63 protein-coding genes and 2 riboswitches (1 of these 65 cut by a window edge) are annotated in these 57,391 nt (G+C 36.8%); of the genes, 48 read left to right on the top strand and 15 right to left on the bottom strand.

Features of this window, described 5'->3' with window-relative positions:
* Nucleotides 1-289, top strand: the 3' end of a protein-coding gene (locus ABDZ63_RS07250) for a TraB/GumN family protein (RefSeq protein ID WP_343782742.1). Its footprint begins 638 nt before the window's first position; only the last 289 of its 927 coding nucleotides appear in the window; the start codon falls outside the window, past its left edge; the stop codon is at nt 287-289.
* Nucleotides 290-451: 162 nt separating this feature from the next.
* Entirely contained in the window at nt 452-1,324 is an 873-nt protein-coding gene (locus tag ABDZ63_RS07245) for a helix-turn-helix domain-containing protein (protein WP_343782741.1), read from the top strand.
* A gap of 129 nt (nt 1,325-1,453) precedes the next feature.
* On the opposite strand, the gene ABDZ63_RS07240 is transcribed toward ABDZ63_RS07245, so the two are convergent.
* Nucleotides 1,454-2,335: a helix-turn-helix domain-containing protein gene (locus ABDZ63_RS07240; protein ID WP_343782740.1), complete on the bottom strand. Its 882-nt coding sequence runs from the start codon at nt 2,333-2,335 to the stop codon at nt 1,454-1,456.
* Between the two features lie 172 nt (nt 2,336-2,507).
* On the opposite strand from ABDZ63_RS07240, the gene ABDZ63_RS07235 reads away from it, so the two are divergent.
* On the top strand, nt 2,508-2,630 hold the full coding sequence (locus ABDZ63_RS07235; protein ID WP_343782739.1) for a hypothetical protein: 123 nt from the start codon (nt 2,508-2,510) through the stop codon (nt 2,628-2,630).
* A gap of 608 nt (nt 2,631-3,238) precedes the next feature.
* Nucleotides 3,239-3,541, top strand: a complete 303-nt coding sequence (locus ABDZ63_RS07230; protein ID WP_343782738.1) for a hypothetical protein — start codon at nt 3,239-3,241, stop codon at nt 3,539-3,541.
* A 97-nt stretch (nt 3,542-3,638) separates the two neighbouring features.
* Here ABDZ63_RS07230 and pepF read toward each other — a convergent pair whose 3' ends face one another.
* On the bottom strand, nt 3,639-5,450 hold the full coding sequence (pepF, locus tag ABDZ63_RS07225; RefSeq protein ID WP_343782737.1) for an oligoendopeptidase F: 1,812 nt from the start codon (nt 5,448-5,450) through the stop codon (nt 3,639-3,641).
* 196 nt (nt 5,451-5,646) lie between these two features.
* Between pepF and ABDZ63_RS07220 the strand changes: the two genes are divergently transcribed.
* The 13 genes from ABDZ63_RS07220 (at nt 5,647) to ABDZ63_RS07160 (ending at nt 22,914) form a co-directional block, all read left to right on the top strand.
* A complete protein-coding gene (locus ABDZ63_RS07220) occupies nt 5,647-7,038 on the top strand; it encodes a TldD/PmbA family protein (RefSeq protein ID WP_343782735.1) in 1,392 nt (463 codons plus the stop codon).
* A 1-nt stretch (nt 7,039) separates the two neighbouring features.
* Complete coding sequence (locus ABDZ63_RS07215; protein WP_343782734.1) at nt 7,040-8,383, top strand: TldD/PmbA family protein; 1,344 nt, start codon at nt 7,040-7,042, stop codon at nt 8,381-8,383.
* 238 nt (nt 8,384-8,621) lie between these two features.
* Nucleotides 8,622-8,912, top strand: a complete 291-nt coding sequence (gene gatC, locus ABDZ63_RS07210) for an Asp-tRNA(Asn)/Glu-tRNA(Gln) amidotransferase subunit GatC (RefSeq protein WP_343782733.1) — start codon at nt 8,622-8,624, stop codon at nt 8,910-8,912.
* 18 nt (nt 8,913-8,930) lie between these two features.
* Entirely contained in the window at nt 8,931-10,406 is a 1,476-nt protein-coding gene (gene gatA / locus ABDZ63_RS07205) for an Asp-tRNA(Asn)/Glu-tRNA(Gln) amidotransferase subunit GatA (protein ID WP_343782731.1), read from the top strand.
* Nucleotides 10,406-11,836, top strand: a complete 1,431-nt coding sequence (gene gatB, locus ABDZ63_RS07200; RefSeq protein ID WP_343782730.1) for an Asp-tRNA(Asn)/Glu-tRNA(Gln) amidotransferase subunit GatB — start codon at nt 10,406-10,408, stop codon at nt 11,834-11,836. Before gatA ends, gatB begins: the two co-directional genes overlap by 1 nt.
* 33 nt (nt 11,837-11,869) lie before the next feature.
* Complete coding sequence (locus tag ABDZ63_RS07195; protein WP_343782729.1) at nt 11,870-12,238, top strand: VOC family protein; 369 nt, start codon at nt 11,870-11,872, stop codon at nt 12,236-12,238.
* 72 nt (nt 12,239-12,310) lie between these two features.
* Entirely contained in the window at nt 12,311-13,198 is an 888-nt protein-coding gene (locus ABDZ63_RS07190) for a diacylglycerol kinase (protein WP_343782778.1), read from the top strand.
* Nucleotides 13,199-13,348: 150 nt separating this feature from the next.
* Complete coding sequence (locus tag ABDZ63_RS07185; RefSeq protein WP_343782727.1) at nt 13,349-13,858, top strand: YfiT family bacillithiol transferase; 510 nt, start codon at nt 13,349-13,351, stop codon at nt 13,856-13,858.
* Nucleotides 13,859-14,190: 332 nt separating this feature from the next.
* Nucleotides 14,191-15,567 (top strand): 23S rRNA (uracil(1939)-C(5))-methyltransferase RlmD, encoded by a 1,377-nt coding sequence (gene rlmD, locus ABDZ63_RS07180; protein WP_343782726.1) that lies wholly within the window; start codon nt 14,191-14,193, stop codon nt 15,565-15,567.
* A 908-nt stretch (nt 15,568-16,475) separates the two neighbouring features.
* Complete coding sequence (locus ABDZ63_RS07175) at nt 16,476-18,944, top strand: sigma factor-like helix-turn-helix DNA-binding protein (RefSeq protein ID WP_343782724.1); 2,469 nt, start codon at nt 16,476-16,478, stop codon at nt 18,942-18,944.
* The gene (locus ABDZ63_RS07170) at nt 18,944-20,215 is read left to right on the top strand and encodes a ParB/RepB/Spo0J family partition protein (RefSeq protein ID WP_343782722.1); all 1,272 of its coding nucleotides are present in this window, start codon (nt 18,944-18,946) and stop codon (nt 20,213-20,215) included. Before ABDZ63_RS07175 ends, ABDZ63_RS07170 begins: the two co-directional genes overlap by 1 nt.
* Before the next feature lie 39 nt (nt 20,216-20,254).
* Complete coding sequence (locus tag ABDZ63_RS07165) at nt 20,255-22,777, top strand: SNF2-related protein (protein WP_343782721.1); 2,523 nt, start codon at nt 20,255-20,257, stop codon at nt 22,775-22,777.
* An 8-nt stretch (nt 22,778-22,785) separates the two neighbouring features.
* Nucleotides 22,786-22,914, top strand: coding sequence for a hypothetical protein (locus ABDZ63_RS07160; protein ID WP_343782719.1), 129 nt, complete (start codon nt 22,786-22,788; stop codon nt 22,912-22,914).
* 813 nt (nt 22,915-23,727) lie between these two features.
* On the opposite strand, the gene ABDZ63_RS07155 is transcribed toward ABDZ63_RS07160, so the two are convergent.
* Genes ABDZ63_RS07155 through ABDZ63_RS07150 form a run of 3 tightly spaced genes read right to left on the bottom strand, consistent with a single transcriptional unit; the run spans nt 23,728 to nt 25,467 of the window.
* The gene (locus tag ABDZ63_RS07155) at nt 23,728-24,039 is read right to left on the bottom strand and encodes a hypothetical protein (protein WP_343782718.1); all 312 of its coding nucleotides are present in this window, start codon (nt 24,037-24,039) and stop codon (nt 23,728-23,730) included.
* Complete coding sequence (locus tag ABDZ63_RS15825; RefSeq protein ID WP_425541956.1) at nt 23,981-24,277, bottom strand: recombinase family protein; 297 nt, start codon at nt 24,275-24,277, stop codon at nt 23,981-23,983. The genes ABDZ63_RS07155 and ABDZ63_RS15825 overlap by 59 nt, the downstream gene beginning before the upstream one ends.
* Nucleotides 24,278-24,312: 35 nt before the next feature.
* Nucleotides 24,313-25,467, bottom strand: a complete 1,155-nt coding sequence (locus tag ABDZ63_RS07150; RefSeq protein WP_343782715.1) for a hypothetical protein — start codon at nt 25,465-25,467, stop codon at nt 24,313-24,315.
* 566 nt (nt 25,468-26,033) lie between these two features.
* Here ABDZ63_RS07150 and ABDZ63_RS07145 point away from each other — a divergent pair.
* From ABDZ63_RS07145 to ABDZ63_RS07125, 5 genes are all read left to right on the top strand, one after another.
* Complete coding sequence (locus tag ABDZ63_RS07145) at nt 26,034-27,032, top strand: tRNA dihydrouridine synthase (protein WP_343782714.1); 999 nt, start codon at nt 26,034-26,036, stop codon at nt 27,030-27,032.
* Between the two features lie 131 nt (nt 27,033-27,163).
* Nucleotides 27,164-27,913: an SDR family NAD(P)-dependent oxidoreductase gene (locus ABDZ63_RS07140; RefSeq protein ID WP_343782713.1), complete on the top strand. Its 750-nt coding sequence runs from the start codon at nt 27,164-27,166 to the stop codon at nt 27,911-27,913.
* A 236-nt stretch (nt 27,914-28,149) separates the two neighbouring features.
* Nucleotides 28,150-28,761, top strand: coding sequence for an NAD(P)H:quinone oxidoreductase (gene wrbA, locus ABDZ63_RS07135; RefSeq protein WP_343782712.1), 612 nt, complete (start codon nt 28,150-28,152; stop codon nt 28,759-28,761).
* A 206-nt stretch (nt 28,762-28,967) separates the two neighbouring features.
* On the top strand, nt 28,968-29,276 hold the full coding sequence (locus ABDZ63_RS07130; RefSeq protein ID WP_343782710.1) for a hypothetical protein: 309 nt from the start codon (nt 28,968-28,970) through the stop codon (nt 29,274-29,276).
* Nucleotides 29,251-29,598, top strand: a complete 348-nt coding sequence (locus ABDZ63_RS07125) for a hypothetical protein (protein ID WP_343782709.1) — start codon at nt 29,251-29,253, stop codon at nt 29,596-29,598. The genes ABDZ63_RS07130 and ABDZ63_RS07125 overlap by 26 nt, the downstream gene beginning before the upstream one ends.
* A 98-nt stretch (nt 29,599-29,696) precedes the next feature.
* Here the strand turns inward: ABDZ63_RS07125 and ABDZ63_RS07120 are convergent, their stop codons facing one another.
* Nucleotides 29,697-30,422 carry a hypothetical protein gene (locus ABDZ63_RS07120; RefSeq protein ID WP_343782707.1) on the bottom strand — a complete coding sequence of 242 codons (726 nt, stop codon included), beginning with the start codon at nt 30,420-30,422 and terminating at the stop codon, nt 29,697-29,699.
* Between the two features lie 566 nt (nt 30,423-30,988).
* On the opposite strand from ABDZ63_RS07120, the gene ABDZ63_RS07115 reads away from it, so the two are divergent.
* The 5 genes from ABDZ63_RS07115 to ABDZ63_RS07095 all read left to right on the top strand — a co-directional run bounded on the left by ABDZ63_RS07115 (nt 30,989) and on the right by ABDZ63_RS07095 (nt 34,695).
* Nucleotides 30,989-32,452, top strand: coding sequence for an Msr family ABC-F type ribosomal protection protein (locus ABDZ63_RS07115; protein WP_343782705.1), 1,464 nt, complete (start codon nt 30,989-30,991; stop codon nt 32,450-32,452).
* Nucleotides 32,453-32,650: 198 nt separating this feature from the next.
* Nucleotides 32,651-33,055 (top strand): VOC family protein, encoded by a 405-nt coding sequence (locus ABDZ63_RS07110; RefSeq protein ID WP_343782704.1) that lies wholly within the window; start codon nt 32,651-32,653, stop codon nt 33,053-33,055.
* Nucleotides 33,056-33,070: 15 nt separating this feature from the next.
* Nucleotides 33,071-33,538 carry an NUDIX hydrolase gene (locus tag ABDZ63_RS07105; RefSeq protein WP_343782702.1) on the top strand — a complete coding sequence of 156 codons (468 nt, stop codon included), beginning with the start codon at nt 33,071-33,073 and terminating at the stop codon, nt 33,536-33,538.
* Between the two features lie 150 nt (nt 33,539-33,688).
* Nucleotides 33,689-34,222, top strand: coding sequence for an isochorismatase family protein (locus tag ABDZ63_RS07100; protein WP_343782777.1), 534 nt, complete (start codon nt 33,689-33,691; stop codon nt 34,220-34,222).
* Complete coding sequence (locus ABDZ63_RS07095; RefSeq protein WP_343782700.1) at nt 34,219-34,695, top strand: tetratricopeptide repeat protein; 477 nt, start codon at nt 34,219-34,221, stop codon at nt 34,693-34,695. The genes ABDZ63_RS07100 and ABDZ63_RS07095 overlap by 4 nt, the downstream gene beginning before the upstream one ends.
* 165 nt (nt 34,696-34,860) lie before the next feature.
* On the opposite strand, the gene ABDZ63_RS07090 is transcribed toward ABDZ63_RS07095, so the two are convergent.
* Nucleotides 34,861-35,157, bottom strand: coding sequence for a hypothetical protein (locus ABDZ63_RS07090; RefSeq protein ID WP_343782699.1), 297 nt, complete (start codon nt 35,155-35,157; stop codon nt 34,861-34,863).
* Nucleotides 35,158-35,413: 256 nt separating this feature from the next.
* On the opposite strand from ABDZ63_RS07090, the gene ABDZ63_RS07085 reads away from it, so the two are divergent.
* Genes ABDZ63_RS07085 through ABDZ63_RS07075 form a run of 3 tightly spaced genes read left to right on the top strand, consistent with a single transcriptional unit; the run spans nt 35,414 to nt 36,815 of the window.
* On the top strand, nt 35,414-35,839 hold the full coding sequence (locus ABDZ63_RS07085; RefSeq protein ID WP_343782697.1) for a MarR family winged helix-turn-helix transcriptional regulator: 426 nt from the start codon (nt 35,414-35,416) through the stop codon (nt 35,837-35,839).
* On the top strand, nt 35,827-36,159 hold the full coding sequence (locus ABDZ63_RS07080; RefSeq protein ID WP_343782695.1) for a DUF3147 family protein: 333 nt from the start codon (nt 35,827-35,829) through the stop codon (nt 36,157-36,159). The genes ABDZ63_RS07085 and ABDZ63_RS07080 overlap by 13 nt, the downstream gene beginning before the upstream one ends.
* A 26-nt stretch (nt 36,160-36,185) precedes the next feature.
* Nucleotides 36,186-36,815 (top strand): class I SAM-dependent methyltransferase, encoded by a 630-nt coding sequence (locus ABDZ63_RS07075; RefSeq protein ID WP_343782694.1) that lies wholly within the window; start codon nt 36,186-36,188, stop codon nt 36,813-36,815.
* A gap of 149 nt (nt 36,816-36,964) precedes the next feature.
* On the opposite strand, the gene ABDZ63_RS07070 is transcribed toward ABDZ63_RS07075, so the two are convergent.
* Nucleotides 36,965-37,810, bottom strand: a complete 846-nt coding sequence (locus tag ABDZ63_RS07070) for an AraC family transcriptional regulator (RefSeq protein WP_343782692.1) — start codon at nt 37,808-37,810, stop codon at nt 36,965-36,967.
* Nucleotides 37,811-37,985: 175 nt separating this feature from the next.
* Between ABDZ63_RS07070 and ABDZ63_RS07065 the strand changes: the two genes are divergently transcribed.
* Nucleotides 37,986-38,630 carry a hypothetical protein gene (locus ABDZ63_RS07065; RefSeq protein WP_343782691.1) on the top strand — a complete coding sequence of 215 codons (645 nt, stop codon included), beginning with the start codon at nt 37,986-37,988 and terminating at the stop codon, nt 38,628-38,630.
* Between the two features lie 290 nt (nt 38,631-38,920).
* Here ABDZ63_RS07065 and ABDZ63_RS07060 read toward each other — a convergent pair whose 3' ends face one another.
* The gene (locus ABDZ63_RS07060) at nt 38,921-39,511 is read right to left on the bottom strand and encodes a TetR/AcrR family transcriptional regulator (protein WP_343782690.1); all 591 of its coding nucleotides are present in this window, start codon (nt 39,509-39,511) and stop codon (nt 38,921-38,923) included.
* Nucleotides 39,512-39,621: 110 nt separating this feature from the next.
* Between ABDZ63_RS07060 and ABDZ63_RS07055 the strand changes: the two genes are divergently transcribed.
* Nucleotides 39,622-40,056 carry a small multi-drug export protein gene (locus ABDZ63_RS07055; protein ID WP_343782689.1) on the top strand — a complete coding sequence of 145 codons (435 nt, stop codon included), beginning with the start codon at nt 39,622-39,624 and terminating at the stop codon, nt 40,054-40,056.
* A gap of 99 nt (nt 40,057-40,155) precedes the next feature.
* Nucleotides 40,156-40,333: riboswitch (cobalamin riboswitch) on the top strand.
* A 143-nt stretch (nt 40,334-40,476) separates the two neighbouring features.
* Complete coding sequence (locus ABDZ63_RS07050) at nt 40,477-40,917, top strand: acyl-CoA thioesterase (RefSeq protein WP_343782775.1); 441 nt, start codon at nt 40,477-40,479, stop codon at nt 40,915-40,917.
* 29 nt (nt 40,918-40,946) lie between these two features.
* Here the strand turns inward: ABDZ63_RS07050 and ABDZ63_RS07045 are convergent, their stop codons facing one another.
* Complete coding sequence (locus ABDZ63_RS07045; protein WP_343782687.1) at nt 40,947-41,498, bottom strand: TetR-like C-terminal domain-containing protein; 552 nt, start codon at nt 41,496-41,498, stop codon at nt 40,947-40,949.
* A 180-nt stretch (nt 41,499-41,678) separates the two neighbouring features.
* Here ABDZ63_RS07045 and ABDZ63_RS07040 point away from each other — a divergent pair, with 180 nt between their 5' ends.
* The 3 genes from ABDZ63_RS07040 (at nt 41,679) to ABDZ63_RS07030 (ending at nt 43,625) form a co-directional block, all read left to right on the top strand.
* Nucleotides 41,679-42,476 (top strand): SDR family NAD(P)-dependent oxidoreductase, encoded by a 798-nt coding sequence (locus ABDZ63_RS07040; protein WP_343782686.1) that lies wholly within the window; start codon nt 41,679-41,681, stop codon nt 42,474-42,476.
* Nucleotides 42,477-42,644: 168 nt separating this feature from the next.
* Complete coding sequence (locus ABDZ63_RS07035; RefSeq protein ID WP_343782685.1) at nt 42,645-43,088, top strand: 8-oxo-dGTP diphosphatase; 444 nt, start codon at nt 42,645-42,647, stop codon at nt 43,086-43,088.
* Between the two features lie 18 nt (nt 43,089-43,106).
* Nucleotides 43,107-43,625 carry a hypothetical protein gene (locus tag ABDZ63_RS07030; protein WP_343782684.1) on the top strand — a complete coding sequence of 173 codons (519 nt, stop codon included), beginning with the start codon at nt 43,107-43,109 and terminating at the stop codon, nt 43,623-43,625.
* Between the two features lie 195 nt (nt 43,626-43,820).
* On the opposite strand, the gene sda (ABDZ63_RS07025) is transcribed toward ABDZ63_RS07030, so the two are convergent.
* Nucleotides 43,821-43,943 carry a sporulation histidine kinase inhibitor Sda gene (gene sda, locus ABDZ63_RS07025; RefSeq protein WP_343782683.1) on the bottom strand — a complete coding sequence of 41 codons (123 nt, stop codon included), beginning with the start codon at nt 43,941-43,943 and terminating at the stop codon, nt 43,821-43,823.
* A 423-nt stretch (nt 43,944-44,366) separates the two neighbouring features.
* On the opposite strand from sda (ABDZ63_RS07025), the gene ABDZ63_RS07020 reads away from it, so the two are divergent.
* Complete coding sequence (locus ABDZ63_RS07020; RefSeq protein WP_425541958.1) at nt 44,367-45,185, top strand: AraC family transcriptional regulator; 819 nt, start codon at nt 44,367-44,369, stop codon at nt 45,183-45,185.
* A 220-nt stretch (nt 45,186-45,405) separates the two neighbouring features.
* Here the strand turns inward: ABDZ63_RS07020 and sda (ABDZ63_RS07015) are convergent, their stop codons facing one another.
* Complete coding sequence (gene sda, locus ABDZ63_RS07015) at nt 45,406-45,552, bottom strand: sporulation histidine kinase inhibitor Sda (protein WP_343782681.1); 147 nt, start codon at nt 45,550-45,552, stop codon at nt 45,406-45,408.
* 381 nt (nt 45,553-45,933) lie between these two features.
* Here sda (ABDZ63_RS07015) and ABDZ63_RS07010 point away from each other — a divergent pair, with 381 nt between their 5' ends.
* On the top strand, nt 45,934-47,388 hold the full coding sequence (locus tag ABDZ63_RS07010) for a protein adenylyltransferase SelO (protein ID WP_343782680.1): 1,455 nt from the start codon (nt 45,934-45,936) through the stop codon (nt 47,386-47,388).
* Between the two features lie 78 nt (nt 47,389-47,466).
* Entirely contained in the window at nt 47,467-47,940 is a 474-nt protein-coding gene (locus tag ABDZ63_RS07005; protein WP_343782678.1) for a GNAT family N-acetyltransferase, read from the top strand.
* A 16-nt stretch (nt 47,941-47,956) separates the two neighbouring features.
* On the opposite strand, the gene ABDZ63_RS07000 is transcribed toward ABDZ63_RS07005, so the two are convergent.
* Nucleotides 47,957-48,370, bottom strand: a complete 414-nt coding sequence (locus ABDZ63_RS07000; RefSeq protein ID WP_343782677.1) for a DUF4181 domain-containing protein — start codon at nt 48,368-48,370, stop codon at nt 47,957-47,959.
* A gap of 68 nt (nt 48,371-48,438) precedes the next feature.
* Nucleotides 48,439-48,882, bottom strand: coding sequence for an NUDIX hydrolase (locus tag ABDZ63_RS06995; protein ID WP_343782676.1), 444 nt, complete (start codon nt 48,880-48,882; stop codon nt 48,439-48,441).
* A gap of 489 nt (nt 48,883-49,371) precedes the next feature.
* Nucleotides 49,372-49,473, top strand: a riboswitch (TPP riboswitch).
* A gap of 124 nt (nt 49,474-49,597) precedes the next feature.
* Between ABDZ63_RS06995 and tenA the strand changes: the two genes are divergently transcribed.
* From tenA to thiE, 8 genes are read left to right on the top strand one after another with little or no spacing between them, the layout of a single operon-like run.
* Nucleotides 49,598-50,281 carry a thiaminase II gene (tenA, locus tag ABDZ63_RS06990; protein ID WP_343782675.1) on the top strand — a complete coding sequence of 228 codons (684 nt, stop codon included), beginning with the start codon at nt 49,598-49,600 and terminating at the stop codon, nt 50,279-50,281.
* 54 nt (nt 50,282-50,335) lie between these two features.
* Nucleotides 50,336-51,106 (top strand): thiazole synthase, encoded by a 771-nt coding sequence (locus ABDZ63_RS06985; RefSeq protein ID WP_343782674.1) that lies wholly within the window; start codon nt 50,336-50,338, stop codon nt 51,104-51,106.
* A 15-nt stretch (nt 51,107-51,121) separates the two neighbouring features.
* Nucleotides 51,122-52,225 carry a 2-iminoacetate synthase ThiH gene (gene thiH, locus ABDZ63_RS06980; RefSeq protein ID WP_343782673.1) on the top strand — a complete coding sequence of 368 codons (1,104 nt, stop codon included), beginning with the start codon at nt 51,122-51,124 and terminating at the stop codon, nt 52,223-52,225.
* A complete protein-coding gene (gene tenI / locus ABDZ63_RS06975) occupies nt 52,226-52,822 on the top strand; it encodes a thiazole tautomerase TenI (protein WP_343782671.1) in 597 nt (198 codons plus the stop codon). It abuts the gene before it with no gap.
* On the top strand, nt 52,819-53,025 hold the full coding sequence (thiS, locus tag ABDZ63_RS06970; protein ID WP_343782670.1) for a sulfur carrier protein ThiS: 207 nt from the start codon (nt 52,819-52,821) through the stop codon (nt 53,023-53,025). The genes tenI and thiS overlap by 4 nt, the downstream gene beginning before the upstream one ends.
* Before the next feature lie 17 nt (nt 53,026-53,042).
* A complete protein-coding gene (locus ABDZ63_RS06965; protein ID WP_343782668.1) occupies nt 53,043-54,062 on the top strand; it encodes a thiazole biosynthesis adenylyltransferase ThiF in 1,020 nt (339 codons plus the stop codon).
* A gap of 15 nt (nt 54,063-54,077) precedes the next feature.
* A complete protein-coding gene (thiD, locus tag ABDZ63_RS06960) occupies nt 54,078-54,884 on the top strand; it encodes a bifunctional hydroxymethylpyrimidine kinase/phosphomethylpyrimidine kinase (RefSeq protein ID WP_343782666.1) in 807 nt (268 codons plus the stop codon).
* Nucleotides 54,881-55,534, top strand: coding sequence for a thiamine phosphate synthase (gene thiE / locus ABDZ63_RS06955; protein WP_343782665.1), 654 nt, complete (start codon nt 54,881-54,883; stop codon nt 55,532-55,534). The genes thiD and thiE overlap by 4 nt, the downstream gene beginning before the upstream one ends.
* 53 nt (nt 55,535-55,587) lie before the next feature.
* Here thiE and ABDZ63_RS06950 read toward each other — a convergent pair whose 3' ends face one another.
* On the bottom strand, nt 55,588-56,667 hold the full coding sequence (locus tag ABDZ63_RS06950; protein ID WP_343782664.1) for a metallophosphoesterase: 1,080 nt from the start codon (nt 56,665-56,667) through the stop codon (nt 55,588-55,590).
* Between the two features lie 142 nt (nt 56,668-56,809).
* Between ABDZ63_RS06950 and ABDZ63_RS06945 the strand changes: the two genes are divergently transcribed.
* Nucleotides 56,810-57,289 (top strand): NUDIX hydrolase, encoded by a 480-nt coding sequence (locus ABDZ63_RS06945; RefSeq protein WP_343782663.1) that lies wholly within the window; start codon nt 56,810-56,812, stop codon nt 57,287-57,289.
* Nucleotides 57,290-57,391 lie beyond the last annotated feature (102 nt).

Below are 57,391 nucleotides of genomic sequence, written 5' to 3'. Positions count from 1 at the left end.
TGATGAAGAAATAGAAAAATCAGTTACAGCTTTTCGTGCTGGTGAAGAAGCGTTAATTAACCATGAACGAAAAATCTCAGAGGAATCAGAAAACCCTAACATAGAAGAAACTTATTTGAATGAAATGTTATTTAATCGAGATGAGCGGATGGCTGAACGTGTAGATGAAGTGGTTCAAAATCACGATGCTGATACACTATTTGTTGCTGCAGGAGCCCTCCATTTCTTTGGAGAAGGTAATATTATTGAGTTATTAGAAGAAAAAGGCTATGAAATTGAAAGAAGATAGTGGAGATGACTCCCTTTTATTTAGGGGTTACTCCTTTGAATTAGGCTTGATCAATCACATAATGTTGTGTCATGAGCAGTCCCGATTATGAGTAAGTGTAAATATAATATATAAGAATTATTTTAAATTCTTAATTAGTGGACTTTGAAAGGGAATGATGTCATGAACTATGGACACACATTTCGTAAAATCCGGGAACAAAAGGGTTTTACGTTAGAAGATATAGGATCTGTTTCTTTTTTGTCAAAATTTGAGACAGGAGAATCTGATATATCGATCCAAGACTTATATGATTTTTTGGAGCGGATTGGTTTAACTTTAGATGAGTTTTTGTTTATTCATCATGATGGTGAGAGGCCACCGGGTATAATCGAATTTTTTAACCAAGCCTATGACGCCTATGTGAAGAGGGATGTTAACCTGCTACAAGAGATGCATAAAGGGCAAATGAGTCAATGGGAAGAACATGGATTACGGCGATACCGCCTTCAAGCCGATTTAGTGAAAATATATGAAAGTCTAGCTAAAAATAGAGAAATGGAGCAAGAAGATGGTGAGTTACAAGAAATAAAGGATTATCTCTTTAAAGTTGAAGCTTGGACACTTTACGAGTTGAGATTGTACAGTTCGGTGATGATGGTATTAGATGAGATCATGGTAATCACACTAACTAAAGAAGCCTATAAAAAGAGTAAAAATTACCATTACCAACCTCAAGTGAGAGACACGATTAACAATATTTTATTAAATACTTTAAGTTCCTTATTAGGGCCTATTAATCAACCAAATAGACTAATTAACACACAAGCATTTCTATATTTCTTGGAAGCATTAGAAGCAAATTGTCTGGAATCAGACTTCGTATTAAAATCGAATATGATGCAGTTAAGAGGGTTATATGAAGTGAAAAAAGGAAATATAACAGAAGGTGTAGAAATGGTTAAAGGGGCTGTTGATCTACTCAATCAATTTCAAGCGTCAAACTTAGCACAAGATGCAGAGAGATATATGAAATTAATACTTAGATACAAATAAAATTCTAGTGTAAAAGTCTTGATTTTAAAATAAAACCTAAACATTTAGAGTCAAAAGTGTTATGATATTTTATATGTTTATTAGATTAAAAGCAATGGGTGTCACCCCATTGCTTTTTCGTGGGAAATTTTAGACCCATTCATGTTCCTGGAAGGTTTCGATGTCATGTTCAATAATCTCAGCAAGTTGCGTCTTTCCTTGTAACTCAAAAAGAAACTTTGCTTTTTCCCAATATTTAATTCCTTTGTCGGTCTGTCCTTTTTTTATAAGGTTATGACCAATTTGATAATGGAAGTCAGCAAAGGCAAATAAATCTTCTTGTTCTCTGCAGTATGCTAAACCATGTTTACAAACTTCTAAAGATTTATCTAATTCATTTAGATCAGTATATACTTTAGCTAGATTAAACCTAACTTTTGCAATAATTCTTTTGTCTTTTAAATTAGTTATTTCATTGATTAAATCATAAGCTTGTTCGTGGTAATTTTTAGCTTCTAAAAGGTCACCCTCAAGTCTAAACATTATTCCTAAACTGCATAAAACTTGAATGTTTATTTCAGCGGAAAATCTGTCAAATGAGGATAGAGAAAGACAGTCTTTTAAAGTGTTTATTGCAGCTTTAAAATCTTTATCTATATGATATTGTAATATCGCCTTGTGCCACATCAAGTGTCTTCGAGCCTGTTGAGTCTGAAATAAAGGATTGTCTTGTTCTAATTTTACAATTTCTTTGATTATTACATAGTCTCTATCCCTTCTAGCTTGTTCTAATTGTGACCATACTTCATTTAAATAATCTTCACGTTCACTATCTGAGTCAGCAAGGAAATAAGTGATATGAACTCCCAGCTTATCTGCTATTCCTTTTAATGTGATATAAGAGGGCTGGTGCTGATCGCGTTCGATCCTACTAAGTTCCGATTGTGAACACACTCCATTTGCCAAGCCTGCTTGAGAAATGTTAAGTCGTTTTCTTAAATCATTTATTTTCTCCCCAACGGTTAAATTCATAGATACTCTCCCTTTTATGCAAAAACGCATAATTTTTTAAAAAAGTGTGGAAAAGAGCGAAAATTATGTATAAAACGCTTCAAATCTATTATAGTCAACTTTAAAGCGTTTTTACAAATCTCTTGTCACAGTACATAATGTGTATAGATTGATTGAGGGAGGTGTAGAAAGGATGAAAAAACTACTAGTACTTACAATTCTTCTAGGAGCTATTTTCGGTCTAACCCCAACCGAAACAGCAGTAGGAGATGAGTCAGGTCCAATCACTGTTTTAGAATTACCTGACATGCACTAATTTATTTGAGTCATACATACTGAACCCAGTATGGCTCGTAAAACTTAAGTCCCTGTACCCATTAATCATCTAATAGATTAAGGGCAATCACTTTTTTGATGAACGAATGATTTAATACAAGATCACGCTCTTGTAATGGTTTCACCTCAGCCGCATCCTCCTTAATTCGGTATTAAGGAGGATGTCCCCCATTTTTTTGCTTAGAGTCACTAAGGATGGAGTTCAAAATATGAAGCTATTATTAATTTTACTAGTTATAACATTGAGTGGCTGTAATCATTATGATGAAGACACCTTAGCAGCAGAACACAAGCCGACTGCTCCGATGTTCGATTATATAATTTAACGATTGTTGTAAAAGATGAAGATCAGATTAGTAGAATTAATAATAGTGTTGTATCAGATTTAGCACAATTGAATTTAAATCAAGTGATGACGACAGCTTATGCATGGGATGATTTAGAAAAGGATTATTCCAAAATATCCTGAGATTAAAGAATACCCAACATACTTATTATTTAGTCATGAAGGGGTCGAGTTAAAAACAAGAGATCTTAAAGAGCTAAGCAATTATTTAAATTAAAGGCGAACTCAATAAGGGTGATGATATGGCAAATCCACTCATTATATTAGTTGCACTCTCATTAATAGTTATCGTGTTAAGATATAGAGATTTGCGATTTTACCAAACATTATATGAAACAGCAGGTTACAGGCCTAATGAAATCAATCGACGATATACTTATTTACGTGAACAAGGTGTAAGATGCCGTCTACAAAATACCACTTCTAAAATGGGTGTGATTGTTCACGGAGGGTCTGAATTAGGTACAACGATTCGACTGCTCGTCCATAAGAAGGATTTTAATCAAGCTGAAGCAATAATGGTAGATTATAAAAAATGTAGTTGATTTCATTATGTATACTCCCTAAATCTATATATAGAAAAGGCAAGTGTTAATATGCACTTGCCTTTTCTTGTTGAAGGCATCATGATTCAGTTTATATCTAATCTACTAATTCATAGCTCTTTTCTAACTCATCTACTAACGTACCCACATAATCAACAGCTTTTTTAATGGCATCAGAAGTCGTCATATCAACACCCGCATATTTCATCAGCTCTTGTGGCGTTTTCGTACCGCCCATCTTCAAGACTTCTAACCAACGATCGATTGCTGGTTGACCTTCTTCTTTAAACAACTGAGATACGGCAGTTGAAGCGGTTAGTCCAGCTGAGTAAGTATAAGGGTATAATCCCATGTAGTAATGGGGTTGTCGCATCCAGGTTAATTCAGCACCTTCGTCAATTTCTACAACATCTCCCCAGAAGTTACGTAACGCCTCACCCTTCTCTTCCTTTAACGTATTCGCTGTTAATGGAACACCTTTCTCTGCTAACTCATAAACGCGGCGTTGGTATTCTCCTTCTAGTAAGTGTGTGACAAAGTTATGATAATAAGTTCCTAACAGTTGTAAAATTACCCAACGACGCATACGTGGATCATCTGTATTTTCTAGTAAATGATCAGCTAGTAACATTTCATTCATCGTCGATGGTGCTTCGATGAAATAAGTCGACGGTCTTGTATTAAAAATATGCTGGTGCTTGTTAGCTAAGTGCAAGTGGCCTGCATGTCCTAACTCATGAGCTAAAATGAACGCACCACGCATTTTTCCTGTATACGTTAATAAAATGTACGGGTGTACCCCATAAGGACTCGCGCAGAAAGCACCCGTTGACTTACCAATATTATCAGCATAATCAACCCAGCGTTCTTTTAAAGCTTTCTCCATAATGTCGGTATATTCAGGCCCCATCACCTTTAAAGCATCTAAAATTGTTTTAGACACATCTTCATATGAAGATTCAGGGTCAAATTCAGGGTCTAGTGGTGCTTTTAAGTCAACGAACTGTAATTGATCTAAACCGTATACTTGTTGCTTTAACTTTGCAAAACGACGCATGTGTGGTGCTAGTTCCTTTTGAATAACATCTAATTGATTATGATACATCTCTTCTGTTACTTTTTGTGGTTGAAGTAACATCTGAGTAACTGAGTCATAACCACGCGCACGTGCTAGAGCAACTTCTTTCTTTACTTGTGTTGCGTACGTTGCAGCATAGGTGTTTTCATATTGTTTTAAAGTTTTAACGAATGAGTCATACGCTTTACGACGTACCTCTGTACTTGATGAGAGTTCGTGTTCATCTTCAAATAAAGCAAACGAGTTGGTATACTCAGTCCCATCACTTGTTGTAAATGATTCAAACGCCATATCAGATGACTTACTACGTTGATAGATCATGTAAGGTGCTGAATGAACTTCACCTAAAGATGCGAGCACTTCTTCAGTTTCAGGTGCTAATGTGTACGGTTTACGTTCAAGTAGATCTTCTAATGACTTCTTATAAACTTGTAAGTCTTCATTTTCGTCTAAATATTTTTCGATTGTGCCTTCTGGAAGTGCTAATACTTCTGAATCAAAAAACGCCATCTCAGCTTGGACTTTTGCGAAGGCTTGAGACACTTTACCAGAATTAGCTTGATTTTCAGGATTAGTGCCGTCTTCAGAAGAGCGTAGATTCGCATAAGTGCCAACTACGATTGCCTTCTTTTGTACTTCTGCCTGGGCATCTAAACAAGCTAATAAAACGTCAGGACCTTCGTTAAGGCGTCCTTTATATTGAGTGACTTCTGGTGTTAGATTCTCTAACTCATTTAATTCTTTCTCCCACTGCTCGTTTGATTCAAATAAATCTTCTAATTTCCATGTCTGTTCAACAGGAACGTCTTGTCTTTTTAAACGTTGTGCCATAATTTTAAAAACCTCCTCAAAATCTATTTCGCAAATCTAAGTATTAGTATAAAATAAAATTTAGGACATGTCACATAAATCAGAAAATTAATAATCATCTTTCTCTTCTAAGGCTCTAGTCTGAGGAAATTTCCAACTTCATAATGGTTAAGGCTTTAAAGAAGTGATGTAAGATCAAATTAAAAGGGGGAGTTATATGTTAAATCAAGCGTTAGTTCAAGATGTCATCGATGAAGCTTTAAAAACGGGTGGTGACTTTGCAGAGGTATTTGTAGAAGATACGTTTAAAGATCAGCTAATGCTTTTGGGAGGACGTATTGACACAAGCTTATCAGGTCGCGAGTTTGGTGTCGGTATTCGTGTGTATAACGGATTTCACAGTGCCTATACATACACGACAGACTTTTCACGTGAAGGTCTACTGAAAACAGCACATCACGCGGCACAGGCAATTCATGGCGAAAGTCAAATTCAACCTCAGAAATTCCAAGTAGAACAAGCTTCAATTATTCACCCGATCGCACAACTACCACAATCTGTTGAGAAAACACGTAAAGCAAGTGTGATGAAAAATGCAGCTGACATTGCGAGTCAATACCACAACAGCATTTCACAAGTTAAGGTGAGCTTATTAGATGAGGAACAAAACGTCTTAATCGCAAACTCTGATGGTAAATTTGTAGAAGATCAACGTATTCATAGCCGAATGGCAATTGCGGCGATTGCATCTAATGAACATGATATGGAGACTGGCTTTTATGGTCCTGGTGCTGTTAGAGGGTTTGAGTTTTTTGAAGACCTAGATTTGAATCATTATGCAAGTGAAGCAGCACGAATTGCTGTGACAAACTTAGGAGCAGACCCATGCCCAAGTGGTAAATTCCCAGTCATTATTGATAACGAATTTGGTGGAGTTATTTTCCACGAAGCATGTGGTCACGGGCTAGAGGCTACTTCTGTGGCAAAAGGTAAGTCGGCTTTTGCTAATAAAGTAGGTGAGCGTGTTGCACCAGACATTGTCACTTATATTGATGATGGTACGATTCCAAATGAATGGGGCTCGATTAATGTTGATGATGAAGGAAATAAACCGCAAAAGAATGTGTTAATCGAAAATGGTATTTTAAAAGGTTATTTAGTTGACCAATTAAATTCACGGATTATGAAGACTAAGCCTACAGGTTCAGGTCGTCGTGAGTCCTACCGATTTGCTCCAACATCACGTATGACAAATACCTATATTGCACCAGGGGAGTCGACGCCTGAGGAGATCATTGAAAATACAGAATACGGAATCTATGCTCGGTATATGGGTGGCGGTTCAGTTAATCCAGCGACTGGTGATTACAACTTTGCTGTCAATGAAGCATATATCGTTAAAAATGGTAAGATTGACAAGCCAGTTAGAGGGGCGACTTTAATTGGTAATGGTCCAAAAACATTACAAACAGTTGATATGGTTGGTAATAATTTAGGTCATGGTGCTGGTATGTGTGGCTCATTAAGTGGAAGTATCCCAGTTAACGTCGGACAGCCAACTTTACGTGTAAGTGAAATTACAGTTGGTGGTAGAAAGGAGGACGCTTAAGATGAACGTAATTGAATTTAAAGATGAGTTATTTCAACAAGGGTCAGAAAAAGGCTTTAAAGATATGGAGATTTACTATGAAAAGACTGATCGATTCGTATGTGCGATCGAAAAAGGCGAAGTTGACCAGTTTACAACTGCTGAAGTTACAGGTGTCTCTTTTCGTGGCGAATATAGTGGGCAAATGGGTTACGCCTATACTGAAAGGCTAGATGAATCATCAATAGACTTCCTATTAGACAGCGCCCTTGAAAGTGCGAGTGTGCTAGAATCTGAGGATGTTGAGGAAATCTATGAAGGAGACCGGGAATATAGAGATTTAAGCTTTACTAAAGAAGCGCTAAAATCTGTCACATCTGAAGAGAAAATTAATTTTATGAAGCAATTAGACCATGAAATTTATCAAGCTGATGAGCGTGTTATCGGCACGAATTTCTTCCAGATACAGTCAGTTGAAGTTCAAAAGGCGATGTACAACAATAAAGGGTTAGCATTAGAAGATGATAAAAACTATATAATCTTTTTTGTAGTTGTTATTGTTAAGGAAAATGATTTGACCAAATCAGGAGTCCATGTCGAAATCATTGAAGATTGGAGTAAGGTAGACGCGAAACAATCGGCTCACAAAGCTGTTCAAGAAGCTGTTTCTTATTTAAATCCATTAGAAGTGGAAGATCAATTTTACCCGATTATTTTACGTCAAGACGCTGCAGGGGATTTGTTAGAAACGTTCGTAACAACGTTCTCAGCAGAAACAGCCCAGCAAGGCATGTCAAAACTGAAAGAGAAAGTAGGTAGTAAAATAGCTGGCGATCACATTAATTTAATCGATGATCCGTTTAGAAAAAATGGTATGGCAAGTCGAACGTTTGACGCTGAAGGTGTTGCGACTAAAGAATTGAAAGTTATTGAAAATGGTATACTCACAACACTATTACACAATCGTAAAACAGCCAAAAAAGATGGTGTCAAAACAACTGGTCATGCTTCAAAACCTTCTTACAAAGGAACGATTAACGTAGCACCATCTAATCTTTACATTGAACCAGGTGAGAAATCTTATGAAGAGTTAGTTCAAGGTATAGATGAAGGTATCGTTGTTACGGACTTACAAGGTCTGCACTCTGGTGTTAATGAAATTTCGGGTGATTTCTCTTTAGCGGCGAATGGTTATTATGTTAAAGACGGTAAAATCCAAGGCCCGACGAATTTGATGACAGTTGCGGGAAATTTCTTTGAATTATTGAACCAAGTTGATGGAATAGGTCGTGATCTTGATTTTGGTCCATCTAATGTCGGCTCACCTTCACTATTATTAGAAGGTTTGTCTGTCACATTTGAATAACAGCGGTTAACCTTTGTTTCGTTTGGCAAAAATATAAGGAGAAGACTCACTTAGTGGGTCTTCTTTTTAGTTTGGGTAAATGCTCGGGTTAACTTCAAACGACAACATTCTGTGAAATAACTGATATTTCCCGGGTAATTAATGGAAAAATAATAGTAGTGCAATCATTGTCATTGTAAAGTAAAATTTGCTATGATAAATAGTATTGTGAAGTGTATAAAGTACGGAGGTGCAAGGGATGTCAAAGATTTCGAAAGATCAAGTTAAACACGTGGCTAACTTAGCGCGACTAGCTATTACAGAAGAGGAAGCTGAGAAGTATAGTGAGCAATTAAGTGCTATTATCGATTTCTCAGAACAACTTAATGAACTCGACACAACAGATGTCGAACCAACAACGCATGTGTTAGAGATGAAAAACATTATGCGAAAAGACGAACCGAAAGAATGGATTTCAAAAGAAGACGCACTTAAAAACGCACCAGACCAAAAAGACGGCCAATTCCGTGTGCCGTCCATCTTAGATTAATAAGGAGGGAAAGAGTAGATGTCAGTTTTAGATTTAACGATTAAAGAACTACAAGAGAAACTAAACAATAAAGACATTACTGTTACTGAAATCGTAGAAGCTACTTATGAACGCATTAACGAAACAGACGATGAAGTCCAAGCATTTGTCACGTTAAATAAAGAAGAAGCCTTAAAGCAGGCAAAAGCATTAGATGAAGAAGGAATTAATGAGAATCAATTCCCGCTTTTCGGGATGCCGATTGGAATTAAAGATAATATTGTAACGAAAGGGTTACGCACGACTTGTTCAAGTCAAATTCTATCTAACTTAGATGACCCGCTCTATGATGCGACAGCTATGCAAAAGTTAAACAATGCCAAAGCAATCAATATCGGAAAGTTAAATATGGATGAATTTGCGATGGGTTCTTCAACAGAGAATTCGAGTATGAAAGTGACACGTAACCCATGGAATACAGACTTCGTACCAGGTGGTTCTAGTGGTGGTTCAGCAGCGGCTGTAGCTTCTTTACAAGTTCCGTTTGCTTTGGGTTCTGATACAGGGGGGTCTGTACGCCAGCCAGCTTCATATTGTGGTGTCGTTGGAATGAAGCCTACATATGGACGTATATCACGTTTTGGATTAGTTGCTTTTGCTTCATCATTAGATCAGATCGGACCATTAACAAAAACAGTTGAAGACAATGCTCGTATTTTAGAAATCATTGCAGGACAAGATGAAATGGATTCAACTAGTGCCAATGTTGAAGTTCCTAAATATAGTGAAGCTCTAACTGGTGATGTAAAAGGGTTGAAAATCGCAGTACCTAAAGAGTATTTCGGTGAAGGTGTCGATGAAGAAGTTAAAACAAGCGTCCGTCAAGCGTTAAAAGTATTGGAAAGTCAAGGCGCTGAATGGGATGAAGTATCATTACCACATTCAAAATACGCTGTTGCAGCCTATTACATGATCGCCTCATCAGAAGCATCAGCAAACTTAGCCCGTTTTGATGGTATTCGATACGGTAAGCGCGCTGAAAACGCTGAGGACATGATGGACATGTTTAAGAAGTCTCGTAGTGAAGGTTTTGGTGAAGAAGTTAAGCGTCGTATTATGCTAGGGACATTTGCCTTAAGTTCAGGGTATTACGATGCTTACTATAAGAAAGCGCAACAAGTTCGTACATTAATTAAGCAAGACTTTGATCAAATCTTTGAAGAATACGATGTTGTACTTGGCCCAACCGCTCCAACAACAGCCTTTGAGATTGGTGATCAAATTGATGATCCATTAACGATGTATGCAAATGATATTATGACGATTCCAGTTAACTTAGCAGGTGTGCCAGGAATCTCAGTCCCATGTGGCTTTCACCCTGAAAATAACTTGCCAATTGGCTTGCAAATCATCGGCAAACATTTTGATGAAAGTACGGTTTACCGAGTCGCACATGCATATGAACAAGCTACAGACCATCATAAGCAAAAGCCACAACTAGGAGGTGCCAAGTAATGAATTTCGAAACGATAATCGGATTAGAAGTCCACGTTGAATTAAAAACACAGTCTAAAATTTTCAGCCCAAGCCCTAATGCATTTGGTGATGAGCCTAATAGTAACGTAAATCCAATTGACCTTGGCTATCCTGGTGTTTTACCGGTTTTAAATGAAGAAGCGGTAAACTACGCAATGCGTGCAGCAATGGCATTAAACTGTGAGATTGCAACAAATACCAAGTTTGACCGTAAAAATTATTTCTATCCAGACAACTCGAAAGCTTACCAAATCTCACAGTTTGATGAGCCGATTGGTGAGAATGGTTGGATTGATATTGAAGTGAATGGTGAAACGAAGCGTATTGGAATAACACGCCTTCACTTAGAAGAAGATGCAGGTAAGCTAACGCACGGTGATGACGGTTATTCATTAGTGGATTATAACCGCCAAGGTACACCACTTGTTGAAATCGTGTCAGAACCAGACATTCGTACACCGGAAGAAGCTTATGCCTATTTAGATAAGCTACGTAACATTATTCAATTTACAGGCGTATCAGATGTCAAAATGCAAGAAGGTTCATTACGTTGTGATGCCAACCTTTCACTTCGCCCATATGGACAAGATGAGTTTGGCGTTAAAACAGAACTGAAAAACTTAAACTCTTTTAACTTTGTTCAAAAAGGTCTTGAGTTTGAAGAAAAGCGCCAAGAGAAAGTCCTTCGACAGGGTGGCGAGATTTTACAAGAGACTCGCCGTTATGACGAGAAGACGAAAGAAACGATCTTAATGCGTGTTAAAGAAGGTTCAGATGATTATCGATACTTCCCTGAACCAGATCTAATTCCGTTATACATTGATGATGCATGGAAAGAAAAGGTGCGTCACTCGATTCCAGAATTACCAGACTCTCGTCGCGTGCGGTATGTTAATGAACTAGAGCTAGATGAGTATGATGCAGGTGTCTTAACTAATACAAAGGAAATGTCTGATTTCTTTGAAGCGACAATCGAAGAAGGTGCAGATCCTAAGCAAGCGACTAACTGGTTAATGGGTGATATTTCAGCTTATATGAATAAACAACAAGTTGAACTACAAGATTTACCGATTACACCAGAAGCGTTAGCGAAAATGGTGAAGCTTATTGAAGAAGGAACACTATCATCTAAATTAGCGAAGAAGGTTGTAACAGAGCTTGTGAAAAATGGTGGTGACCCGGAGAAGATTGTTAAAGAGAAAGGACTTGTTCAAATTTCAGATGAAGGTCAGCTACGTGAAATCATTACAGAGATTTTAGATGAAAATGAGCAATCGATTATTGACTATAAAAATGGTAAAGACCGCGCACTTGGCTTCTTAGTCGGTCAAGTGATGAAGAAGACAAAAGGGCAAGCCAACCCACCAATGGTTAACAAGATTTTAGTTGAAGAGATTGATAAAAGATAATACTTATGTAAATAGGTGAGAGGAGAATTGTTAATGACTTTTACAGTAAAACGTTTAGATCATGTTCAATTAGCAGCACCTAGAAATACAGAAGATGAAGCGAGACAATTTTTTAAAGAAGTACTTGGGTTTACTGAAATCGAAAAGCCAGAGGAATTAAAAAAGCGCGGTGGCGTTTGGTTTGAATTTGGTGATAGCCAACTTCATATTGGCGTTGAAGAACCATTTGCACCTGCGAAAAAGGCACACCCAGCTTTTGAAGTAACTAATTTAGAAGCTCTAATGTCACGTTTGGATAGATTTAATATTGAATACCAACAAGATGATAAGCTTCCAGGTGCAAAACGTATTTATACGAACGATCCATTCGGAAACCGGTTAGAAATATTAGAGTGGATGTAATTGCAATCACTTCCATTTATGTAACTTTCGGAGTATAGTATAGATAGGAGAATACGAACGAAGGTGAGAAATGTGAAAAAAGCTCGTGTTATATATAACCCAACATCAGGTCGGGAAGCGATGAAAAAGGCGCTTCCTGATGTGTTAATACGTTTAGAAGAGGCGGGTTTTGAAACGTCCGCTCATGCAACAACAGGGGAAGGTTGTGCAAAAGGTGCAGCCGCTTTAGCATGTGAACGCGAATTCGATATTATAATCGCAGCAGGTGGTGATGGGACAGTCAATGAAGTGGTTGATGGTATGGCCACTCAAGAATATCGTCCTAAGCTTGGAATTATTCCAATGGGTACGACGAATGACTTTGCCCGTGCGATTCAAGTCCCGCGAGATGTCGAACAAGCAATGGACATTATTTTAGCTGGACATTCTAAGAAGCTTGATATAGGTAAGGTGAATGGTCATCACTTCATGAATATCGCTGGTGGCGGTAAGATCACAGAACTAACTTATGAAGTACCAAGTAAGTTGAAAACAGCTCTTGGACAATTAGCCTATTACCTTAAAGGGGTCGAAATGCTTCCTTCAATCCGCCCAACTCATGCTCGAATTGAGTATGATGGTGAAGTGTTTGAAGGTGACTTGATGTTGTTTCTAGTCGCCAATACAAATTCAATAGGCGGATTTGAAAAGCTAGCGCCACACGCTGAGATTAATGATGGTTATTTTGATCTATTAATCTTAAAATCTACTAATATAGCAGAGTTCATCATGATTGCTAATAAAGCACTAAAAGGTAATCATATTCATGATGATCATATTATTTATACGCATGCGAAGAAAGTTAGCGTTCAAACAGAAGAAAGTGTACAGCTGAACTTAGATGGTGAATATGGTGGGAAACTGCCAGGAACATTTGAAAACTTATATCAGCATATTGAGTTTTTCATGCCCGAAGAATAAAAGTATCAAAACAACGTGAGGTATAAAGAATTAAGAAACTTGATGTTATATTTATAATGCTGAATATTTGCAAGACCTAAGTCGATTAGGTATATTAAGCGTTAATACCGAAATATTATGAATTAGAGGTTACGGAAAAGAGGGTTGAAAATGGATGTAAAATTCCCAATTGGCCAATTAGAAGTTCCGGAAAATGTTACGCTTGAAAATGTTCAAGAGTGGTTAAAGCAAATCGAAACTTACACGACGCGATTAAGAGATACTGTCGATTCTTTAAGTGATGAGAAATTAACCAAAACTTATCGCGATGGTAGCTGGACAGTTCGCGAGCTTGTTCATCACATTGCGGACTCTCAGTTGAACATGTATCAACGTTTGAAGCTAGCCTTAACAGATGAAAACCCCACAGTACCAGAGTTTGATGAAGAAAAGTGGGCTATTCAACCGGATACAAAACTTCCCGTAGAATGTTCAATCAAAATGTTGGAAGGTATAAATGAGCGCATCGTCTCTTTGGGGCATAGTTTAACTGATGAGCAACTCGAACGGACCTTTGTCCATCAGGTGAATGGTGAGATAACAGTTGCGACAAAGGTTGCAAAATTAGCATGGCATGAAGAACATCACTTAGCTCATATAGAAATTGCATTATCAAAATAAGAAAGCTGCGAGTTTGGGGCAAAAATAGTTATCATATTAGAAATCCGAACAATTCATCGTTAATGAATTCGTTCGGATTTTTTGATTCGATATCGCTACAGCAAAAAAGCCTGAGCGCTGATAAACTAGCTTGAACGCTGATAAATGAGTCCGAGCGCTGATAAACTAGCTTGCGCTGATAAATGAGTCCCGAACGCTGATAAAAAAGCCTGAGCGCTGATAAAATGATCCACTGGGTAACTGCTAATCAAATCAGTTGAAAGTGGAATTACTTTAATCTAACAAACCATTTAGCTATAATGTTATAAGACTAACATAAGGACGGATAAAACATGGGAAAAGCAAACGCACCAGTAAAGAAAAATCAATACATTGACTTAACGTTTAGCGACCTTACACATGAAGGTGACGGGGTGGGCAAAATTGACGGGTACCCTGTATTTGTGCAATACGGGTTACCTGGTGAGAAGGCGAAAGTAAAAATTGTTAAAGTGAAAAAGAACCTTGCCTTTGGGAAATTAATTGAGATTTATGAAGAGAGCCCAGACCGGAGCGAACCACCATGTGACGTGTTTTATAAATGCGGTGGTTGCCAAATCCAACATATGAGCTACGAACGTCAATTAACAATGAAACAAAAGCAAGTACAAGATGTCATGAAGAAAATCGCACAAATGCCTGATGTACCTGTACACCCGACTATTGGAATGAAAGAACCTTGGGCGTACCGTAATAAGGTGCAAATTCCTGTGGGCAAAAGACAAGGTAAAGTGATTACAGGCTTTTATCAAAAGCGAAGTCACAACATTATTGACATGGATACGTGCCCAGTTCAGAGTGAATCGAATGATCACATTGTCCGTGAAATGCGCTCAATTATTGATGAGTTAGGCATTGAACCTTATAACGAGGAGACACATGAAGGCGTTATACGTCATTTAGTATTAAGAACAGGCTATCACACGAATGAAGTGATGGTTGTGATTGTAACCAATACGAAAGACTTACCATATAAAAAAGAGCTAATTGAAAAGGTTAGAGACCTTGATTCGAATATTAAAGGAATCATCCATAACATAAACCCGAAACAGACGAATGTGATAATGGGGCAAGAATCAAAAACAATCTGGGGCGAAGACGTAATCATTGATAAAATTCATGACTTAGAATTCGCAATCTCAGCCCACTCATTTTATCAAGTGAACCCGGAACAAACAGAAAAACTTTACGATCAAGCTTTGAAATATGCCCAACTTACAGGACAAGAAACCGTCATCGATGCTTATTGTGGAATTGGCAGTATTTCACTCTTTTTAGCTCAACATGCTAAAAAAGTTTATGGGGTTGAAGTCATACCGCAAGCAGTTGATGATGCAAAAGAAAATGCAAAACGAAATCACATTGATAACGCAGAATTTTATGTTGGTGAAGCGGAGAAAGTGATGCCATGGTGGAAAGTTCAGGGGCTAGACCCTGATGTCATCGTCGTCGACCCACCACGTAAAGGCTGTGACGAGGAACTACTTCAAGCAATGATCGACATGCAGCCAGAGCGGATCGTTTACGTCTCATGCAATCCATCAACTTTAGCCCGTGATTTGAAAATATTATCTGAAAGTGGATTTGAAACGAAAGAAATCCAGCCTGTTGATATGTTTCCGCAAAGTAATCATGTCGAGTCAGTTGCGAAGTTGGTTAGGAAATTGTAACCCAACAATAAAGTTTCAACATTCATAAAAAGGTCATAACAAATCAGGCATTTTGTCATATTAAAGTTTGAACAGACGTTTGAGGAGTGTAAGGTAAAACGTTGGTTTCCTGCATTCCTCAGGCGTTCTTTGTTACGAGTTTGTTTTTCGTGCGAATAAAGTCATGACAAAATTTTGAAACAAAATAGGCGAAAATCGGGATTTGTGTTACGAGTTTATTGTGAAAGGCGATGGTCGGAAAAGGCTTGAAAGGGTGAAAAGTGTTACGAGTTTATTGTTAATGCACAAAATTGTAAACCGAAAAAAACATTTGAATCGATAATAAAGTTTTGTAAAAACAGCGTTTTTTAGGTAAAAAAGTTTTGAATAGAGAGAGAAGGAAAAGTGGGAAATCCTTATTGATCAGGGGTTTCCCATGATTTTTATACAAGATTTTTTTAACGTTGGTAAAAATGTTTTGAATAAATTTGAGTAAAAAAAGTGATAAAATCGGGGCTCGCGTTCAAGACTTTATTACCAAGCTGACGGTGGAATGCGGGTTGAAGGGATGAAAAAATTCAAAAGTTTTTTTGTGGTGTACAAGCATACTGTGAATCCCTTGATAACTAATTCAAGGGTTTTCGTTTACATATGGAGAGATAAGTTGGCTTTCTAGTCACAAATACCAAACATAAAGTTGCCAAATATGATTAGAGGAATTCGGCATCAGACTGATATACCGTTAAGTAAAACTCAAGGCACATGGCTTCCCCTTAAAAAAGGAATTAAGTTTTTTTGCGTATGTAATGACGTGCGGCCTATACTTCTGTAAAATATAGTAGAAAGGTGCACCGAGACCAAAAGCACTTGGTCCTTGTGTACTATGGATAGAGGAAAGCGCCTTAAATTTAATGCGAGGAGATTCATAAATGCTTCCACAAAGCAAGTTTCATTATTTGTTTAATCCGTATACATTGTATTGTTTATTGGAATTTAATGTTTCAAAAAAAATGATTGATCAACTCGTTGAGTATGATTTTGTAGTGAACGACTTTTTAACGGAGTCTAACAAGGTTTCTCAATTACAGACCTCTAAAAAGGCAATGACTGGAAAAGTAATGAACGCCATAGCTTTATTAAGTATTGAGGCATATGAACAGTCCGTATATAAATTGGGTGCTGCAGGATTGTCACTGTCAAATATTCGCTTACTAGTGGATCATGACATTACATACCATCAACTTGATTCTATGACATACGATGTTTTTTTTGAACGGATCGGTCGCAAGAACAAGAAAGTCATTTTTGAACGCATTATAGAAGCATTTAGGTCGTGTGAAGAGTTATTTCAAGCTGATATTACTGCAAAGACATATCACTTTTACTTACATCAGTATTGCGAACAGCTACCACCGCGCCATTATGTCACCAAGGATACTCTGTCTAAGGAGTTAAGTGTGCAGCTTAACATACCGGAAACAAAAATAGATGTAGAGAGCATAGAACTATTTTTGCACAAGAAAATGATGGAAAACTACTTGACGTTTACCTCTGATCTTGGTTTCAAAAGAAATGTAAAAACGATAAAACAATTACTTGCAGATGATTTTAAAGATAAAGAGATATTGATCCGTCGCATGAAGGGTGAGTCTCTTCAACAGATCGGTGATAGTTTGAATTTGTCCCGTGAACGTATCCGCCAAAGGGAAGCGAAGCTGCTGAGCAAATTACCTGAACTTGAGGAGCTCACTTTTTATAAGGACGTTTTTGAGGTATACGACTGGGATGAGGAACTGTTTTCAGCAGTGTACGGGGAAATACCCGAAGTTTACCAGCTTCTAAATGTAAAGCTGGATCGGGGAGAAAGAAGTGTATTAGACTCACTGGATGAACTTTCCCTGACAGCAAAGCTGCAGGAACTTGTTTTAGCTCATTTGAATTGCTACATTAATTATGAAAAAAAGGTTGTTCCCTACAATAACAAACTAGCTTTTTTTGAACACCTGATGTTTCACTTTGGGCAAAAAACAGTTAGTAATGAGGAATTTAATGAGGTAGCTAACGAGTATATAACGGAGCACCGTCTGGATCCGTCTCTGTACTATACAGAGCGAAGTGCAATGGGATTGATTGATCGATCCCGCAAGATTATCCGCACAAAAAGCAACAGCTTTCGATTTTACGATGTGGACAAAGTTGACCCTGAAATGATGAATCACTTAAAAGAACTTCTGGATCTGGACCCTGGTGTATATCACATGGCGAAGATATTCAATGAAAACGAAGCTTTAATGGTTGAGTTAAATATCGATTCAGGGCATGAGCTTCACAATTTATACAAAAGATACATTGAAATAGACGGCGTGACGTTTACGAAAATGCCTGAATTTTGTGTGCAGACGAGTAAAAAGGAATTCTTAAAAAGTCTGTTTTACGAATTGGCCCCGATCTCAATTGAGGATTTTTTAGATTATGTGGAGAACAACTATGGCTTACGGCAGGATTCCTTACACAGCCTGCTGTACAGCAATGACAATGACTACTTGCCCTACTTACACAATCATTTTATTAAAGTGAGCTATGAAGAGGTAAGTGAGGCAGAGTATTCGCTGGTTGAATCACTTCTGAAAAACGATCTTTATACGGTTCAGGAGTTGATCAAACTTGGTTCGGAGCATATTCTGGATTTTAAAGAGAAGTTTGTTAACAATCAGGCCCTAATGAAACTAAATTACAGTTTAAAGGGTATGTTCGTTTTAAACCGGAAATACAGCTCGATTGATCAGTATTTTACTAGACTTATTCTGAAAAACGATATGTTCCGTAATACGCGATCACACCACTTTAAAACGAATCACTTTTTGAGTGCACTATACGATTTGGAGAAAAAACTGGAAGTTGTAAAAGTGGCGCCGGATATGTATTTGACAAGTAGAAAGATTGAAGGGGCAGGAATCACTAAGGACGAATTGGTTGTATACAGGGAGGCAGCTTACCATTACTCCGAAGCACCGTTTTTCACCTATTACTCGTTAAAGCAGGAAGGATTTGAGCAGGAGCTGGAAGACTATGGATTCGATGAGGTTTTCTACGAGCGGATCATCTGGACTCATCCAAAGCTTCGGGCGCTGAATACGAAAAACTGTACGATCTTTTCAAAAACAGGTAAGGAATTTACGCTAAAGGAATTTCTCGAATGGTTGGTTAGTAAGGACAGCGAGCCACTTGACCTTGACGTTCTGAAGACAAGGCTGAAGAGGGAATTTGGCATTGATCTTAATAAAGATAAACTGATTCGTACAATACAGAATACAGCGTTTTATTACTCAAGAGAAATGAATAAGGTTTACCAGGACAAAGAACGATTCTACGAAACTATCTACAGTGGAGAGAGGTAATGAAAATGCAAAGCCTAAAAGAATTCATTGGAATATCTATTAGGGAAAGCGGGGAAAGTCGCCGGCTTAAGATAAAAAATACAGAAGAGTCCTACAAAGTGTTAACCATCCCCCTCGAACTGTGTCATTACAATGAAAATAACGGTCGAATTTCGACCTATATCAGTCAGCATTTATCAAGTGGGGAAGAATTACAAAAAGATGATATTGAGGCGTACAATAAAGTATTGGAAGAGTTTATCTACCAATCCAATCCAAATGCGCTGGAGAAGACGAAGAAGAACATAAGCCTCCTAGGCCAGCTAGAACCGGGTGTCGTTCTTAATGACGGCCGGATCATTGATGGAAACCGCCGCTTTACTGCGCTGCGCAAGCTTAAAGCAGAGGGGAAGGGCGATATGTTTTTTAATGCCATTTTACTCGATCAATCAGAGGGCATAGACGCTAAGGACATAAAAAAACTGGAGCTGCAGCTGCAGCACGGAAAAGAAAAGCCGATCGACTATAATCCGATTGATAACTTAGTGGACATCTACCAGGATATTATTGAAAACGAGCTTTTCTCAATGGAAGAGTACAGCAACTACGTTAACAAATCGGTAAGTGATGTGAAGAAAATGGTCAAACGTGCGGTACTCATGAATCAATTTCTTGAGTTCATTAACGCAGAAAAGCAGTATTACATTGCACGTGACTGGGAATTCGATACGATCCTGCAGGATATGCTGATGATTATTGAACGTCAGATAAAAGGCATAGATATCATTACAATACTTGAGAACAAGGACGACAAACAAGATGTGCAGGAGTATATGCGCATCCGCGATACCTTGTTTACGGTTGCACTGACAGGACGAATGCAAAAAACCCATGACCTGTCCCGAAACATGCGCGATATCGGCAGACATGTCATGAATTACGATGAAAAGGAAGACTTTTTGGATGACATCGAAGATCAGGTTGAAGACATTTACGAGACACTTCATGAGTACGACCAGGTTGACCTAGACACACTCAGCGAAGTGAGTAAGGAGATTGACGAGGCGCAGCAGGAAGTCGTGCAAAAAGGCGAAGAGTATATTGAGAGCGGCAGACAGAAAGATGTGCAGACTAAGCCGGTAACCATCATGAACAAAGTTATTAAAGATATGGAGAAACTGGATATGATTCAGTTAAAACATATGGACGATGAAACCGAACAGGAATTTCTTACTCAGTACAACAAGCTTGAGGCAGAAATGAAAAAAATCGCAGAGGCCTTACGTGTATAAAATACTTCAGCTGCAGCCCCCTCTTATTTTTCAGATGAAGTGGATATTAAAAGCGCTTTTTACGTTCCTGTTCTGGAAAAGTCGGTCACATACGACCGCGTAAGTGCCTATTTTACCTTCAAAGCACTAGCTGCCTACGCAAAGGGCATTGAAGGTATGATTCGTCAAAACGGAAAAATGCGTTTTATCATTTCCCATGAGATCAGCAAGGAAGATTACGATATACTCAAAGACGGCTACGAGATCAAGAAATCCTTGGTTCCAAAGCTGTCAAACAAGGATTTTAAGCAACTCAGCCTGGAAGATCAGAGGAACGTCCGTAATTTTACCCACTTAATCGCGCAAGGCATGATTGAGTTTAAGATTGGGTTTACGCACAGTGGCCTGTTTCACAGTAAATATGGCATTTGCCATGATGCAGACGGGAATTGCATTTACTTTAGTGGCTCGAATAACGAAACAGCTGCAGCCCTTGCAAGAAACTATGAGGCGTTTGATGTGACAGCCTCGTGGAAAAGCGCCCCATTTGATCAGCAGCGGATCTCAAGGGCGATTGCCGAGTTTGAAAAGCTCTGGAGTACCGGCTTAAGTAACGGATTTGTTTTTGTTAAAGAAATCGATGAGATTGTTAAACAGAAACTGATTCAATATGATAAGGGGAAAATCATTGTGAATTCTACTTATTTATCACCCAATTCGCTTATTTTAGATCACGTGGATGACGAATTAGTCGTCCACAACAATTTAACATCCTATACGATCCTTGGAACAGAACGGGTCTTTCGGTCAAAATTATGGGCCTACTTAGACGGCGATTTCCCGCACTTCCAAAAAGATCTGACGCACCTTGACATACAGGATATTATTAAACATTTAAGGAAGTTTGCAAAACGAAAGAATTTTGAAGTGGTGGTAACCGAAGCGCTGCAACGATTCATCTCTCAAAAGGCGTATTTTATTAAAGAAAGAGCAGATTACGGCAAAGCCATCAAATTCTATCAGCAAGATTTGGATCCGGTTGTTGCCGAGCGGTTCAACGCATTTAAAGAGACAGCCACAAAGGCACTTGCTCGACCACCACGGGAGGTACAGCTCTGGTGCAGTTTCTATATGTTAGAAATGCAGCGGGCTTCAAACTTTTCCGTGCCCGGTGCCGGAAAGACGACAATGTCTTATCTCGTTTACTCCTATTTAACGGCACCGGAAGTTGACCTGGTTGATAGAATTGTCATGATCGGACCAAAGAGCTCCTTTTTAGCGTGGAGGAAGGAGTTTTATGAAAACTTCAAAGAAAACAAACGTCTGCGCGTACTGGATGTGCAGCGTCATAAATATTCACCGACAGAATTTATAACCGAATTCGGGAAGTGTAATGTTGTTCTGGTAAATTATGAATCTGTTGGAAAGTATCAGGGCGTGCTAAGCAGTGTCATTGATGAGCGGACGATGGTCATTTTGGATGAAGTGCATAAAATTAAAGGCATTCAAAGTTTACGTGCGCAATCGGTAAAGGCGGTTACAAAGGGGGCAAAGTTTAAGTTTGCCCTCACCGGTACACCGATTCCCAACTCGTATGAGGATATTTACAACCTGTTAAAAATCTTATATGATGACGAATATCGCATGTACTTTAATTTTAGAAAGGATCAATTGAAAAATCCGAATTCAGTGATGGTTGAACGGATCAATGATCTGCTGTATCCATTTTTCTGGCGTACAACAAAAAATCACCTCCAGGTGCCGGCGGCCAATGAAAATGAATTGCTTTATGTCACCGCGGATGAACAGGAGCAGCAGCTTTTGAACCTGCTGTACCGAAAATACGGACACTCCGTTTTCCATCTCTACATTCGTTTGATTCAGGCATCGGTCAACCCGCTACTTTTACTAAAAAGTATTGATTACATTGAAATGTACGGAGAAGATGTGCATCACGATGAGGACCATTGGGACTCCAGCAATTCGGATCAGATCCAGTTTACAACGGAAGAAATAGACTTGATTCGCAGTGTATCGAAGACGTCAAAATACGATACAGCCATTAACCTGGCCCACTCACTGTTTCGGGAAAAAAAGCAATCGATTATCTGGTGCATTTTTGTTGATACGATGCTCACCCTTAAAAACGATTTACACCAAAAGGGAATCCAGGCAGAAGTGATTTATGGTGATACGAGTCAGGGAGACCGTGATGCTATTATCGAACAATTCCTGAACAGGGAAATCGATATTCTCATAACGAACCCGCACACACTGGGGGAATCGGTCTCGCTACACCATACTTGTCACGATGCTATTTATCTCGAGTACTCATTTAATCTGACCCACCTTCTTCAATCCCGTGACCGTATTCATCGTCTAGGTTTAAAGGAAGATGATTATACACAGTATTACTTTTTGATGCTCCAAGGCAAGGTTGGTGAGCGCAATACGATTGATGAACGCATTTATAACCGGTTAATGACCAAGGAAGAACGAATGCTCTCCGCCATTGAACGTGGGGTTTTAATCCCGGATCCAACAGTGGACTTAGAGGAGATCACTGCTTTGTTTGATGAATAATTGGTGGTATGAATGAGACATTGGTTAAAATTGAACGAGTTGTAGCGAAAGAGCCTAATCCTTTGGTGGATGATGCTCTTTCAAATGAGGGCATCACAGGACCGCATTTTTATTGGAAACAGGCTGACAGTATTTAATTTAGAGCCGAATTTCGTTAAAATAGATAGTGTTGAATTTTCATTTGATTATCTGGTATAAAGCATGTAAATAGATAGAAGAAGTGGAGCACCTAATTCCAGATGCCCGTCTGTTGGAAGATTATCGTTTAATTCTTCAAAAAACGATTAATGGTATATTCCAAATACCTGTTATAACTAATGTTGACGATAATCTAATAGTGACTCTGGAGGAAGTTAACAATTGTTTGTTTTTAAATACGGTTTCTGGAATTATAACAATAAAAAACCTTCCAACATACAAAAACCAGAATTTGGAGAAAATTTATTTGAATTCTACCTTTTGGATAAGGAACTGAGCAAAACATTGAACCAACAAAATATATACTTTTGAGCAAACACCATAGAGTTACATCAACGAATTAACCTGAATCCGTTTGAAGTCGAATTAAATAATACAAATGGAATTAATAAAGCTTGGGGATTAATTGCTGTTTATTATCTCTCGAATTAAATGGTTTTATAGCCTTCAGTCGTTTCAAATATGACAGAAGGCTATTGTATTATTATACTTATTACACAGATAGTCATTAAGCGTTTTATTAAAATAGCTGTTTTGCTCCTTCTATTAATACATTTTCATTACCCCATTAACGACCGCAATTCAAATAAGTAAGACGAGAAAATAACAGACCTGCATGTTACGTAGTACAAATGTATTATTGAATTAAAAATGGGGTGGATTTATGCATTACTTTTGTCGAAATATCTTAAAGGTAAACACAACTACATCATTTTATCTGCGACCACTACTCGAATCATGTGGAGTGTGTGTCACAGATTGTTTTCAAGGGCTAACAATTCAGAGAAGAGGGAGAACCTGTATGTGATGACAGGGAGCCCTTCTTCCTTAACCTTTATATGTTTAACAAAAAAGTTTAAAAGCTCACTAGTAACATCTTGAATTGGTTCTAATTGTTTTAGAATTTTTTTCACTGTATTCAATTCATCAGTGAGTTGGTTTGTTTGGAGCGAGAGTTGTTGTTCGCTCTTTTTGTTTTCTAGTGCATCCAAAGATTTTTGTAAATCAGTCATTATTTCCTTTTCGATTCTGTCGGTACCACATTCCTTTTCCACAATCTGCACATGACATGAAATTCGTAAAGAGGTGTTTTGTTTGATTAATATTGGAACGCTTTCGGATGTTCATCATGTGTTGGGCTGCTTCAAATACTTCTCTTGTGATAATCGGAGGATGAGCGTCCTTAATGACAATGTGTTCCTCAGGCGGTAAAAAATTTCTATGTTCAGAAGTAACACTAAGCGATGATTCTCGATGTTGAACAAGGTCACCAGAATAATGGAGCTTGATTCCCTTATTCAACTCTTGTCCCCGTTAGTGCAACAAGGTCAAGACGATTAATACATATTAATCACATAATCATCCCAGTATGCATTTAGTTGTAATTGCTGTAATTGAGTAAGGTTATCATTTTCCATGATATGTTTTCTAAAGCGTTCGCCTTCGTTTATATTGCCACCTTTATAATATTCCCTAGCTATTTCTAAACGAACTCGATTCATAACAGTAAGGTTTCCAAATGGATCATAATAAGAATCAATCTTACTATTATCCTTAACACCATTGAATTTAAACTTCCTGTTAGGCTCAATATTATCAAGTAAGTTTTTGTACTTAGAAATAGCATCCTCCGACTTTATCTTTCGAGTTAAAAGTTCAAATCTTATATTAAAAATTTCAGTTTCAAGGTCTGCTTGAATTTCATTTAAAGATTGAATAACATTTCTTATCCATTCCCAATTGACAAAATGGTTAGACTGGACTCCTAATAGATTAAATGATGCAACAGCATATAAATCCTCATTTCTTATGTTACTTATGACATTCTCTCTGGTGGGAATACCGTATTCAGATGGCTGAACAACATCTATATAAGATATTTCAGTAAGGATACTTTCAATATCCCTTTTATGCATATGTCCTACCACAATTAATACTGTTTTACCTATATATCCTTTTGCGATATGCTTTATTCTCATAGCCTGCATAAAAGTTCGATATAGAAATAACCTTCTTGGAAAATCATTAGCTCCAGGCATAATTGTGGTTTTCCAATTTTCAATTTGTTGATTGACTTCTTCAGATTCTAAGTCAAAGAGGTCTTCTAATGTTGACTTTTTTTGAAAATATAAAAAGGATTTATTAGAATTTTCCATTCGAATTATGGGTGACTGATCAATATCATTTGTATTCCAAGCCAATTGTTGATCATCGGTTGAAGGCAACCAATCAAATGGTCGAATATCAATATTGTTTTCCTTTGCATAAGGTATAACGATGTTTTGTTGTTCATATGTAAACTCATAAAAGTCATCCCTTTCAAATTCCAAAGGAGATCTTTCAATTCCTATCACATTTGGTTTTATCTGATCAAAAAAAGCTCGATAAACTGCTGGTTGACAACTTTCTGAAACAAGTTGATTAGAATGACCTACTCCTAATATGATAACTTTTGTATTCATATTTGATTTAACTCCCCCTAAATTACTCACTAAAGAAAAAGATCGACTAAAGTGCCGACCATAAACACTTATTAAACAATCCTACCTTATTACAAATGCTTTACACTTCAATACTAACATAATATTCATATGTAGAGGGATTTCTTTCAATGAACACCGAGAGTTGGAATCACTGCTCATATTAACGATTTCCGATTTTACGGTGGTGTTCCCAGTGTTATTGTGCCAGATAACTTGAAGACAGGTTTCATCAAGCTTCAAGAACAGTGGGTCACTCAAAGGGCAATATTCATAAATCTTTATTATCACTGGTAACGGTGGAATGTGGGTTTTAGGGGTGGGTTCTTGTAAATGAATTTTTTCTTTAACAGAGGGATTTTAACTAATAAAGAATAAAAATGAAACTCTAATTTAAAGGGTTTTCCTTATTTTATATTCTAGAAATAAACAGTAAACCTATTCTTATTCGATTTGTCTTGCACTTTTCTCTTGTACCCATTAAAGTATATAATGGTTGAAAAACTACAATATCGTTAGGAAGCCTTAACGTTTTAATATTAGACAAGAGAATCTTGTAGGAAGGGGGTCGATTTGAGATGAAAGATAATTTTTGGCATGAATTACCACGACCGTTTTTCGTACTTGCACCAATGGAAGCTGTGACGGATGTCGTATTCCGTCATGTTATAAGTGAAGCGGCTAGACCAGATGTGTTCTTTACGGAGTTTGCGAATACAGAAAGCTACTGCCATCCAGAAGGTCGAGACAGTTTGCGTGGTCGTCTTACCTTCACAGAAGATGAGCAGCCGATCGTCGCTCATATTTGGGGTGATAAGCCTGAGTATTTTAGGCAAATGAGTATGGGTATGGCTGAAAAAGGCTTCAAAGGTATTGATATTAATATGGGCTGTCCAGCTCCTAATGTGGCACCAAAAGGGAAAGGCTGTGGATTGATACGTCGTCCAGATGTTGCAGCGGATATTATTCAAGCAGCTAAAGCTGGTGGCTTACCTGTAAGTGTGAAAACTAGACTTGGATATACAGAGGTAGAGGAATGGCGTGTTTGGCTAAAGCATGTACTTGAACAAGATATTGCCAATCTGTCCATCCATCTACGTACGAAAAAGGAAATGAGTAATGTTGATGCCCACTGGGAACTTATTCCAGAGATCAAGAAGCTTCGTGATGAAGTTGCTCCTCATACGTTACTTACGATCAACGGTGATATTCCTGACCGTCAAAAAGGGCTTGAACTCGTCCAACAATATGGTGTAGATGGTGTTATGATCGGGCGCGGCGTTTTCCATAATCCGTTCGCGTTTGAAAAAGAAAAGAAGGAGCATACAAGTGATGAATTACTTGATCTTCTTAGGTTGCAACTCGACCTTCATGACCAATATTCAGAGGAGCTTGAACCAAGATTGTTCAAACCACTACGCCGCTTTTTCAAAATATATGTCCGTGGATTTCGCGGGGCGAGTGAGCTACGCAACAAGCTAATGGATACGAACTCTACCCATGAAGTTCGTGATTTGCTCGATGAGTTTACAGAGAATAAGGGAGTAACGGAAGACAAAAAATTTACTATTTCTTAAAAATGTCCAATTGATGGAGGGGAAGCAGAAAATACTGTTTCCTCTTTTTTGTATATCAGCAAGCTACATTTGATTAATGACGTCGAAAAAAGGAATACTTATGGTAGATGCATTTTTAAGGAGGTATTCTAATGAGCAAAGTAGCCGTTATTACTGGTGGTGGAAGTGGCTTGGGTAAAGTTACGGCCAAACAGATGGCGGAAAAAGGTATTAATATAGTTGTTGTCGATATCGATCAAGAAAGTGGGCAAGAAACTGTTGAATTAGTTAAACAGGCTGGAGTAGATGCTTTTTTCGTGAAAGCGGATGTGTCAAAAGCTGACGAAGTTAAAAATTATGTTGACCAAGCGGTAGAGAAATATGGGACAATTGATTATTTCTTTAATAACGCTGGAATCTCAGGTAGCGGAAAGTTATTTTTAGAAACAGACGTTAATGAAATTAATAAAATTGTTGAGATTAATATGCTGGGTGCTTTGTATGGTATGCATTATGTAGCTGAAGTCATGGTGAAAAACGGTGGTGGTTCAATCGTCAATACATCATCAAGCGCAGGAGTCATCGGTCAAAGTACAGTTGTTACTTATTCAGCGACAAAGCATGGTATTGTTGGCATGACGAAAAGCATGGTTGCTGAATATGCAAAAGATGGCTTGCGTGTTAATGCCATTGCACCAGGTCCAACAGAAACACCAATGGTTAAAAAGTACTTTGAAGATAATCCAGAAATGAAGGAAAGCGCAGAAAAAGGTATTCCACAAAGAAGGTTAGGAACTCCTGAAGAAGTGGCTGAACTTGTAACATTCCTACTTACATCAGATGCACCATATATTAATGGAGATGTCATTAGAATAGACGGTGGGTTTACAAGTACAAAATAAAGTAATTGTATTGTAAGAAGCTCGGTTAGCTATAACTAATACGAGCTTTTTTTATTATAAGCATTTATCTTGAATTCAAGATAAAATCAAGGTATTATACTAAATAGAGGTTGAAATAAGAGTTCGACCTTTCAATTGTGGAGGTGGTTCAGTAGTTTTTATGAAGAATAATGAAAGTAGATGTAGATATGGGGTTATTAGATAAAATTTTTGGAAGAACAAAGGAGAGTCATAATATGTCAAACGTAAAATTAGCTGTAGTATTTTATAGTATGGGTGGAACAAATTATGAAATGGCCAAATGGGCTGCAGAAGGTGCAAAAGAATCAGGTGCTGACGTTAAAGTGTTGAAGGTTGAAGAATTAGCACCTCAGTCAGTAATTGATGAAAATGAAGCATGGAAAGCAACTGTTGAAGCTACAAAAGATGTTCCAGTAGCTACTTCAGATGACATTGAGTGGGCAGATGCGATTATCTTCAGCGTACCAACACGTTTTGGAAACTTGCCTGCACAAGTGAAACAATTCCTTGATACACAAGGTGGTTTATGGGCAAGTGGTAAGACCGTAAATAAAGTTGTAAGCGGAATGAGTTCTGCACAAAATCCACATGGTGGTCAGGAAGCGACACTTCTATCTCTATATACATCTATGATGCACTGGGGTGCAATTATTGCTGCTCCGGGTTATTCAGACCCTGTTATTTTTGGTTCAGGTGGAAACCCATATGGAACAAGCGTTACAGTTGGCCAAGACGGTCAGATGGTTGAAGATGTAGAAGGTGCAGTAAAGCATCAGGCAAAACGTACTGTTAATATTGCAGAATCGGTAAAAAACGGAAACCAATAATAAGGTAACGTTTCTAATCGAATAAATTAGTGTTTAAAAAGCACGCATTTGTGATTACAATTAACGTAAGCAAATGCGTGTTTTTCTTGGGATGACCCGAAAGAAAATAAAAGCATTGATAGAATCATATCTTTCTTATATAGTATGTATCAAAGGTTTTGAGAAAGGAAACTTCTTTGAAATAGATAGTCTAAGGTGGAATATTAATGAGTAAAGTTTCAAACCCTAATTTCTTCACAATCCTTTCAGTTTTAATAATGATTGTGACAGGCATAGTGGTATTGATGACTGAATTGAACACAATCGTTCTCATTATTTTGCTATCTATTTCAATTGTTCTATTAACGGTTTCTAATCAAGTTAATGAAGAAAAACCAACCCTTTTTAACCTTTTGGAAATTATCATTGCTCTAACACTCCTAGCATTACTTCTGATTTTTGGTGAAGAATTATTTGTTAGGATTCTTTTAATAGGTTTGTTTGTTTTAAATGTATATATCTTTAGAAAGCTATGATATAAGTAGATATGGGAGGTTTGGAGATATACTGAAGTTTGGTTCTGCCTTAATGATTGTTTTTCTATTATTTGGGGCTGCAACATCAATTGTTGCCATTCAACTTAGCTCAATGGGCGAAGATATTGAAGCAGTAGAGCGACGTGGCGAACGTTCACTCAACATATCAGAAATGGGTTCATTAACACGTGCTAAAGGTGTACGTATACCAGCATATGCGTTTAATCAAGATCAAAGTTACGTTCAAGAATTTGAAAATCGAGTAAACCAGTTCGATGCTCTTGCAGAAGAAGTAGAACCTCGCATGGATACATCTGATTAAGAAGAATTATTTTCACAAATTATGAGTAATACAGAACAATAAATAAGGTCAATTGTATGATAGTAGATCCCTCTAAAGTTTATGAGAGACCGAACAACCTATTTTTGTAAATGGTTATAGGTGATTTGTTCAACTTTGAGTAGCGAAGAAAACATCCTTAAAAAAGTTTCAAATTGGTCGGGTTCATGGGATAATTCACGGAAATAATGTCTAATGTGAGGTACAACTTCTTGAAGGGTGCTTTGGTCAAATTCGTAAAACTCAGTAATTGGAAAATAAAGCGAATCACAGAATGGAAGGAGTATTCCTGCAACTAGAGCTCCTTGTTTAGGTTGGGAGAAATTAGGAAAGGGATAAAATATATCTAAAGTGGTTTCGGATTTGATGTCAACAGCTACATTTCCATTTCCACCAAACCGTTGACTGATGTAATAAAAGTTTGGTGTGACATTGTACCATTCCTGAATCCATGATTTTAGGATTGGCCATTTTTTGAAATAGTTCTCATTGTTTTTGATAAAATCTTGAACGATGTTATTGTAAGGATCTGTTTTCAATTCATACAAAACTCGCAACCAGAAAACAATGTTCATAACGGTTTCAGCTTTCTCATCAGGAAGGTCATGTTCATCAGCAAACTCTTTTAATCCTTTGCGTAATTCTTCATAGTATAGGTGAGAAGTTTCACGGGCGAATTTCAGAAAAACATTCGCCAGCAACTCATCGCGTAAATCCATTGACATAGAGTAATCATGTCGATACTTTTTCGTCTTTTGGCTAGTCTGTGTAAACATGGAGATTTTCTTATTTTGATTTTCGTTCATAAAACCAACTCCTATATAAAAATGGTTTGAAATGCTGTATAGAACGTATATTCGACACTTATTAACGAAATCCTTCTTATTAATTTTTTTTGCAGACATTATTCAATAGACCCTGTCATAACCAAAGTAACCTTTGACAATATCTCATAGTCTTCTTATAATAATAAGTGAACTAATTAAATTTAAGGAGGATTATTAAAAAATGCATTCGATTAGACTACGTTTCCCAACTTTGAACTAGTAATTAAATACGTTCAAAGACTCTGTGCTATGTAATCAGAGTAATGGGATAAGTCTGTCCTTTTTTAATAATCTTTTTAAGCATGTATATAGTTAAGACGATAAGCTTTGTACGGTTGTATATTTGTATGCAATTTTACATGAAAATTCGTCATGTTTGAAAAAGGCAGATTGTTCTGTCTTTTTTTATTTTGCCTAATTTTTTTGATATTGAGATAGGCTTTTCCCTTACTCTTGCGCACAAGTAGAAGCTTGTGTTTTTTTATTGGCATTTGAATTCATAGTTTGATTGCTAATTAATCATTAATTTAAAGAGGAGAATTATTATGGAAAAAGTCTGTCTTGAAATAGAAGATGTAGAAGTTTCGTATTTAGATCGAGTGGTGTTAGATGTCCCGCGGTTAGCTGTTCATCAGTTTGATCGTATTGGTGTTGTGGGTAAGAATGGTTCTGGTAAAAGTACATTGTTAAAGCTTATGACTGGCCAAGTGGAACCCAATCAAGGACATGTTAAACGTTTTTTCGATTTTGCTTATTTTGACCAACTATCATCCGCCTCAGAAGCGGATGTTGATTATAAGTTTTTAGGTGAACTAGCCATTCCACAAACAGAATTACAAAATTATAGTGGTGGAGAACAAACACGGTTAAAACTCGCTCAAATATTTTCTCACTATCATGAAGGTCTATTATTCGATGAGCCAACGACACACCTAGATCAGGAAGGAATTCAGTTTTTTATAGATGAGTTAACTTACTACTATGGTGCACTTGTCATGGTGAGCCATGATCGACACATTTTGGATCAACTGGTGACTAAGATATGGGAAGTGGACGATGGGAAGGTTACAGAATATACAGGGAACTATACAGATTATGTTGAACAGAAAGAACTTCAAAAGCAACAGCAACAAGAAAAGTATGAAAAGTATTTAAAAGAAAAAGGACGGTTATTACAAGCAGCCGATGACAAAAAGAAAAAAGCTGACAAGGTTACTAAAGCCAAAGGGCAAATGTCAAAAAAGCAAGCTAACGCAACAGCTAATCGAATGTTTATGACGAAATCAAAAGACACAAGTCAAAAATCTATACAAAGATCCGCGAAAGCTATTGAACAAAGAATCGAGCACCTGGAGGAAGTGGAAGCACCATTAGAAGAAAAGAAAATTCGCTTTCATCAATCTGATGCATTAAAATTGCATAATCACTTTCCGATTATGGCTGATCGACTAACTTTAGAAGTGGGGGATCAAAAGCTTTTAAATGAATCTAGCTTTCAATTCCCGTTAGGTAAGACGATTGCAATTACCGGAAATAATGGGTCAGGTAAAACGACGTTAATTAATCATATTATAGATAACGGTGAAGGGATTACTCTGTCTCCAAAAGTAGTTATAGGGTATTATAGGCAGATGGATTACCAATTTACTGAAGAACAGTCAGTCTTAGAATATATGAAAGAGAAAAGTGATTACGAAGAAGCAAAAATCCGTGCTGTTCTTCACTCTATGAGCTTTGTAGGAAATGCCCTTAAGAAAAAGGTGAATAAATTAAGTGGTGGAGAAGCCATACGCTTAGTCCTTTCACAGTTATTTTTAGGGAGATATAATGTTTTAATTTTAGATGAACCGACGAACTTTTTAGATGTCGTTTCAATTGAAGCTTTAGAATATTTTTTAGAAGGATATGAAGGGACCATTATATTAGTCTCACATGACCACACATTTGTTAAGAATGTAGCTGATGAAGTTTACTCTATTGAGAATAGAACAATTAGACTAGTGAACTAAACTAGTGAGAAGCAGAGTATATAGGCTCTGCTTCTATTTTTACTAAAATTATCTTATAATTAAGAAAAATACTTGGGAATTTGTTTCAATAAGCATAATGCGTTTTTAAATGAAAAGAGAAGCATAGGACCAACTTATGTTTTAGAAGAAGTTAAGGAATTAAACAGAAATAGACGATTGAGAGGGGAGAATTCAAACATGAAATTTAACGATTTTAACGCTGCGCAAGTTAGAATTGCCAGACCAACTGATCAGTTTGAAGCGGTCATCGATTTTTACAAAAATGGTCTTGGCTTAATAGAAATTGAACGATTTAAGGGCAACAGAGGCTATGAAGGTATCATTTTTGGACTGCCAGATGTCAATTACCATTTAGAATTCACACGTCATGTTGATGGTAGTCCTTGTCCTGCACCTACGAAAGATAATTTGTTAGTTTTCTATATTACAGATCAAAAAGAGATTCATAGAGTTGCGAATCGTCTTAACGAGATGGGTTATGGAGAGGTAGAGCCGGAAAATAAATATTGGAAAGAAAAGGGCGTCACAATTGAAGACCCAGACGGTTGGCGAGTTGTCTTAATGAATAGGTCGTATGAATAGACTAGGGGGTTTTGTATGGATGCCGTTTTTAAAACAGGAGAAGGAATATTTAATTATCGTGTAGCTGGAGTATTAATTCGTAGTGGTTATGTGCTGTTGCATAAAGAAACGAATGATGACTTCTGGGCTTTACCAGGTGGAAGAGTAGAAGTGAATGAAGTGGCCAGTCAAGCTGTTGTTAGAGAATTTAAAGAAGAGATCAATGTTGATTTACAAGTCGAAAGGTTACTATGGTCTGTTGAAAGCTTCTTCACTCACAGAGAATCTAGTTACCATGAAATTGGATTTTACTTTAAGGTGGTAGAAGTTGATAAGGGGATACCGTCTCAAGAAGTGTTTTATGGAAAAGAGGGAGAAAAAGTCTTAATTTACAAATGGGTACCATTAGATCAACTGAAAGACTACACAATAGAACCGAGCTTCTTAAAAGAAGAATTGACAGATTTAAAATCTAGTTCGAAGCATATTGTTGTATACGATTGAATTTTTGGGGAGGGTAATCAATGTTTTCATCAGACTATTACGATATAAGCCGCAATTTAAACGTTTTTACTTTGAATGTCAATAATATGCAGGATTTCTAAAGTTTATATAGAAGGTTGTGTTTTAAGAAAAGAAAAGTAGGTGTATAAGTTGAAAGCACTATTAGTAATTGATGCACAAAATGGGATTGTTAATTTCAAAGACTTTTCAGAGGAAGTATCGCTGATTAAAAAGGTTATTCAAGCTTTTAAAGCGGAAAGTCTTCCAGTAATCTTTATGAAACAAGTGGATGATATGGAGGAAAGTCCACTTTATAAAGGCTCTTCAGGTTCAGATCTACATGATTCATTAAACGATTATGCTGATTATGTAATTGAGAAGCAGACACCTAGTTCATTTTACAATACAAAGCTTAGTGAAGTTCTTGAAAAGTTAAATATAGATCATTTATATGTTACTGGGTTTAACACGGAATTTTGTTGCATGTTTACAGCAATTTCTGCATTTGACAGAGGCTATAAAGTAACTTTTATTGAAGATGCCACAGGAACCGTTAACTCAGAAGAAGAATATGAAATGCCTGGTTTAGATATTAGAGATTTTGTTGGAACGGCTTTGCATTGGACAAATGTAATAGAAGTGTTGGATTACGAAGAATTTGAAGAGGAAGGGACATTAAGGTGACAATCGATAAGTTAAAAGATGAGCTATCATATATAAATGATTATGTCTATTTTGATGAAGATGATTACTTACGTGAAAAAGTTTCCAACTTATCGAAAATAAATGAGTTGATTAAGGAAGCTGAACAATTGTTGAAAGTTTGTAAGATAGAAGAAGATAAGTACTTTATACAAGGAACACTAGGTAATTTATATAGAATAAGCGAATTTCCTAAACGCTCTATTTATTACCTGGAACAGTGCTATGAATACGCAGTACATCATAATGATCTCAAGAAGGAAATTGTTACACTTATACGTCTTGGTGAAGCGTACAAATATGCTGATCAACTTGAACATGCGCTAAGTTTATTTAACGAAGCAATTCGTAAATGTAAATCATTTAATGAAACTAAATTCTTAGACTTTGCCTTACAACATAAAGGTAAATGTTTAGTGGAATTAAAGCGATTTGAAGAAGCGGAAAGTGTTTGAAAGACGCCTATGAGTTAAGGATCAGGAAAAATAGTGATGAGTTAATTAATTCGACAAAGAAGGCAATAGATTTGTTGAAGCATTTAAAACAAGGGTAGTCACTTTGATTAGAAATAGTTAAAAGGTAATAAAGCTGCCTTAATGGATAGCTCTATTACCTAATAGTTATACATTATGCTGCTGTGATTTTAATGAATCAATGTATTGCTTACCTTCTACTAATGATAGACCTAATGTTTCTCTAGCTTTTTTTACGGCTTGTACATCATGACCTTCTTGAATTAATTGTTTTAACTCTTCATTTATTGGTAGTTCTGTGGCATTTAATAGTTTAGAGACTTGTTCTAATTTATATTCAAGTCCTTTAGTTTTGTTCCTAAGCTGAACAGTTGTGATCAGTAGATAGATGCTGACAAATAGTAAGATGCTTTCTATTAAATTAATTTCCATGATTGAACACACCCTTTTTATGTAAGTTTATCTTATCTTATCATAAAAAGTCAAAAAATTTGAGGTGGTGGTCGTAATGACTGATTTAATTAATGTGATGAAACTAACGTTCAGTTGCTGAGTTCTAGAAAACAGTTGTTAGATTTATTCGTTATCTTATTTATAGTTTCTAGAATACAACATGATAATTGTTGTATTTTATTTTGGAATATGCATCTTGACTAACGATTATATCGTAATATAAGATATAATTGTTAGGAGGTAAAGTATGGAAAATGAAAATACTGCAATAGAAATAAATAAAAATTGGACTGACATTTATTATTTGCTGCACTACAGACATCTAGAAAATTTATCACACCAAGCAATTAGGCTATTGCAACATATTAAAAAGAGAGGTAATTGCTCGGTTAGTGATTTGGCAGAGTTACTAGGTGTAACTCATAATACTGCTTCTGAACATATAAAAAGGTTAACTAGTAAAGGATTAGTGGTTAAAAAACGGAGTTCAATTGATGAACGAAGAGTTGTTATTTCATTAACTGATAATGGGGAGTTAGAACTTCATAAACATACACACTTAGATGAGTCAAAGTTGAATAAAGTTTTAGACAATCTATCTGTTGAGGAAAAAAATCAGGTTGAACAAGCTTTTTCTTTGCTTAGAGAGGAAGTGGTAAAGTGTTTTTCTTAACAAAAGTTATGGTTTCAGCCATAATTATTGGAGCTGTAACCGAAGTGGCAAGGTACTTTCCTAAGTATGGTGGAATTATAGCAGCATTACCATTAGTGAGCTTGTTAAGTTTGTTTTGGTTAAGTGTACAAGGGGAGAAAATAACAAATTTAAGTAACTTTGCGCTTGGGGTATTATGGGGATTCCCTGCAACAGCAGTACTATTACTGGTAGTCGCATTATCTTTAAAGCACTCTATGTCTTTAAGTATTTCTATTGGTTTGGGAGTAGTGTCATGGCTTGTAGTGTTATACATTCAAGATATTTTGATTGGATCATAAAATTGAAAAACTGAAGGAGAACTTAAATGCTAAACAAACAAGGTTTTGATTTATGGGCAAATGATTATGACAAAACAGTTCAAATTAGTGAAGAGAATAATGCATATCCATTTGCGGGTTATAAGGAAATATTAAATACCATTTATAATGAAGTGATGAGTCAAAAAGAAGCTAAAGTGCTGGATATAGGCCTAGGTACGGGTATTTTAGCAAGTAAATTATATACAAATAATCATCATGTAGATGGTATTGATTTTTCTTCTAAAATGATCGAGATTGCTAAGGAGAAAATGCCGGAAGCTAATTTAGTAGAGTGGGATATTTCAGATGGGTTACCTCCTAAAATGGTGGAGAATAAGTATGATTTCATTATAAGTACTTATACTTTGCATCACTTATCAGATCAAGATAAGGTTTCGTTTATAAAGCAGTTACGGTCAATATTAAATGAAAATGGTAAAGTGTTAATTGGTGATATCTCATTTGAGACACGCGCGGATCTTGAGGTCTGTTATGAAGACAATAGAGACAAATGGGACGAAGATGAATATTATTTTGTAAATGAAGAATTGGCTTCATCTTTAGAAGCTGATTGCATCGTCATTTATAAGCAAATTTCACATTGTGGCGGTGTGTTTATCATTGCGAATAAATAATATTAAAAAACCCACGACTCGAAGTTTGAGCCTCTCGGTCGCGGGTTTGAGCCTCTTGACTTGAAGTATGAGCCTCTTGGTCGCGGGTTTGAGCCTCTCGACTTGAAGTATGAGCCTCTCGGTCGTGAGTTTGAGCCTCTTGCTTTTTTTTACGCTTTACGAACTGGAATCCAAATCTCACTAATTTGATCTTGACTACTGACAATCTCAGGTGCTTCGGCGTGCTCATATTTTGATGATGGGAACCATTCACTATAAATTCGTTGCCAAGTATCTTCAATAGCTTCCCATTCACCTTCTACTTCAAAAATCGCCCATGTGTTTGCAGGAACTTCTAGTCGTGTAAATGAGTCAGGGGTGTTTTGGGTTGTTGCAACACCAAAATAATAGTCGATCTCTCCTTCATCTTCGCCCTCACTGGTGTAATCTGTTAACACATGTAAAATCCCAGGTGGTTCTAAGTCAGAAAGGTTTGCTAATTCATTAATAGTCTCTTCAGACATCGTTTCCCAAAGCTTTACAACTTCAGGGTCAACATCATTGTCAATCACTCTCATCCTTTGTTTAATTCCAGTAATTGAAAAGGAATTTTTTTCGATAATGCGTACATTCATTTCATCTACTCCTCTAACAGTTAGTTGGAAGGTCAATTTAGGATAAGATTTTAACGAGGTGCTCTGTTCTTTAAGTTCAGATGGCATAAGTCCATGGACTTGCTGAAAGGCTCGGGCGAATGAGTTCGGTGATGAGTAGCCATACTTCATGGCAACATCAATTATTTTAATCTCATTACTCTTTAGTTCCATCGCAGCTAGTGTCATCCGTCTTCTACGAATGTATTCGGATAAAGGAATCCCTGCTAAAAATGAAAACATTCGTTTAAAGTGATATTCAGAACATTGAGCTATTAAAGCGACTTGGTTAAAGTCAATTGCTTCATCTAAGTTGTCTTCAATATAATCTAACGCATCATTCATTTGTTTCAATAAATCCATGTCATCAACCTCCCATTAACTAGAGAATACCAATTCATTCAATTTAATTCCCCACATTTTGTGCACAGATATGTGAGATATTTTACATCAAAAGGGATATCCTATCTTAAATTATTATATGCTATACTGATATTATCAAAAGCTAAGAGCATGAATTTCTGTTGGAGGACTTATTATGAATTTATTAATAGAGTACCAGTGGGAAATTTTTATTTCATTAGAGGTTTTATCTTTAGTTGCTTTGTTGTTATTTGGCGTTTTTCGTTATTACCTTGGTCATAAGCAGAGTAGCTTATTATTTATTTTATTATTTATTGTTTTATTAATCATCGAGGCTATCTTAGGGGTAGTCATTTACCAAGAAACAGGAGAATTCCAAACCTTTCAACTAGTCGTTTTAATCTTTGTGATCTATGCGCTAACTTTTGGTATTAATGATTTTCGTAAGTTAGACCGCTGGATGCGTAAGAAATTTGGCTCTTGGCGCGAAGTTGAGATGTTGACAGAGAAAGATTATGAGATTATGAATCGCCAGAAAGATCCTAAATACATTGCTAAAGTCAATCGTAGAAGTGCTATGATTCATTTAACTATCTTTGTAGTTGTTCAAGGTATTTTTTGGTCACTTGGAACAGATAGTTTTGAAGAAATGAGAAGTTATCTAACAGACTTATCTTGGTTTGAAGCAGGAAATTATGAAGATTCACCGTACCCGAGTGAGACGTTGTATAGTATTGGCATGGTTTGGACTATAATCTTTGTCATTGATTTTATTTACTCTTGGTCGTATACTATTTTTCCAAGTTCTAAATCTGAGTAACTATCTATCTAGGTGTTAACCAGGAGGAATAATATTGACTAAACTTGTTGTCTTATTTTTCGCTACATTATTGGGTATATAATTGAGGTCGCTACACCCAAAAGACTCCGAACGCTGATAAATCTACCTGAACGCTGATAAAAGTTGGTCGAACGCTGATAAATCTACCTGAACGCCTATAAAAATTTCCAAGCGCTGATAAAATATCCTCACAGGTAACTGATCATTGTTACACAAGGCTACTAATGTTCCGTATTTTAGCAGCCCTTCAACCTTTTGTCTCAAACTCTTTATTTCTTAATCCCTCTCCAGAACACTTTCCAAATATCATTTAAATGATTCTCTAATGCCATGCTTGATAGTGAATAATAACGCAAATCTACATCTAAGTTATTTAAGATAAAGAGGTAATGTCTTAGTATGGTTTGACTGGATAGTGCTGGGTCAATTTCATGGTTTGTTTTTCCTTTTTCAATAATTTGTAAAAATGTATTTTCGAGTTGTTCTTCACTTGCTTGAAGAATAGGTTTAACTTGTCCTTCGATCTCAGGTGGTGTGAAGAGAACAAATCGATAAAAGAATTCACCTAAAAATTCGATTTGGTATTCATTTGTGTAAATTTGATTTAATACACTATAAAGTATTCGCTCAGCTGACTGGTCTTGAATTTGATTGACCGTCGAAAATACAAAATCGATATACTCCTTAGCCACCTGTTCAACTGTATGATGAAAAATCGCTTCTTTATTTTTAAAGTGAGCATATATTGATGGTTTTTTAATTCCAACGTCATCGGCTATTTTCGTCATAGTTGTGGCTTCATAACCGTAATCTGAAAATAGCTGGATGCTAGTATTAATAATTTGTTCTTTCGTATTCATGAAAGTCATCCTTTTCTTTGTTTTAAAGCTGTGTTAGAATTAATGGGCAAAAACCTACCGTTCGTTAGGTTGTCTATCTTATCATAACATGGTGGAGAGGAAAGATAAATATGCTAGAGTACATTTGGCTAAGTTTTAGTGCTTGGTTTATGGGTTTTTTTCCATTATTTGAAATATATCTTGCTATACCAGGTGCGATGGCTATGGGGTTAGACATGGGGTCAGCGGTAGTATGGGCGAGCTTGGGTAACTTTTTAGCGATTCCAATCATTGTCTTCTTCTATGATCAATTATCAAAGGTTAAAAGAATCAATAAATATTTTGATAAGCTATCACATTCTCGCTTCAGTCATAACATTAGAAAAGGTAGTTTTATGTTTGTATTAATAGCAACCCCTATTGTTGGTGCTTGGGCAGTTGCTGTTCTAGGAAAATTATTCGGAATGGAACGTGGGAAGTTGTTCTTTTCATCTGCTATTAGTATTACTTTATATGGGGTTCTATTAGGTGTATTAACCGAATTCGGGATTAATACTTTTTTTTAGCAACGATTGACTACCGACCGTTAGTTAGCTTGTCTTATGAATTGACATTATCGATCGGTTGAGAGATATTATTGGAAGAGAATTGATCATTCTCAGACAAAATTAAATATGCCTTATGGTGCTTGTGAAAAGCTTAAAAGGGAAGGTTGGTGTAAGTCCAACGCGGTCCCGCCACTGTGATGAGGAGACATATAGATTATCCACTGTTCATGTGAATGGGAAGGACTATGTGTTGATGAATCTGAGCCAGGAGACCTGTCATAAGGAAGAACATGAATTCCTACGGGAGATAGGAGGGTGTTACGTCATGGTTGACTATGTTTCGAGTTATGGTGTGGTTCCATAATTAGTTTGGCCTTTTCATTATTAATAGTATGGGAGGTTAATAGATTGGAACCATTACCGGTTAGTTATTCGAAAATGAAACAGACAAAACTAGTCCTTCCACCTGATACGAATCATTTAGATACAATATTCGGTGGCAAGGTGTTAGCATTTATCGATGAAATTGCTGCTTTAACAGCAATGAAGCACTCTAACGCTGCAGTTGTGACAGCTTCTATTGATTCAGTAGATTTCCTGTCATCTGCAAAAGTAGGAGATGCTTTAACTTTAGAAGCGTTTGTAACTAGGACAGGTCGTTCATCGATGGAAGTGTTCGTCAAAGTATATGCTGATGATTTACTACAAAGGAAGAAAGAACTAACAACAGAATCTTTCCTTACTATGGTCGCAGTCGATCAGTACGGAAAACCTATTCCAGTACCAAGAGTTGTTCCAGAATCAGAAGAGGAAAAAAGGTTATATGATACAGCACCTGCTAGGAAAGAACACCGGAAAAACCGTTCTTTGTTAAGGTGAGGAAAACCAGCTAACTAGAGTTAGCTGGTTTAATTATTAGTTAGTTCTCTGATCAATGCTTGGTTCATATCGTCAGTAGACGTTTGAAACCCTTCATAATACCACTCTAATACCAACCCTAAAATCGCATTAGCATAAAAAGAAACTTTGAAATCAATCTTCTCTTGTTGTAAATTACGTGACTTCATTGAATATTTAACCAATAACTTAATTTTGTTAAGAAACATTTCATAATAAGAAAATTTCGAGCTACTACTAAAAATAAAACTATAAATTTCTTTATTTTCATACACATGTTCAAATAGATTGATCATTTTTGGCTCAAGTTGATCTTTGTTTTCGATTCTGTCTTGAGTTGTTTTAGTTATGGCGTCTTCAAGTTCTAGTAAGAGATGGTCTATAAATTCCTCGAAGTAATGTGGAACATTGTTATAGTGAAGATAGAAGGTTCGTCTCGTTATCTTTGAATTCCTACATAGTTCTGTAACGGTAATATCCTCTAATGGTTTTTCTTTTAAAAGTTCAAGTAAAGCAATTTTTAAGTTTTGTTTTGTTTTTACAACCCTTAAATCCCGTTTCATTTTAATCTTATCTCCTTAGCTGTTTTGAATCATTTTATATTTAAGTATATTTGATGACACTTTTATTATACAAATGTATAATAAAAGTGTGGGGATTCTTAATAAAAGTTTACAGCTTTATTTTAGCATGGATTAATGAACACTTAGTAAAAAATCATTTTATAAAGGGAGAGAAGTTACATGAAAGTTAGGGACAAAGTGATTGTTGTGACAGGTGGAGGAAATGGCATTGGCCGAGAACTCGTATTAAATCTATTAAATAAAGGAGCTTCTGTTGCCGCTGTTGATGTTAATAGTGGCGGGTTAGAGGAGACGGTGAACCATTCAGGTGAACATCGTGATTATCTATCAACACATGTTGTTGATATAACAGATCGTGAGGCAGTCGAGTCTCTACCTAGTGAAGTGATTGACCACCATGGCAAAGTAGACGGCATTATTAATAATGCTGGTATTATTCAGCCTTTTGTTGATGTAGAAGACTTAGATTATGAAAAAATTGATTTAGTCATGAATGTTAACTTCAATGGGACACTATATATGACAAAGTCTTTCTTGCCATATTTCTTAGAAAGACCAGAAGCGCACATTACGAATGTATCAAGTATGGGTGGTTTTTTGCCTGTGCCAGGACAAACCATTTATGGAGCGTCCAAAGCAGCGGTGAAACTTCTAACAGAAGGATTACATTCTGAGTTAAAGGATACAAATGTTAATGTAACAGTCGTTTTCCCAGGTGGAGTAGGGACGAATATTATGGAGAACTCTAATGCAGAGGGCACAAGAGAATCAAGTGGTGACGATGAAGGACAGTCACACAAACTACTAACTCCAGAAGAAGCAGCAGAAATAATTGTTAGTGGAATGGAAGATGACAAATACCGTGTTCTAGCTGGAAAAGACTCAAAAATGATGGACCGCTTATACCGACTTGTGCCTAAAAAGGCTGCTAACATTATTGCTGATAAATTAAGGTAAAAAATTGATTCTCACATTAAGTCTTTCACTCTCTTAAAATAAAGAACTAATTATAATGTTTAATGACCTTGTTGCCAATCCAATTTCGTGTTTTCACAGTAAAGTGTGATAACATGAAATTGGATAAATTATGTAAGATAGATTTAGAAGAAAGTGGTGTAGGGTGAGATGGGAAAAAGTGAAAATATAATTTTAACGAATATGTGTATGGTGTATGATGGTGATTACATATTAGTTCAAGAACGTTTGAATAAAGACTGGCCAGGCATTACATTTCCAGGTGGTCATATCGAAAATGGTGAATCCTTTTTTGATTCGGTTATTCGAGAGGTTTATGAGGAAACGGGTCTAATCATTAAAACGCCAACACTTTGTGGCGTTAAGCAGTTTAAACCTAAAGGTGCGGACCGTTATCTAGTCCTGTTTTACAAAACTGATCAATTCGAAGGTGAGGTAACATCATCAGAAGAGGGTGATGTGTTCTGGATTAAAAAGGACGAGTTAAAGAATTATCAGTTGGCCAATGATTTTGAAAGTATGGTTGAAGTATTTGAGTCTAATAGTTTAAGTGAATTCTTCTATGATGAAAATTGGGAGATGAAGTTATTATAGTTTGATGGAGGAATCATAATGAATTTGACATTTGATCGCCCTTTTTTTGGAACGACTAAGTTTTTAAATATAAAACAAGGTAATTACCCAACTGGTAAAATGAGACGCTGGGCTCGCCCTCCTAAAGAAAGACCTTCATCCAACCTTCAGTATGATGTAAATATTGAGGTAATCGGATCAGGTCAAACTTATGACATTACACAACAATCATTCTCAATTCGTGAAGGTTATCATTGGGATGTGACCGAAAATAATCGTTTGCTGACAACGATAACGAGTGCAAAAGGGTTGAAAGAAAAACATCGAGTCGACTATCATTTTGATGAAACTATTACATTATCTATAGAAGCTAGTTGGAGTCTGAAGCCAGAAGGTACTATTTTCCTTGATGAAAATGAAGTAGGGAAAACTAAGGCACAAGGGTTTATAACTAATCGTCAATATGTCATTGATTTTGAACCAGGTGATCATCATTTTGACCCTAATTTGGTTGCTGGTGTCGTTTATGCTTTTTGGTGTTCAAATAATAGAGGTTAAGTAAAAGTTAAATAAAGTGGTTGAATTCGTTGCACTTACTAAGTTGATCTTGCCTGAATTTGCGATTGAATCAAACATTAACAAACACAAATAAGTGGCTACAAAAGTATTGAATAGAAAAGTTAAGACGAGTGGGGCTCCCGCTCGCCTTAACTTATAAAAATTGGAACTGTTAGCGCTCTTTGGCTGAAACAGCTAAAAGTTCAAACCTCTATATTTTATTTCTTTTTCCAGTAAATATATAAATTCTTGGCTTAATTTGATTTCAACAGCTCTTTTATAAGTGTTTATAAGCGTAGAGTTATCTAATATCTCCACTAGGCTCTCCTCCTGATTCTTTTTTACTATTTATATATACCCTTTATATCGTTCAATAACCATAATTATTTAATGATATTAAAAATATTATTGTACAGCCGAATACAAATATATAAATTTTATCATTACATTGGGACATTTAATCGCAACGGGCTATTAGAATTTTAAATTCCTCCATTGTTTGGATTTTAGTTATGTTCACTTCTTAGAGGACTCACTGAACCATTATTAAGAAGATGTTAGCTACTTATATTATAATGAATCGAGGCAAGGCTTTAATAGTACTAATTCGACCCGACAATAAATGACCAAGGATTGTCGGGTTGAACATGCGAGCTCCTGTTATTGTATTAGGTGAGGAGGGATTGTGTGGGCTTTATTAATAGAATGAATGAAGGGATCAAATATGTCGATCGTCATCTTATGGAGGAAATTAATTTTACAGAGTTGGAACGGGTTACGCTTTGTTCAGAGTATCACTTTAAGAAAATGTTTTCTTCTCTATCAGGCATTCCATTGTCTGAATATATTCGACGCAGACGGTTAAGTTTGGCGGCATTTGAACTGTCGAATAGTGATTTGCGGGTGATTGACATTGCTTTTAAGTATGGCTATAACTCATCTGATTCTTTCGCAAGAGCTTTTCAAAAGTTACATGGTTTAACACCAACAGAAGCTAGGGTGAATGGTCATTCTCTTAAAGCTTATCCACCAATGAACCTTCAATTATCAATAGTAGGAGGGAATGAGATGGAATACAGAATTGTTGAGAAAGAAGAGTTTAACATTGTCGGACTGAAAAAGAGAGTTCCTATTATTTTTGAAGGAGTTAATCCAGAGATTGCTTCAATGTGGGAAAGTCTTGATGAAGAAATGATTAATGAGCTCAAAGGCTTATCGAATATTGAGCCTCGCGGGTTAATTAGTGCATCAACCAACTTTTCTGAAGGACGAATGGAGGAGAAGGGTGAACTTGATCATTATATAGGGGTTGCTACAACGAGGGATATTAGTACTTCATTTTCAGCGTTAACGGTACAAAAGTCTAGCTGGGCTGTGTTTAAAGCAGAAGGGCAATTTCCTAAAGCATTACAAGATGTTTGGGGAAGGATATATTCTGAATGGTTTCCAACAGCCAATTATGAACAAGTTGAAGGTCCAGAGATTTTATGGAATGAAGGGATGGATTTATCATCACCTAACTTCAAAAGCGAGATTTGGATTCCAGTAAAAAAGCAATAAGTGTATGACAAAAAAGAAAGCGAGAAGGTTCTAATTGGTGAACTCTCTCGCTTTTTTCCTATATGGGAAAAAGGGGAATACAGTCTTTAACTGTATGTTTATATTCATTAGATACCCCTATTAGAAAAATTGAAACCAGTAATTTAAAAATGGGTAAAAAGTAGTGAATGTGCAATAAAAAAAAAGAGCTTGGACTAGCCTAGCTCTCTGTTCATGAGGTTTAGTGATATTTAGGGTTAATGTCTGTGAGGTTAAAACCTCTATAGTTTAACTCTCTCTCTAGTAATTGAATAAAGTCCTTAGAAAGGTTGATCTCGATCGCCTCCCTGTAAGCGTCGATTAAAGCTGAATCATCTAAAATTGCCAATGGTTTCTCCCCCTAAATTTGATCCTAAAAAAAAAAGCGTATATCTCTATGTAGTAAGTATTTCTTTACTGAAACATTTTTTCCCCAAATTATAGTATACACAATGTTAGTATAATTACTAGTCTTTTTATCAAATTTATTGAAAAAAGTTTAGAACTCAAACATATTGTATACAAAACTTGTGCTTTATTTAACATTTTATTATCAAAAAATGTTCTTTATAACGCAAGGTGTGTCAAATTGTTGGATTAATTGTTTTTCTAAATCATTTTTTGTGAAAAGTGTCTATAGTTGATGGAAGTATAAACGATGGGTTGTAGTAGACAATAAAAGTGGCAGTATGTTTATATAAAATTAACAAAGCAAAAAAGTAGGGATACGATGACAGGAATGGGATGGAACTTAGAACATACTTATACTCAGTTACCTGAACTGTTTTATAGTCATGTTAAGCCAACGCCAGTGGAAGCTTTGCAAATAGTCTTTTTAAATGGTAGTTTGGCTAATTCATTAGGGCTTGATCGACAGGCACTACAGTCTGAAGAGGGTTTGAATATTTTCTCAGGGAATAAATTACCTGAAAACTCTACACCTATAGCACAGGCTTATGCTGGTCACCAATTTGGCCACTTTACAATGCTTGGTGATGGTCGAGCGCATTTATTAGGTGAACAAGTGGCGCCTGATGGAAAACGCTATGATGTTCAGTTAAAGGGTTCTGGGCAGACGCCTTATTCAAGACGAGGAGATGGTCGTGCTGTACTTGGACCTATGTTAAGGGAATATGTCATTAGTGAAGCGATGTATGCGTTAGGTGTACCTTCAAACCGAAGCTTAGCTGTAGTGGTTACGGGTGAGGCTGTTAAGCGTGAGACGGTCAAACCAGGTGCTATTCTAACGCGTGTAGCAGATAGTCATTTACGTGTTGGAACGTTTCAATATGCCCGTCAGTTTGGAACGACAGACGATTTACGTGAGTTGGCTGATTATGCATTAGAACGTCATTATTCAGGTTATGAAGAGGTAGAAAACCGCTATATTTTCTTATTAGAAGAAGTGATGAAACGACAAGCGAAAGCTGTTAGTCAATGGCAGTTAGTTGGCTTTATTCATGGTGTGATGAATACAGATAATATGACGATTAGTGGTGAAACAATTGATTATGGGCCTTGTGCCTTTATGAATGCTTATGACCCTGAGACTGTTTTTAGTTCAATTGATGAACAAGGTCGTTATAAATATGGTAATCAGCCAAGAATTGCGATGTGGAACTTAGCGCGGTTGGCTGAGAGTTTACTTCCTTTAATTGATGAAGATGAGGATGAAGCTGTAAAGAAAGCTGAGGAAATTGTCCATCAATTTATTGATTATTATCGTGATGATTGGTTAGAGGGTATGCGCGCTAAGCTTGGTATATTTAATAGCGAAGATGGAGATGAAACGTTAATCGATGAATTATTAAGTCTAATGAAGGAACACGAGGCTGATTTTACTAATACGTTCAGAGGTCTAACCCTTGAAGAATTTGATGAGCTTAAACTGTTTCAAACAGAAGGATTTACACAGTGGTATCAAAAATGGCAAGAACGGTTAAACAGACAAGAAGAAACAAAAGAGAAATCACTTGAATTAATGAAAAAGCATAATCCATCTGTCATTCCTCGTAATCACCGGGTTGAAGAAGCGTTAGAAGCGGCTGAAAAAGATGGTGATTTAACGGTAGTGGAGAACCTATTGCGCGTTCTTTCTAAACCATATGCTTATACTAAAGATCAGTTGGAATATACTAAGCCAGATGATTCAGATGATGATTATATGACATTTTGTGGCACTTAAAGCTCAGGGGAGTACTCCCTGAGCTTTTTAGTGTCTATGGTAAAATAGATTATAGAGGATTTAAGGGGGCCTTGAAAATTGAGTATCTCTTTAACACATTATTCAGAACAACACTTAGATGCATTGAATCAATTTTATTTACCAGAAGAACAGGCTAAATTCACCAGTCTTCCTCATGCTTTCGAAACAGTTGATAAAGGGCAGTATCGAATCGTTATATTAGCTGGTAACGATGCAGTTGGCTTTTTCTTACTACATGAAACAGAGCGTGTTAATAGCTTTACTGACAATCCGAATGCGATGCTTTTGACTTCGTTATCGATTAATGAGAAAGACCAAGGGAAGGGGTATGCACTAAAAGCTATGCAATTATTAGCGGGGTTTGTTTCTTCAGAATTTCCGGATTGTAATGAAATGGTACTAGCCGTTAATCATAAAAATATCGCAGCACAAAAATTATATTCAAATGTAGGTTTTCAAGACACAGGAAGAAGAATAGATGGTCCGATTGGCGAACAGTGGATATTGAATTTACCAATAGCTAAAGGTTAGGTGATCTATCTCACTTTTAGCTATTGATAACGGGGTTAAGTAGATCGAATTGTATTACAACTGCAACGGCAATCAAAATGATGAACGCTTCTCCCATAGAAACAATTGCCCGCCTGGGAGTAGAGGAATGCTTCCACTCGAAAAATGCATTAACGACTATTTCAATAATTGATAAGCCAACTATTATTCCAATTAATATGTAAAACTGAGGATTCGGTGTATTTGAAAAATAGAAAAAGATGATGATAAAGGAAACTAAATTTAAAATTCTTAATCCCCAACTCACTTTACCGTGTAATTCATTGATTTTATAGTATCTAAAGCCTGTTTTAACTTTTTCAACCTTCAATGCTTTCCTTAAAAGCATACTTATTACTTCCATAAATATAACCACACTTAGTATGATTAGCAAGACTTCAATCAAATCCATAATACCCCCCAAGTATATATAACATTTCTATCAACTTACCATACTTTACATAAATATCAAGAGTTTTGTTATTTCAAGTTTAACTCGCCTTTTAATAATAAATGCAATACAGCATAACAAACTTCAGGATCAGTGATTTCAGAGTCTTTAATTTGATGCAAACATTTTTCTACAGGTATTTTAAACACTTCAATATATTCGTGGGACTCAAGTTGTTGTGTAGCTTGTTCTTGAAGTTCTTTTGTATAAAAGACGTGAGTGATTTCATTCTCTAACCACGGGGCTGGATGCATTTGGCCAAGGTATTGAAGGCTTCCGCACCTGTATCCTGTTTCTTCTAGAAGTTCTCGTCTAGCGGCCTGTTCTAGGTCTTCACCTTGTTCAACACCTCCACCAGGTAATTGCACGATGAAAGAATCAATTGGTTTTCGATATTGATAGATTAGTAGAAATTGATCGTTATCTTGAACTAATGTTACAACGGATTGATCTTGTTTATTATAATCGTTCATGACCTGACTCCTTTAAAAATGGCTCTGTTAGAGTTTGGTGTTGATTATTTAAAAGGTTGCTCTAAGTTGTTGTATTGTGATGAGCGAAGGTGGCGACTCCTGCGGGAATAGCACGAGTCTCGAGACCCCACAGGCAGTGTTTTCCTGCCGAGGAGGCTCGAGCTGTGCCCGCGGAAAGCGTCCACCGAAAGCGAATCACAATAACAACAACGGACTTTAACAGAGCGTTAAAAATAGGCTTCGTTATAGAATGATGCTTGTATTTTGGGCTGTTGTATTGTGTTGAGTGAAGAACACAATTGGGCGAACTTTTTTGTAAATGAGCGAAAACCTTGATATAAGAGCGAAAGCGTCAATGTAAGAGCGCCCCTCTAAAGTGCCTAAGTTATTGTATATAATTGTATCACTAATTATGACATAATAAAAAATGGTTAACATAATAACTGAAATTTGTTAATATTAATTTAACAGCTTAATAAATAATTAAAGTAACAAAGCTAGGGGTGCCATTTTAAATGGCTGAGAGGAGTAATCCGACCCTTTGAACCTGATCTGGTTGGTACCAGCGTAGGGAAGTGTAGTTGCTCGGATTATATCGGATGATTTATAAATAAGTCCATATCCTTCCAAGTCAACCACTTTCTTATGCATGGTCTAAGAAAGTGGTTTTTATTTTATTTAAAATAAATTCAAATTATTTCTTGGAGGGATTGGTATGAAATTTTCAGAAGTACTAAGAAAGGAAACAGATCACATTTGGGAGGCGAATTTTAATCATCCTTTTATAAAAGGGATTGGTGATGGGACCTTACCCATTAAGTGCTTCCGTTATTATGTCATGCAAGATGCTTATTACTTATCTCATTTTGCTAGAATTCAATCTTTAGGTGGTACGAAAGCTTCCGACTTCTACACAACGAGTCGAATGGCTGCTCATGCTCAAGGTACTTATGAGGCCGAGTTAGAGCTTCATCGTAATTTCTCAGAAAGATTAAACATTACAGAAGAGGAGCATGCGAACTTCAAGCCATCACCAACAGCTTATGCTTACACATCTCACCTATATCGTGCCGCTTATCAAGGTCACTTAGGTGATGTCATTGCAGCTATTCTACCTTGTTATTGGATCTATCAAGAGATTGGAGAAAAGCTACAAAACTACAATCCTGATGAGCCGATTTATCAAGAGTGGATTGCGGCTTATGGTGGTGACTGGTTTAAGAAGTTAGTTGATGAACAAATTAACCGATTAGACGAAATAGCGGAAGCGGTTACAGAGATTGATCGTGAAAGAATGAAGGAGCATTTCACGATTAGCTGTCAGTATGAATTAGCTTTCTGGGAAATGGCATATACCTTAGAAGAGTGGCCAGCACAAGCTGAAAAACTAAAATCTTAGGATTATAAAATCCTTAAGCTTAATATGATGTACTAACGAATGGGGGAATGTATGATGCAAGATTCATTAGTCATTGCAGGAAAAGAATTAAATAGTCGTTTGTTTGTTGGGACTGGAAAATTTGCTGATCATAACAAGATGAAAGAGGCGTTAGAAGAATCCCAGTCAGAGGTCGTTACAGTAGCAGTAAGACGTGTTGATCTCGGTGGGGATGATCAGTATATTTTAAATGATATTCCAGATTATATGACGTTAATGCCTAACACATCTGGTGCTCGTACAGCAGAGGAAGCAATTAGAATTGCTCGTTTATCAAAAGCAGCTGGTATGGGCAACTGGATTAAAATCGAGGTCATCTCAGATAGTAAGTATTTGCTGCCAGACAACGAAGAGACAATAAAGGCGACTGAGGCATTAGTTGAAGAAGGTTTTGTCGTTCTTCCGTATATGAGTCCTGACTTAATGGCAGGCAAGCGACTTGAAGAGGCTGGGGCTGCAACGGTTATGCCTCTTGGTTCACCAATTGGTTCGAATCGTGGCATTCAAATGAAAGAAATTATTCAAATAATGATTGACGAAATTAATGTTCCAATAGTCGTTGATGCCGGAATTGGACGCCCATCTGAAGCAGCAGAGGCAATGGAGATGGGAGCAGATGCAGTCCTAGTTAATACCGCGATTGCTACAGCAAAAGATCCCGTGGCAATGGCTCAAGCTTTCGACCTAGCTGTTAAGGCGGGTCGTTCAGGGTTTTTAGCAGGGCTTGGAGCAACGAAGGCAAAAGCTAGTGCTTCATCTCCATTAACAGGATTTTTACACTCGTAAAAAAGGATGGTTAACATGAGTTTTTATAATGTACTAGAGGAAGTCAATCACCTCCCGTTAGAGAACATGATGGAAAATGTATCGCACCATGATGTAGAGCGGGCACTGCAAAAAGAACGAATTACTGAGGAAGATTACTTTGCGTTATTATCACCGAAAGCTTCCGACTACTTAGAAGAAATGGCACAAAAAGCCCATCAGCTGACAATTCAACATTTTGGTAATACGATGCAACTCTTTTTACCGCTTTATGTGTCTGATTACTGTGTTAATACGTGTAAATACTGCAGTTTCAGTGTGGATAATGATTTCCCGCGCCGGATATTAACGATGACAGAAGTGGAAGAGGAAGCTAAAGCTATTCGAGATATGGGGATTGAGCATATTATTATCCTTTCTGGTGAATCGATGATGCATTCATCTGTGAAATATATTAAGCAATGCATGAAGGTGCTAAAGAAATACTTTTCGTCGGTGGGGTTAGAGATTCAGCCGATGGATACGGATCAATATAAGGAATTAGTCGATAGTGGAATTGATAATTTAACAGTCTATCAAGAAGTCTATGATGAAGAGATTTATAGAGAGTTACACACAAAAGGACCTAAGCGTTTCTTTAAGTATCGATTAGATACACCAGAACGGGGTTGTGAAGCGGGTATGCGTTCTATTAGTATTGCAGCTTTACTTGGCCTTAATGATTGGCGGCGTGAAAGTTATATCACTGGACTTCACGCACAATACCTGCAGCAGAAGTATTTAGACGTAGAAGTAGGCGTTTCATTTCCGCGTATTCAGCCAAATGCAGGTAGTTTCCAGCCCAAAGTAGAAGTTACAGACAAGAACTTAGTTCAAGCGATGCTAGCTTATCGTATATTTCAACCACATTCTGGCATTACTGTTTCGACAAGAGAGCGCCCAGAGTTCCGTGAGCAAATTTTACCTCTTGGACCGACGAAAATGTCTGCAGCATCTTCAACTGTCGTTGGTGGTTATACAGAACCTGATAATACACAAAGCCAATTTGAAATATCAGATGAGCGTTCTGTGGATGAGGTTAAAGGTGTGTTAAGGAAACATGGTTATCAACCTGTTATGAAAGATTGGCAGTTGATTTAAGTGAGAGAAATCCACCTTATTTCAAATGGTAAGCAGTCGTTAGAGAGCTTTTCAAGGGTAGCTCAGACAGTTCAGGCTTATGTAAGCTACATTCATTTAAGAGAAAAGCATAGAACAGATGAAGAGTTGTTAACTTGGATTAATGAATTAACAAAGGTAGGAATCCTAAAAGATAAATTAATTATAAATGACCGGGTAGAAGTGGCTGTTCGTATGGAAGTTAAGGGTATCCAGCTCACTACCCATAGCGAGGGTGTGGCTTCTGTTCGAGAAGCGCATCCTAACCTTCTAATTGGTCAATCTGTTCACTCATTAGAAGAAGCGAAAAAAGCAGAAGACGAAGGTGCTAACTATATAATTTTCGGTCATATTTATAGAACAAATTCAAAACCTGGATTAAAGCCACGTGGTTTAGAACAATTACAAAAGCTTGTTCAATCTATTGAAATTCCAGTTATCGCAATTGGTGGCATAACACCCGAAAGAGTAGAAGGGGTTATGAATTGTGGAGCAAAAGGGATTGCTGTCATGTCAGGATTAATAGAGGCAGAAAATCCAAAAGAAGAAGTAAAATGTTATTTAGGAGGTGTCCTATGATGGTTATTCACGTTAATGGCGAACAGCGTGAATTGTCGAATGAGATTCAGACAGTTTCTGACTTGCTAAATCAATTCGAACTAGCTGATAAAAAAATCATTGTTGAATTAAATGCTAATATTGTTGATTCAAGTCAACACGATGAAACAACGGTGCAAGATGGTGATCGAGTGGAGCTCGTTCACTTTGTTGGTGGTGGTTGATTGAAGGAGGCTAGCTCATGAATGAACGTTACTCTAGGCAAATATTATTTGATGGAATTGGTGTATATGGGCAGCAAAAATTGAATGTAAAGCACGTCTGTATTATTGGTGCAGGTGCTTTAGGGACAGGTAATGCTGAAATTTTAACGAGGGCTGGTGTTGGTCATTTAACGATTGTTGATCGTGATTATGTTGAGACAAGTAATTTACAAAGACAACAGCTTTATACTGAACAAGATGCTGTTTGGCGTATTCCTAAAGCAGTCGCAGCAGAAAAGCGTCTTAAAGCTATTAATCCGGAAGTTGAGGTTAATGCGAAAATCATGGATGTAACAGTTGAAGAAATTGACTCACTCGTTCAAGATGCTGACTTAATAATTGATGCGACTGACAACTTTGATATTCGTTTTCTAATTAATGATATTGCGCAAAAATATAAAATTCCATGGATTTATGGTGGGTGTGTCAGTAGTTATGGGCTAAGTTTTACGATCTTACCTGATGAAACACCTTGTTTGAATTGTTTACTGGAAACGATTCCACTTGGTGGTGCGACATGTGATACGGTCGGTGTTATTGCACCAGCAGTTCAAATGGTCGTTGCTTATCAATCTACTGAAGCGTTGAAAATTTTAGTAGAAGATGTTGAAGCGGTTCGTCGCAAGCTCGTTTCATTTGATTTATGGAAAAATGAACAGACTTCAATTGACGTTAGTCAGTTGAAAAAGCAGCATTGTCCATCATGCGGAGAGTCACCAACCTATCCATATTTATCATATGAAAACCAAACGAAAACAGCCGTCTTATGTGGGCGTAATACGGTACAGATTCGCCCACCTCAGAAGGTTGAGCGGGATTTAACTGAATTAGTTTCACAGCTCAAAAAGCAAGGTGGGCAAGTCGATCAAAATCCATTTTTAGTTTCTTATCATTTTGAAAACAGGCGCGTTGTTTTCTTTAAAGATGGACGCGTATTGATTCATGGTATGAAAGACATCGTTGAAGCGAAGAAGATTTATCACCAATTATTAGGGTAGTGAGGGGGAGAAGATGTGACAGTAGCGAAAGTATTAACAATTGCAGGTTCTGATTCTGGTGGTGGAGCTGGAATTCAGGCAGATTTAAAAACATTCCAAGAGTTAAAAGCATATGGCATGTCTGTATTAACAGCTGTAACAGCGCAAAATACATTAGATGTACACGGCGTTTATCCTCTAACGGTTAGTCAAGTAGAAGAGCAGTTAGATGCAATTGGAGCAGATTTAAAACCTGATGCATTAAAAACGGGCATGTTGTTTAGTGCTGAAATTATTGAAGCAGTTGCTAGTAAAGTTAAACAATACGAGATCAACAATGTCGTCATTGATCCAGTAATGATTGCTAAAGGTGGCGCTAAGCTATTGCAAGATGAAGCGATTGAAGCGGTTAAAGAGCATTTAATTCCACTCGCAACAGTTATAACGCCTAACATTCCAGAAGCTGAGGCGATTACAGGATTAACGCTGAACACGATTGCCGACCGAAAAGAAGCGGCTAAACATTTACACGAATTAGGTGCACAATGTGTAGTTATTAAAGGTGGGCATGGGGAAGAGAAAGAAGTTATTGATATAATTTATGATGGAGAAACGTTTACCCAACTATTAAATGAACGACAATACACCGAGAATACACATGGTACCGGGTGTACATTCGCTGCTGCGATTGCTGCTGATTTGGCTAAAGGTATGAGTTTTTTAGATGCGATTCGTGTTGCTAGAGCTTATATTCAAGCTGCGATTGAAGATGATTTACACATTGGTTCAGGCCATGGTCCAACTAATCATTGGGCTTATCAAAATAGGAGAGTAAAAGTATGATCAAACAACCAATTGACTTAAAGCAACAATTATCATTATATCTTGTTATGGGCAGTCAAAATTGTAAGCATGACCCCGTTGAGACGTTAGAGAAAGCTATCGAAGGAGGGGTAACTCTCTTTCAGTTTCGAGAAAAAGGAGAAGGCTCTAAGACAGGTGAAGAAAAAATCGAGTTAGGACTTCAGCTTAAAGAAGTCTGTCATCAATATGACGTTCCTTTTATTGTTAATGATGACCTTGGACTCGCAATAGAGTTAGACACAGACGGATTACATATCGGCCAAGAAGATGGGGATATGAAAAAAATCAAAGATACCCTTAAGAGTCATCAATTATTTGGGGTTTCAACTCACAATGTTGAAGAAGCATTAGAGGCTCATCGAATAGGTGTAGACTATATCGGTGTTGGGCCTATGTTTAATACGACAACGAAAGACGATATCGAGGAAGTAAGGAGTCCTGTCGTCATTAAAGAGATTAGAGAACAACTACCGGACATACCGATTGTAGGAATTGGCGGGATTAAACACGATAATGCGTCACAAGTTATTGATGCAGGTGCAGATGGGGTAGCAGTAATCTCGGATATAGCTCAAGCTGATGTTCCCATGAAAGCTGCTGAACGGATATTAAAAGACGTAAAATATTAATATCACTAAAAAGAGCATTAAATGATCCTCAGTCATTTAATGCTCTTTATTAATTATTTACAACTCTTTGGTACCCAACCAATTTCGCCGTTTTCCTTTTTAATTAACGTATACCCCTCACAACTGTAATCTAAAATATATACTTCCTCATTAGCGTTAACGGAAAGGATGGAAGTACTAACTTCATTGGTTTTAGCTTGGTCCCCATTTCTATCTTTTAAATATTCATTTTTAATCCATTGTTTTATATTAAGACTATTATTTTTACATAATGTGAAGTTTTCTTCTTCTTTAATAATAGATACTTCAAAGTGGGGATAACTTACTGTTCCCTTAATTGGTTGTTTAGGCGTGTAATCTTTTTGTATGTAAGATTGGTTGGATAATGAGTCAACGAATCTATGGGATAAATGGTTATCTTCAATAATTAAAGCATTTAGTTGACCGTCTCTTTTAATTTTATTGCCGCCATCGATGGCAATTCTTCTCTTATCATAGTCTATCATTGGATTATTGGAACTTATGTCATTTATACGATAATTAGATACAGGCCAATGACCTACTATTACTATTTTCTGTTCTGAATGTCCTTTTTCATAGAAAGAAGGAGTAGTTAATGCTGCCTTTTCATCAGTTTGCTCCAAAGTTTCATTTAACCCTGCATGAATGATAATGGATTGTTCTGTTTCATAAGCTGTAGGCAATGAATCTAACCAATCAACTTCTTCTTTAAAGTTTTTATAATAATAATTAGCTAAATCGTTTATGTCGTGGAAGTCGTCTAATGTTTTATTATTCACCTCTAGCATTTCATTAAGAATAGATTTTCTACCGTCTTTCATATAGTCTAAAATGGCTTCGTGACCTTCAAAAACATAACGGTGGAGAATATCACAATTACCTTTCGTCACGAATACTCGCTCAGACTTTGATGATAATTGTTTTACATAATGGATCACGCCAAGACTGTTGTCACCTTTCTCACAAAGATCACCATTTATAAATAAGTAATCGTCAGTTGTATAATCAACCTTATTTAATAGTTTTTTGAATAAATCTAAACTACCATGAATATCTGATATTAAAATGATTCGTCTGTTCTTTTCTAAGTTCAACTTCGTAACATCAATCAATGTGTTCTCTCCTATCATTCAATGCTTCTCATATAATATCATAAAATTTAAAATGTTTTGTCTTAATTTCTAATTTTAGGAAGGGGAATGTAGATTTTTGTTGAATTCTCTATATTAAGACCAAAATTTAGGAGGTAATAAGATGTCCTTTCCAACACATATAGTTGCTTGCGGTGGAATTGTTGAAGATGAAGAGGGGAATATCCTTCTTGTAAAAGAGCATCATGATGGCTGGGTCTTTCCTGGTGGCCAAGTTGAAATAGGTGAAAATCTTGAAGATGGTGTCATTCGAGAGGTGAAAGAAGAAAGTGGGATTGATGTTGTCGTTTCTCGCTTAGTGGGAGTTTATTCAAATACATGTGTTCATAAGTGGTATGATGGTGTGACAGATGTTCCAACAAAAGTTATGTTTGACTTCGTTTGTGAGCCGATTGGTGGTGAGCTAACCACTTCAGAAGAAACAACTGACAGCAGATGGGTACCTAAGAATGACGTGTTAGACTGGATTGAAGCTTCAGCGATTCGTACACGTTATCAAAGCTATTTAGATGGTGAGCGAGTAAAGTATATGGATTATTTAACAAGACCAAATTTTGAAGTGAAAAGGGATCGTGAAATTTAATAAAATAGGATGAGTAACTTGAGTGATCATTATGGGTATTCGGATTTCATGGTGGAAAAGGGCTTATAAATCACCCTTCTCCAAATTCTTAATAAGTGTGGA

Source organism: Alkalibacillus silvisoli (assembly GCF_039521975.1).
Lineage (GTDB): Bacteria > Bacillota > Bacilli > Bacillales > Alkalibacillaceae > Alkalibacillus > Alkalibacillus silvisoli.
This window is presented reverse-complemented; position numbering and strand designations above follow the sequence as displayed.

Excerpts from the sequence above, each read along its gene's own strand:
- ABDZ63_RS07245 (WP_343782741.1), top strand. The coding sequence starts at position 452 with ATGAACTATGGACACACATTTCGTAAAATCCGGGAACAAAAGGGTTTT.
- ABDZ63_RS07240 (WP_343782740.1), bottom strand. The coding sequence starts at position 2,335 with ATGAATTTAACCGTTGGGGAGAAAATAAATGATTTAAGAAAACGACTT.
- ABDZ63_RS07235 (WP_343782739.1), top strand. The coding sequence starts at position 2,508 with ATGAAAAAACTACTAGTACTTACAATTCTTCTAGGAGCTATTTTCGGT.
- ABDZ63_RS07230 (WP_343782738.1), top strand. The coding sequence starts at position 3,239 with ATGGCAAATCCACTCATTATATTAGTTGCACTCTCATTAATAGTTATC.
- pepF (WP_343782737.1), bottom strand. The coding sequence starts at position 5,450 with ATGGCACAACGTTTAAAAAGACAAGACGTTCCTGTTGAACAGACATGG.
- ABDZ63_RS07220 (WP_343782735.1), top strand. The coding sequence starts at position 5,647 with ATGTTAAATCAAGCGTTAGTTCAAGATGTCATCGATGAAGCTTTAAAA.
- ABDZ63_RS07215 (WP_343782734.1), top strand. The coding sequence starts at position 7,040 with ATGAACGTAATTGAATTTAAAGATGAGTTATTTCAACAAGGGTCAGAA.
- gatC (WP_343782733.1), top strand. The coding sequence starts at position 8,622 with ATGTCAAAGATTTCGAAAGATCAAGTTAAACACGTGGCTAACTTAGCG.
- gatA (WP_343782731.1), top strand. The coding sequence starts at position 8,931 with ATGTCAGTTTTAGATTTAACGATTAAAGAACTACAAGAGAAACTAAAC.
- gatB (WP_343782730.1), top strand. The coding sequence starts at position 10,406 with ATGAATTTCGAAACGATAATCGGATTAGAAGTCCACGTTGAATTAAAA.
- ABDZ63_RS07195 (WP_343782729.1), top strand. The coding sequence starts at position 11,870 with ATGACTTTTACAGTAAAACGTTTAGATCATGTTCAATTAGCAGCACCT.
- ABDZ63_RS07185 (WP_343782727.1), top strand. The coding sequence starts at position 13,349 with ATGGATGTAAAATTCCCAATTGGCCAATTAGAAGTTCCGGAAAATGTT.
- rlmD (WP_343782726.1), top strand. The coding sequence starts at position 14,191 with ATGGGAAAAGCAAACGCACCAGTAAAGAAAAATCAATACATTGACTTA.
- ABDZ63_RS07175 (WP_343782724.1), top strand. The coding sequence starts at position 16,476 with ATGCTTCCACAAAGCAAGTTTCATTATTTGTTTAATCCGTATACATTG.
- ABDZ63_RS07170 (WP_343782722.1), top strand. The coding sequence starts at position 18,944 with ATGAAAATGCAAAGCCTAAAAGAATTCATTGGAATATCTATTAGGGAA.
- ABDZ63_RS07160 (WP_343782719.1), top strand. The coding sequence starts at position 22,786 with ATGAATGAGACATTGGTTAAAATTGAACGAGTTGTAGCGAAAGAGCCT.
- ABDZ63_RS07145 (WP_343782714.1), top strand. The coding sequence starts at position 26,034 with ATGAAAGATAATTTTTGGCATGAATTACCACGACCGTTTTTCGTACTT.
- ABDZ63_RS07140 (WP_343782713.1), top strand. The coding sequence starts at position 27,164 with ATGAGCAAAGTAGCCGTTATTACTGGTGGTGGAAGTGGCTTGGGTAAA.
- wrbA (WP_343782712.1), top strand. The coding sequence starts at position 28,150 with ATGTCAAACGTAAAATTAGCTGTAGTATTTTATAGTATGGGTGGAACA.
- ABDZ63_RS07130 (WP_343782710.1), top strand. The coding sequence starts at position 28,968 with ATGAGTAAAGTTTCAAACCCTAATTTCTTCACAATCCTTTCAGTTTTA.
- ABDZ63_RS07125 (WP_343782709.1), top strand. The coding sequence starts at position 29,251 with ATGTATATATCTTTAGAAAGCTATGATATAAGTAGATATGGGAGGTTT.
- ABDZ63_RS07120 (WP_343782707.1), bottom strand. The coding sequence starts at position 30,422 with ATGAACGAAAATCAAAATAAGAAAATCTCCATGTTTACACAGACTAGC.
- ABDZ63_RS07115 (WP_343782705.1), top strand. The coding sequence starts at position 30,989 with ATGGAAAAAGTCTGTCTTGAAATAGAAGATGTAGAAGTTTCGTATTTA.
- ABDZ63_RS07110 (WP_343782704.1), top strand. The coding sequence starts at position 32,651 with ATGAAATTTAACGATTTTAACGCTGCGCAAGTTAGAATTGCCAGACCA.
- ABDZ63_RS07105 (WP_343782702.1), top strand. The coding sequence starts at position 33,071 with ATGGATGCCGTTTTTAAAACAGGAGAAGGAATATTTAATTATCGTGTA.
- ABDZ63_RS07085 (WP_343782697.1), top strand. The coding sequence starts at position 35,414 with ATGGAAAATGAAAATACTGCAATAGAAATAAATAAAAATTGGACTGAC.
- ABDZ63_RS07075 (WP_343782694.1), top strand. The coding sequence starts at position 36,186 with ATGCTAAACAAACAAGGTTTTGATTTATGGGCAAATGATTATGACAAA.
- ABDZ63_RS07070 (WP_343782692.1), bottom strand. The coding sequence starts at position 37,810 with ATGGATTTATTGAAACAAATGAATGATGCGTTAGATTATATTGAAGAC.
- ABDZ63_RS07065 (WP_343782691.1), top strand. The coding sequence starts at position 37,986 with ATGAATTTATTAATAGAGTACCAGTGGGAAATTTTTATTTCATTAGAG.
- ABDZ63_RS07060 (WP_343782690.1), bottom strand. The coding sequence starts at position 39,511 with ATGAATACGAAAGAACAAATTATTAATACTAGCATCCAGCTATTTTCA.
- ABDZ63_RS07055 (WP_343782689.1), top strand. The coding sequence starts at position 39,622 with ATGCTAGAGTACATTTGGCTAAGTTTTAGTGCTTGGTTTATGGGTTTT.
- ABDZ63_RS07050 (WP_343782775.1), top strand. The coding sequence starts at position 40,477 with ATGAAACAGACAAAACTAGTCCTTCCACCTGATACGAATCATTTAGAT.
- ABDZ63_RS07045 (WP_343782687.1), bottom strand. The coding sequence starts at position 41,498 with ATGAAACGGGATTTAAGGGTTGTAAAAACAAAACAAAACTTAAAAATT.
- ABDZ63_RS07040 (WP_343782686.1), top strand. The coding sequence starts at position 41,679 with ATGAAAGTTAGGGACAAAGTGATTGTTGTGACAGGTGGAGGAAATGGC.
- ABDZ63_RS07035 (WP_343782685.1), top strand. The coding sequence starts at position 42,645 with ATGGGAAAAAGTGAAAATATAATTTTAACGAATATGTGTATGGTGTAT.
- ABDZ63_RS07030 (WP_343782684.1), top strand. The coding sequence starts at position 43,107 with ATGAATTTGACATTTGATCGCCCTTTTTTTGGAACGACTAAGTTTTTA.
- ABDZ63_RS07020 (WP_425541958.1), top strand. The coding sequence starts at position 44,367 with ATGGAGGAAATTAATTTTACAGAGTTGGAACGGGTTACGCTTTGTTCA.
- ABDZ63_RS07010 (WP_343782680.1), top strand. The coding sequence starts at position 45,934 with ATGACAGGAATGGGATGGAACTTAGAACATACTTATACTCAGTTACCT.
- ABDZ63_RS07000 (WP_343782677.1), bottom strand. The coding sequence starts at position 48,370 with ATGGATTTGATTGAAGTCTTGCTAATCATACTAAGTGTGGTTATATTT.
- ABDZ63_RS06995 (WP_343782676.1), bottom strand. The coding sequence starts at position 48,882 with ATGAACGATTATAATAAACAAGATCAATCCGTTGTAACATTAGTTCAA.
- tenA (WP_343782675.1), top strand. The coding sequence starts at position 49,598 with ATGAAATTTTCAGAAGTACTAAGAAAGGAAACAGATCACATTTGGGAG.
- ABDZ63_RS06985 (WP_343782674.1), top strand. The coding sequence starts at position 50,336 with ATGCAAGATTCATTAGTCATTGCAGGAAAAGAATTAAATAGTCGTTTG.
- thiH (WP_343782673.1), top strand. The coding sequence starts at position 51,122 with ATGAGTTTTTATAATGTACTAGAGGAAGTCAATCACCTCCCGTTAGAG.
- thiS (WP_343782670.1), top strand. The coding sequence starts at position 52,819 with ATGATGGTTATTCACGTTAATGGCGAACAGCGTGAATTGTCGAATGAG.
- ABDZ63_RS06965 (WP_343782668.1), top strand. The coding sequence starts at position 53,043 with ATGAATGAACGTTACTCTAGGCAAATATTATTTGATGGAATTGGTGTA.
- thiE (WP_343782665.1), top strand. The coding sequence starts at position 54,881 with ATGATCAAACAACCAATTGACTTAAAGCAACAATTATCATTATATCTT.
- ABDZ63_RS06945 (WP_343782663.1), top strand. The coding sequence starts at position 56,810 with ATGTCCTTTCCAACACATATAGTTGCTTGCGGTGGAATTGTTGAAGAT.